At 45.5% G+C, this 41881-nt stretch carries 28 protein-coding genes and 1 pseudogene; 21 read left to right on the top strand and 8 right to left on the bottom strand.

Features of this window, described 5'->3' with window-relative positions:
• The 16 genes from AB5150_RS11840 to AB5150_RS11765 all read left to right on the top strand — a co-directional run.
• Positions 1-899 (top strand): carbohydrate ABC transporter permease (locus tag AB5150_RS11840; protein WP_368291913.1); only part of this gene is annotated, 899 nt, incomplete at its 5' end.
• Positions 900-914: 15 nt separating this feature from the next.
• On the top strand, positions 915-1757 hold the full coding sequence (locus AB5150_RS11835; RefSeq protein WP_161171437.1) for a carbohydrate ABC transporter permease: 843 nt from the start codon (positions 915-917) through the stop codon (positions 1755-1757).
• 248 nt (positions 1758-2005) lie between these two features.
• On the top strand, positions 2006-2710 hold the full coding sequence (locus AB5150_RS11830; protein ID WP_015534458.1) for a hypothetical protein: 705 nt from the start codon (positions 2006-2008) through the stop codon (positions 2708-2710).
• A 73-nt stretch (positions 2711-2783) separates the two neighbouring features.
• Positions 2784-4976 carry an alpha-galactosidase gene (locus AB5150_RS11825; RefSeq protein ID WP_161171436.1) on the top strand — a complete coding sequence of 731 codons (2193 nt, stop codon included), beginning with the start codon at positions 2784-2786 and terminating at the stop codon, positions 4974-4976.
• Positions 4977-5129: 153 nt separating this feature from the next.
• Positions 5130-10430, top strand: a complete 5301-nt coding sequence (locus AB5150_RS11820) for a hypothetical protein (protein ID WP_368291912.1) — start codon at positions 5130-5132, stop codon at positions 10428-10430.
• A 165-nt stretch (positions 10431-10595) separates the two neighbouring features.
• On the top strand, positions 10596-11672 hold the full coding sequence (locus AB5150_RS11815; protein ID WP_368291911.1) for a hypothetical protein: 1077 nt from the start codon (positions 10596-10598) through the stop codon (positions 11670-11672).
• Positions 11673-11828: 156 nt separating this feature from the next.
• A complete protein-coding gene (locus AB5150_RS11810) occupies positions 11829-12335 on the top strand; it encodes a hypothetical protein (RefSeq protein ID WP_055272037.1) in 507 nt (168 codons plus the stop codon).
• A 382-nt stretch (positions 12336-12717) separates the two neighbouring features.
• The gene (gene ileS / locus AB5150_RS11805; RefSeq protein ID WP_004852635.1) at positions 12718-15888 is read left to right on the top strand and encodes an isoleucine--tRNA ligase; all 3171 of its coding nucleotides are present in this window, start codon (positions 12718-12720) and stop codon (positions 15886-15888) included.
• A 300-nt stretch (positions 15889-16188) separates the two neighbouring features.
• On the top strand, positions 16189-17394 hold the full coding sequence (locus AB5150_RS11800) for a metallophosphoesterase (protein ID WP_368291910.1): 1206 nt from the start codon (positions 16189-16191) through the stop codon (positions 17392-17394).
• A gap of 196 nt (positions 17395-17590) precedes the next feature.
• The gene (locus AB5150_RS11795) at positions 17591-19309 is read left to right on the top strand and encodes a sodium:alanine symporter family protein (RefSeq protein WP_118649537.1); all 1719 of its coding nucleotides are present in this window, start codon (positions 17591-17593) and stop codon (positions 19307-19309) included.
• 204 nt (positions 19310-19513) lie between these two features.
• Complete coding sequence (dnaK, locus tag AB5150_RS11790; RefSeq protein ID WP_368291909.1) at positions 19514-21274, top strand: molecular chaperone DnaK; 1761 nt, start codon at positions 19514-19516, stop codon at positions 21272-21274.
• A gap of 25 nt (positions 21275-21299) precedes the next feature.
• Positions 21300-21695, top strand: a complete 396-nt coding sequence (locus AB5150_RS11785) for a hypothetical protein (protein WP_055222351.1) — start codon at positions 21300-21302, stop codon at positions 21693-21695.
• A gap of 54 nt (positions 21696-21749) precedes the next feature.
• Entirely contained in the window at positions 21750-22649 is a 900-nt protein-coding gene (locus tag AB5150_RS11780; protein ID WP_118017018.1) for a DUF5685 family protein, read from the top strand.
• A gap of 3 nt (positions 22650-22652) precedes the next feature.
• A complete protein-coding gene (locus AB5150_RS11775; protein ID WP_015534468.1) occupies positions 22653-23462 on the top strand; it encodes a DnaJ domain-containing protein in 810 nt (269 codons plus the stop codon).
• A 301-nt stretch (positions 23463-23763) separates the two neighbouring features.
• Positions 23764-26205, top strand: coding sequence for a glycogen/starch/alpha-glucan phosphorylase (locus AB5150_RS11770; RefSeq protein WP_055146369.1), 2442 nt, complete (start codon positions 23764-23766; stop codon positions 26203-26205).
• Between the two features lie 154 nt (positions 26206-26359).
• Entirely contained in the window at positions 26360-27436 is a 1077-nt protein-coding gene (locus AB5150_RS11765) for a glycoside hydrolase family 5 protein (RefSeq protein ID WP_368291908.1), read from the top strand.
• Between the two features lie 107 nt (positions 27437-27543).
• Here AB5150_RS11765 and AB5150_RS11760 read toward each other — a convergent pair whose 3' ends face one another.
• Positions 27544-27759 (bottom strand): cold-shock protein, encoded by a 216-nt coding sequence (locus tag AB5150_RS11760; RefSeq protein WP_015534471.1) that lies wholly within the window; start codon positions 27757-27759, stop codon positions 27544-27546.
• 261 nt (positions 27760-28020) lie between these two features.
• Here AB5150_RS11760 and AB5150_RS11755 point away from each other — a divergent pair, with 261 nt between their 5' ends.
• Together AB5150_RS11755 and AB5150_RS11750 are read left to right on the top strand one after the other, a co-directional pair.
• A complete protein-coding gene (locus AB5150_RS11755; protein WP_368291906.1) occupies positions 28021-28971 on the top strand; it encodes a SpoIID/LytB domain-containing protein in 951 nt (316 codons plus the stop codon).
• 83 nt (positions 28972-29054) lie between these two features.
• Positions 29055-29816, top strand: a complete 762-nt coding sequence (locus AB5150_RS11750) for a M23 family metallopeptidase (RefSeq protein WP_022217347.1) — start codon at positions 29055-29057, stop codon at positions 29814-29816.
• A 198-nt stretch (positions 29817-30014) separates the two neighbouring features.
• Here AB5150_RS11750 and AB5150_RS11745 read toward each other — a convergent pair whose 3' ends face one another.
• Positions 30015-32498 carry a glycosyl transferase gene (locus tag AB5150_RS11745; RefSeq protein WP_055145855.1) on the bottom strand — a complete coding sequence of 828 codons (2484 nt, stop codon included), beginning with the start codon at positions 32496-32498 and terminating at the stop codon, positions 30015-30017.
• Between the two features lie 270 nt (positions 32499-32768).
• Here AB5150_RS11745 and AB5150_RS11740 point away from each other — a divergent pair, with 270 nt between their 5' ends.
• Positions 32769-33401 carry a hypothetical protein gene (locus tag AB5150_RS11740; RefSeq protein WP_118757887.1) on the top strand — a complete coding sequence of 211 codons (633 nt, stop codon included), beginning with the start codon at positions 32769-32771 and terminating at the stop codon, positions 33399-33401.
• 93 nt (positions 33402-33494) lie between these two features.
• On the opposite strand, the gene AB5150_RS11735 is transcribed toward AB5150_RS11740, so the two are convergent.
• The 6 genes from AB5150_RS11735 to AB5150_RS11710 form a co-directional block, all read right to left on the bottom strand.
• Complete coding sequence (locus AB5150_RS11735; RefSeq protein WP_368291905.1) at positions 33495-34574, bottom strand: LacI family DNA-binding transcriptional regulator; 1080 nt, start codon at positions 34572-34574, stop codon at positions 33495-33497.
• Positions 34575-34710: 136 nt separating this feature from the next.
• The gene (locus AB5150_RS11730) at positions 34711-35223 is read right to left on the bottom strand and encodes an ATP-binding cassette domain-containing protein (RefSeq protein WP_055280398.1); all 513 of its coding nucleotides are present in this window, start codon (positions 35221-35223) and stop codon (positions 34711-34713) included.
• 1 nt (position 35224) lies between these two features.
• Complete coding sequence (locus AB5150_RS11725) at positions 35225-36088, bottom strand: sulfate ABC transporter permease (RefSeq protein ID WP_368291903.1); 864 nt, start codon at positions 36086-36088, stop codon at positions 35225-35227.
• Positions 36089-36150: 62 nt separating this feature from the next.
• Positions 36151-36861: a substrate-binding domain-containing protein gene (locus tag AB5150_RS11720; protein ID WP_368291902.1), complete on the bottom strand. Its 711-nt coding sequence runs from the start codon at positions 36859-36861 to the stop codon at positions 36151-36153.
• A gap of 277 nt (positions 36862-37138) precedes the next feature.
• Positions 37139-39340: an InlB B-repeat-containing protein gene (locus tag AB5150_RS11715; RefSeq protein WP_368291900.1), complete on the bottom strand. Its 2202-nt coding sequence runs from the start codon at positions 39338-39340 to the stop codon at positions 37139-37141.
• 134 nt (positions 39341-39474) lie between these two features.
• Entirely contained in the window at positions 39475-40479 is a 1005-nt protein-coding gene (locus tag AB5150_RS11710) for an aldose 1-epimerase (RefSeq protein WP_055222344.1), read from the bottom strand.
• 218 nt (positions 40480-40697) lie between these two features.
• Here AB5150_RS11710 and AB5150_RS11705 point away from each other — a divergent pair, with 218 nt between their 5' ends.
• A complete protein-coding gene (locus tag AB5150_RS11705; protein ID WP_368291899.1) occupies positions 40698-41675 on the top strand; it encodes a hypothetical protein in 978 nt (325 codons plus the stop codon).
• A gap of 15 nt (positions 41676-41690) precedes the next feature.
• Positions 41691-41881: pseudogene (locus AB5150_RS11700) on the top strand (hypothetical protein); the annotation flags it as partial.

The following is a 41881-nucleotide window of genomic DNA, read 5'->3' as shown; positions in this document are numbered from 1 at the left end:
AAGATAAAGAGTTCAAGAAAAAGAAGTCAACAACATGGGAAAGAAACCAGCGCAAATGGGGCTGGGCATTCATCCTCCCAACAATGATAGGAATCATCGTACTTAACTTATGGCCTATAGTACAGACAATATATCAGTCATTCTGTAAGGTTGGATCATTCGGAGATTCATCATTTGCAGGATTTGCAAATTACAAGAAGATGTTTGCTGACCCTGAGGTATGGCAGTCACTTCTCAATACATTCAAGTATGCGATCATTGAGGTTCCATTCTCAATCGCCATCGCACTTATACTTGCGGTATTCCTGAATCGTAAGATGCACGGAAGAACAATATACAGAGCAATATTCTTCCTGCCAATGGTAGTTGCACCTGCAGCTGTAGCCATGGTATGGAGATGGTTATACAATTCACAGTTCGGTCTGTTAAACCACATCCTCGGTACAAAGATCGAGTGGATATCCAATCCAAAGATCGCATGGATCTCAGTTGCAATCATCGGTGTATGGTCGATCATTGGTTACAACATGGTTCTGTTCCTTGCAGGACTTCAGGAGATACCTAAGGATTACTACGAGGCAGCGGATATTGACGGAGCATCAGGAGTAAGAGCATTCTTCAAGATCACTCTTCCACTTCTCTCCCCTACAGTATTCTTCGTACTCGTAACAAGAGTAATCGGAGCACTTCAGGTATTCGACCTTGTATACATGGTAATGGATATTTCCAATCCGGCTCTCAAGAAGACAGAGTCCATCGTATATCTGTTCTACCAGTACTCATTCCAGAATGGTAACAAGGGTTATGGATCAGCAATAGTAGTTCTTCTTCTCGCAGTCATCATGGTACTTACAGTATTCCAGATGATCGGTCAGAAGAAGTGGGTTCATTATAACTAGGAAGGGGGAATCGATATGACAAGAGGCGTACAGTTTAAGAGAAGAATGCAGAGATTATTGATTCACCTCATTCTGATCATATTCTCAATCATTATGATAGTGCCATTTGTATGGATGACACTCACAGCATTTAAGACAGTAACAGAGGCAACTTCGGTAAGTCCATTCGTAATATTCCCATCACAGTGGCGTACAGACGCGTTCACTACTGTTTGGAATAATATGAACTTCCTTGTTCTCTACAAGAACACATTACTGCTCATATTCTTTAGAGTTGTGTGTGCATGTCTCACAGCAACACTCGCAGGATATGCATTTGCAAGACTTAAGTTCAAGGGCAGAGACTTTATGTTCTCCCTGATACTTTTCCAGATGATGATTCCTTCACAGATATTCATCATCCCACAGTTCCTGATGATCAGTAAGATGGGACTGACAAATACAATGTTCGCCCTGGTATTCCCAGGTATCGTAACAGCGTTTGGTACTTTCCTGCTCAAGCAGGCTTACATGGGACTTCCTGGAGATCTCGAGGAGGCAGCGAGACTTGACGGATGTAACATTCCAAAGACATTCGTGTTCGTTATGGCTCCACTTGCAAGATCATCTATGGTTGCCCTCGGAATATTCACAGCAGTGTTCGCATTCAAGGATCTGATGTGGCCACTGGTTGTAAACAGCAGTGCAAACAAGATGCCGCTCTCAGCAGCTCTTGCAACAATGCAGGGACAGTATCAGTCCAACTATCCACAGCTGATGGCTGCATCTCTTATATCATGTATACCAATGATCGTTATATACCTGATATTCCAGAAGCAGTTCGTAGAAGGTATTGCAACATCAGGTGGAAAGCTCTAAAGAAAGTTAAAGAAGATATTATATATGACCACAGGGTGACGTCGGTTACTGACGCCACCCTTGTGAAATATATCGTAAATACGAAGTATTTACGATGCTGCAGACGCCGCGCGAAGCGCCTCTCATGCGTCTGTTTCAAAATATATCGTAAATACGAAGTATTTACGATGCCGTGGACGCCGCGCGGAGCGCCTCTCATGCGTCCACTCCAAAATATATCGTAAATACGAAACAAAAGGAGGACGTCTATGAAAAAGCCGATAATCACGGAAGAAGAAAAACAGAAGATCAAAGAGATGGACTCCATACGCAAAAAAATAGGATATATCTGGGATTATTACAAGCTTTGGATAATCGGTGCGGTCGTTCTCGTGGGACTTGTAGTGTATTTCACTGTTGTGTTTGCAACGAGGGAGGACAAGCCGATACTGGATGTTGTCCTTGTGAACAACTACGATGATGTTTCAGAGGACTGCAGGCTGACACAGGGGTTTGTGTCGTATGTAGGGGAAGAAAATCTCCCGGGAAGGGTTACATTTGACAACAATGCATTTTTTAATCTGGCAAATAACTCAGATTATAAGAACAGTTACTATATGAAGGTGCTGGCATACCTTGAGGCGGACACTGCTCAGGCAGTCTTGTGCCAGTATGACAATCTCATAGGTCTGGCGAAGAGCGGCAGACTTGCAGACCTGTCGGATGAGAAGGTCGGCGATATATATGATAAGTATAAGGATAGGATAATTTATTACGAGGATGAAGAGGGGAAGAAGATACCTGTCGGAATAGATGTATCTGAAGGATACAAGGCGGCAGGACTTACTGAGTACACAGATGGCAAGGCATATATTGGATTGTCAGCATATGCGGCGGATTATGGATATGTGGAGAAATTTGTGGACTACATGGTGGAACTTGGAATACAATCCGGCGGAGCCGGTTGTAGATAAATTATGAGGAAAGATCAGTCAAATGAAATTTGGCTGTAGAGAAACTGGAGATCACGAAAAGGAGGACTTGGGCATGGCAATATTGATAAATGAAGAGAAAAAGCTTTTCACATTGAATACCAAAAATACTACATATCAGATGAAGGTGATCGACTATGGGTATCTGGCTCATCTGTATTATGGCAAGAAAATGGACGGGGATATGTCATATGTCATAACTCATTACGATAGAGGATTCTCAGGCAATCCTTATGAAGCACAGGAGCACAGAGAATTCTCTCTGGACAACATTCCACTGGAATATAGCTGCTACGGCAACGGAGATTTCAGGACTCCGGCATTCAACATAAAGGACATAGAGGGAATACATGGATGTGATCTCAGATATGTTTCATATGAGGTGATGGACAGTAAGTATAGTCTCAAGGGACTTCCTGCTGCTTACACAAATGACGGCGAGAAGGGTGAGACCCTTAAGATCGTTCTTCAGGATCCTCAGGTGGGAGTGGAGGTTGATCTTCTGTATGGAATTATAGAGGATAAGGATCTGATCACAAGATCAGCTATAGTCAGAAATATAAGCGATGCGGATATATTTGTGGCAAAGGCATCAAGTATGAGCCTGGATTTTGTGACAGGTGATTATGATCTCATCCACTTCCACGGAAGACATGCTATGGAGCGCATGTATGAGAGAGAAGCTATAAATCATGGTGTGAAGAAGATCGGAAGCACAAGGGGTACATCAAGCCATCAGCACAGCCCATTTGTGGTTATAGCAGGCAAGGATGCGAATGAGGATGCAGGTGACTGCTATGGAATCTCATTTCTCTACAGCGGAAGCTTCAACTGTGAGGTTGAGAAGGATCAGACAGATCAGGTGAGACTCAATATGGGTGTTCAGGATGAGATGTTTGAGTATGTGCTCTATCCTGAGAGCGAGTTTGTGGCACCTGAGGTAGTTATGGTTTATTCACCTGATGGATTTGCTGACATGTCACATAAGATGCATGACGTTGTGAGATACAATATCTGCCGCGGTGAGTACAAGACAAAGAGGAGACCTATTCTCATCAACAGTTGGGAGGCAGTATACTTCGATTTCAATGGTGATGATATAGTTAATATAGCAAAGCAGGCTTCAGAGCTCGGCGTTGAGATGCTGGTTCTGGATGATGGCTGGTTCGGTGTGAGAAATGACGACAAGTCAGGTCTCGGCGACTGGTTTGTAAATGAGGATAAGATGGGCGGCCCTATGGCTGATGTTGTCAAGAGGGTTAAGGATCTCGGCATGAAGTTCGGTATCTGGATCGAGCCTGAGATGGTATCCGAGAAGAGCGAGCTGTTCAAGGAGCATCCGGATTATGCATTTGTGATCCCTGGAAGAAAGCCTGTCATGGGAAGAAGCCAGCTCAATCTGGATTTCTCAAGAAAAGAGGTCGTAAACTGCATATTTGACCAGATGACAGCAGTGCTGGACAAGATAGATGTTGATTATATAAAGATGGATATGAACAGAAGCATCTTAAATGTATACTCCATGACTGAGGGAATCCAGAACAATGGAACTATCCTCTACAAGTATGTACTCGGTGTATATGACTTTATGGAGAGGCTTCAGGCGAGATATCCAAAGATGTTCATCGAGGGCTGCAGCGGTGGCGGCGGAAGATTTGATGCCGGAATGATGTATTACACACCACAGATCTGGTGCAGTGATGATACAGATGCCATCTGCAGACTTGACATACAGTATGGAACTTCATTTGGCTATCCTATATCGGTGGTTGGTTCACACGTATCAGCGGTTCCAAATCATCAGACAGGCAGGACAACTCCATTCAATACAAGAGCCGTTGTTGCCATGGCAGGAAGCTTTGGCTACGAGCTTGATCTGAACAAGGTCAGCGATGAGGAGAAGGAAGAGGTAAAGGCTCAGGTAGAAAACTACAAGAAGTACTGGGATCTTCTTCATAATGGACTTTACTACAGACTGACGGATGCGGACAAGAGCAAAGGTGTAGCTGCATGGTCATTTGTCGCAAGGGACAAGTCAGAGACCCTTGTCAATATCGTGACGGTGGAGAGCTTCTGCAATGCCCCTGTACCTTTTGTCAGAGTAAAGGGACTTGATGTGGATGCCACATATGTTGACGAGGAGACCGGCGCAGAGTACAGCGGACAGGGACTTGACCAGATAGGACTTCCTGTACCACTCAAGTTCGGCGAGTACAATGCTTACCAGATCCATCTGGTTAGAAAGTAAAATTGCATAAGTGATATTGTGTTATTTATACATAATTATTAATTATATTGTATTAAATTACAGCTTCATGATAATATGAGGCTGTAATTTTTTGTGCTTATATATTCGGCATAAATGTGCTGAATATGTATGGGAGAAAAAGGGAGGTTACATATGAAATTGAAGGGGATAATGGCTGCGGCTGTAACTGTAGCCATGGTGTCGTCGTGCATTCATATACCGATGACGACTGCACAGGCACAGACTTTACTGTCAAATATGACAGCGTATGCCGTACAGATGAATGAAGCTGAGATATCAGCAGCTACAGAGGATATTTCAGAGCTTGAGGGTGACTATGGGGTTGTGAACATAGTTAATGGCAAGGAGAGTAAAATATCATTTGTCACGGATGAGACAGGATATTATGAGATAATATTGCAGGGAAGCCAGTCACGGCTGATGCTTCAGGAGACCTTGTATAACAGTAAGAGTAAGCGCCTTGCTACAGGTAAAAAGGATGGCAGTGGATGCTGCAGGCTGGTATACAAGTGCACTGCGGGGGAGAAATACATTCTTGGGTCTAAGTATGCCCGTTCTTATACAGTTTCCGAAAGTGCAAATATAAGCGTGAGAAAGCTTCCGGATGTGGCGGCAATAAAAATGGTGCCGGATAATACAACGATACTGGAGGGAACACCAGACTCCATAACATCGGCGTACGCAACGGTAACCTATTCCGGTGGAAAGGTGCGCAGTTCAGGTATCAGCGGCTCAGACTGTAAGATAGATGGAGTTACATACAGTCTGTGGGTGAAGGATTCCAAGGGAAGTTATTATTATGAGGGCGATGAAGGGGATATGGTATCGTATGCGGATGCGGAAAAACTTCCGGCCGGTACGTATACTGTTCAGCTTACAGATAAAATGGATAGTGAGCCGAACCAGTCGACCAAGATATACGATTCGTACACTGCAAAGGTGCAGACTCCTGCTGAATATTTTGTAGGAAAAAGGAATATCAGTGAGACGGATACCTACGCATATGATACCAGGGTGGACGGTTACGAGTATTACAGATTTATACCATCTGCAACTGCTGACTTTGTGTTTGAAGTAGATAAATCATCAACTGCATTTATAGATGTATATGATTCGGACATGGCGGTGGTTGAGACCGATAATGACAGGTATTCATTTGTCAAGGGAAAGACCTATTATGTCAGACTTTCAGGAACAACGGATGATGACAATGAAACATTGAATGAGGTCAGGCTCAAGGCAAAGAAGTATGCGGCACCTTCAGGGGTGACATTGAAGCTGGCAAAGAGCGAATGGGCAGCCGGAACGCCGATAAGCTTCATGAATGGTGCGAGCAGTACAATAAAGTATAATGATAAGTCCACGGAAAGCATAGATCTGACCGGTGGAAGTGGATACAGTAATGGAAACAGATATACAGTATATTATTCGTCATCTGATAATAACTGGAAAGAGTACGAATATGAAAAAGGTGTAACTCTTTCAGAGGGCGAGTACAAAGTAGCTGTGGGATATAATGCGGCTGAGAAAGATCAGGAGCTGCTCGGCACGGCAGTGCTTAAGGTAGTGTCCATAGACAAGCTGAGCGCAGGACAGCTCTCCGAAGGTGACAACAATGTGAGTGTCGGAACGGATGAGTATGACAAGGCCTATTACAGTTTTGTCATGCCATTTGACGGAAGTGTGGTAATAGAAAGCGACAGTCCTTATTGTGTATATGAGTCCGGTGATGAGGGCCCGGTAGAGGTTACAGGAAAACTTACTGGAGACAGCACTTATTACGTAGGCCTGTATAATGAGTTATCTACTTCCGAGACAAATGTGAGACTCAGTTTTATTCCAAAAGTGACAGACATGATTGCTGTTCCCGAGAACACAGATTTTATCAGAATGGGCAGCTATGATAAGGATATCAGCAGTTATGTAGATGGCACCAGAGTAAAGATCTCGTATGCTGACGGAAAAACAGAGGAGCTGGTGTTTGACGATTCGGACAGTGTGGAAACCTCCAGAGGAGACGAGGTACGTGCTGAGATAGTTACAGATATGGAAAATGAGTGCCCTGTCGGAGCGGCACAGATTAGGATATACACACTGTATAGTGAGGACTCTTATGCATATGACATAGAGATAAAGGATATAGAGGATGTTGCTGCCGGAAGTCTTGCGGAGGGATCTAACCAGGTAAGTCTGTCGGAGAATGGCAGTGCATATTATACGTTTATGCCTTCGACATCCGCTAGGTATACATTTGCCCCAGTGGGCGGTATGGAGATCTACAGCAAAATTGACGCTGATGATGAGACAATGTATGATCTGAAGAAACTTAGTGTATCGGATGGCGAGGCTGCACTTGAGAGCGGCAATACATACTATATCTGTCTCGATGGCGGAGTAGAGGACAAGTGGGGAGATACGCAGACCAGTTGGAGCATGAATGTGACAAGGGGAGAAACTTTGTCAAATTCAAAGATCAGTTCATGGAAGCTGAGAGATAACAGAACCTATGAATTCCTTCCAGATATGAAATTATCAGGTATCAAAAACCTTCTGGATAGAGAGACTCTCCAGTTTGTATATGATGATGGCAGTGTAAAAGAGGCCAGTGTCGGTGACAGCGAGGATAATGAGCTGATCACGAGTACATGGTACAGATATAACGAGAAAACTGGAAAGTATGTCGAGATCGCAGGCTTTGGCAGCAGGGTTGATACTGGCAGATACATGGTTGAACTTGCAATCGCTGGTGCGGATGGCATGGATACGGTTGAGATACCATTTGCAGTGAAGACTGCACAGAGCATGAGCCTTGGAACATGGAACAGCTCAAAGACGCTTGATATTTCAGGCGACAGATATGTGCATATATATAAGGTAAGTGCCCAGGCGGGTTCGTATGTGGTATCCGCAGATGAGAAGATCGATGGCATCAGGATTTTGGATGCAAATGGAATAGAGATAACGACTAACAACGTGGCTTATTCATCTGATGGATTTGGCAGTGCGGGATTTGACACAGCAGGCGGGGATCTGTATGTATGTGTGTATCCGGGAAAAAATGTAAATAAATGCGGCGTGACAATGAAGGAGATCGTCAAGGCTGTAAGCGTAAGCACAACCGTTTCTAAGACTGAATATCTGAGGGAATTTGATGAGCTTAAGGGTAGCATAAAAACCGTTGTCACATATTCTGATGGAAGCACCAGAACATTTGATGCGGATGACGATGATACAAGCTATACGATCACGAAAAACGGCAGGGTGAGCAGCTATTTAAGCATCGACACGATAACAGAACAGACCGGATCATATGAGATAATACCTTACATATGGGGAATGGCTGACGATTGTGAAGTTCAGGGAGCATCATTTGATGTCGTGGATCTGAATGTGGATGAGCTGGAGTACCTGATATCAGGTGAGCCTGCGGTGCTTTCAGGTGTTGAGAACACTGGGGATGTAAAGCTGTACAGATTTGATATTGCGTCAGATGGAGTGGTATCCCTTCAGAGACAGGGCTTTGAGCTTAAGGGTATATATACCATTGAGGATGATGGCAGCTTTTCAGATACATATAGCAGTGGAGATGCTTTCTCTCTGAAAAAGGGAAGCTATATTATAGCACTCTATGCGAGAGAGAAAGATGATCAGATAACATTTACATATCACGATTCGTATGTGACAGGTAATGGAAAAATAACACCGGGTCAGAAGACAACAGCGGATATAAGCTATGACGGAGAGGGCATCGAGTATGAATTTATCCCAACGGAGACCGGAGAGTACAGATTTACGGTGGACTGCGGAGATAATACAGTATACACCAGAATCTATGCTGATGGGGTTCTGGAAAAGACATACTCACGGAACGGCGGACAACTCATTATAGACAGGACATTTGAGGCGAACCGCAGTTATACATTCAGGATCAGCCTTGCGTCGCAGCAGACAGGAAGCGTGACGATCACTCCTGAGAAGGTGGAGGCAGAGGTAGAGAACGAGTACGATATCTCCGCTGTGAGCATATCAGGATGCAAGGTGAAGAAGACAGAGGACGGATACAGTGTAACCGGAGATATAGAGATAACATATGCAAATAATGAGAGCCAGAAGACACCATTTGTCAGCGGAAGATGGACTGATGCATATGGAAATATCATTCAGGGAATCATGTCTGTTGTGGAAAATGACACATACACAGATGTGACCCTGGATCTCAGATATAAGAATACGGGTTCATCAGAGTGGATATATGCTGAGTCAAAGACCCAGAAGTTTGGGGCTGGAGATGACGGGGGATGGATCATAACCAAGACTCCGACATGTACTGAGAACGGAGAGAAGACAAGGTACATTGAGGATGAGGATATATATGAGACCGAGGTGATCCCTGCTACAGGACACAGCTTCACAAAGTATGAGTCAGATGGAAATGCCACATGTTCGCAGAAGGGAACCAAGACGGCAAAGTGTGACAATAACTGCGGAGAAAAGGATACTATCATAGACGATGAGACCACAGTTCCTCACGATTATCAGACGGTGTGGACGGTTAAGAAAAAGGCATCACAGACCCGTGACGGATATAAGGTGCATTTGTGCAAAAACTGCAAGTCAGCCAGCAAGGAAACTCAGAGTATATACAGGATAAAGAGTATCAGGCTTGCATACAGCGCTGTTGAGTATGATGGTACAGCTAAGAAGCCTGCGGTAGAGGTAAAAGACTCAAAGGGCAGAAAGGTTGCCGCAGGAAATTACAGCGTTTCATATTCAAATAACAAGAATATCGGCAAGGCCAAAGTTGTCATCAAATTCAAGGGTGACTATGAAGGGGAGAAGACACTCACATTTGACATCAAGATGGGTGTGAGAAAAGTTGAGTCCATTGACAACACAGCAAATGGAATAAAGTTGAGCTGGAAGAAGTATAAAGCGGCATCGGGATATGTTGTTTACAGAGGAGTAAATGGAAAAGCATATACGATAGCAGGTGTTGTTCAGAATCCGGATACAACATCGTTCGTGGACGTCACAGCTAAAAATGTGGGTGTAAAGTATACATATAAGATAAGAACTTATAAGACATTTGGCGATGTGACATACAATTCGGCATTTGGCGGCGAGAAGACAGGAAGTTATGTACCTGCCGTGAAGCTGAAGAAATTCACAAGTGCATCGGCCGGAACAGCCAAGGTTACATATAATAAGGCAGCCAAGGCCACCGGATATCAGATACAGTATGCAGACAATGCATCGTTTAAATCTGCAAAGACGGCCAATGTAAACGGAGGTTCAGTTACAAGTAAGACCATCAAACGACTTACTAAGGGCAAGAGATATTATGTCAGAGTACGAAGCTTTAAGAAGATTGATGGTAAGGTTTACTATTCCGCATGGAGTGGAAAGAAATCGGTTGTAATAAAGAAGAGATAATATCAAAAGAAATAGAAGAATCCGCCATGGATACAACATGTATCCGTGGCGGATTGTTTTTTTATTCTGTGTGTTCATCATCATAACGCCTTTTATTACATAATAGCGAAAGAAAACAGGTAATAAAGTGTAAAATTTGAGGTAATGTGATGTTTTTAGTTGGACATGGCAGATATAAAATGCTACCATGATTCTATGGGAACATTATTGTTCCAGAGCAGCAAAAGGGATGAGCAGAATAAGGAGAGAAAGATGGACGAGAATAACGTAAATGGATTTAATGATATGGACGACGATGAGGACGAGGGAACTACTGTCCTCACGACTCCGGGAGTGAGCGCATTTTCTCCGGTGCAGAACAGTGCACAAGGGCAGCCGAACCCGGGTCAGCCACAGCAGAATCAGCAGCCGGGTGGATTTGGACAGCCGATGGGCGGACAGTATGGAGGATTTGGACAGCCACAGTATGGTCAGCCGCAGTACGGTCAGGGTCAGCAGTTTGGTGGAAATGTCCAGTCGACAGGTGGACAGTATGGAGGATTTGGACAGCCACAGTATGGTCAGCCGCAGTACGGTCAGGGTCAGCAGTTTGGTGGAAATGTCCAGTCGACAGGTGGACAGTATGGAGGATTTGGGCAGCCACAGTATGGTCAGCCACAGTACAGCCAGCAGCCGGGCATGACTCCGGGTGTCATGGAGCCGGGTAAAAAGGTGAACAAGAAGCTTATAGCAATAATAGGCGGAATCGCAGCGGCAGTCCTGATCGCGATAATAGTCGTTGTTCTGATCCTGGCGGGTGGTTCCGGTGAGAGAAGTGCCAAGAAGGTCGGAGACAAGCTGGTGACAGCCTATGAAAAAGGCGATGCCGATGCCATGGTTGATCTGATGGACAAGGAATATTACAAGCTGTATAACAGGATAAGAAGCTATACAGGCAGTGATGACTATGTCAAGGATACATTCAACGAGCAGGTCAGCGACATGGTAGATGAGGTAGGCAAGGTCAAGAGCATCAAGGTCGAGGACAGATCAGAGAAGGAATATGACGAGGATAAGCTTAAGGATGTAAATGATACATTTGACATGCTGGATGTCGACATGACGGTTGACAAGTGCTACGAGGTGGATCTTGATGTCAAGATAAAAGGATCTACTGACGAATCAGATGGCGAGATCATATACACAGTTATAAAGACTGGCGGTAAGTGGTATCTTGTAGACTATGATCTCTACGTATATTAGAAAATAAATCTCATGGATTGAGGATTGATTTCTCAGTTCATGAGATTTTTGTATATATTAGATAAATACGAACGTGTTTTGTAGTAAATATGCATAAAAACAAATTGTATTTGTATATGCATGGTGATAATATAAAAAAACGTAAGAAATTGTTATATGTATCTTAATAATGGAGCTGGTGGATATATCGTATACAGAAAGGCTGGAAAGGGAAAGTACAGCAAGCTGGCCAATATAAACAAAAACACAATACTGAGCTATACAGATAAGTCAGCTAAAAATGGAACGGTATACACATATAAGATTGTTGCGTGCAAGACGGCAGGCAAGACAAGTTACAATGCGGCTGACAGCAATCAGAAAACCATTATGAGAATCACTTCGTCAAAGGTTACCAAGACCACGAACAAGGCAGGAAAGAAGATGACTGTTAAGTGGTCGGTAAATTCCAAGGTAGGAGGATATCAGATACAGTATTCTGTAAAGAGCAATTTTGCCAAGGCAAAGACTGTAAAAGTGACCGGAGCTAAAAAGTCAAATGTCACAATAGCAAAATTGGCTAAGAAGAAATATTATGTGAGAGTCAGAAGCTTCAAGAAGGTAGGAAAAACAACTTACTATTCTGCATGGAGCACAACAAAGAATGTGGTTATAAAGAAGTAGAATAGTAAATTATTTGCGCATATTGCGATTGACAAACCACAAATACTTGCTATACTAATGAATGGATAGGTTCAGAAATGGCTTATACAGGCGGTTTTCTGGATCATATAAGTTAAAAACGATGACAGAGACAGTACGGAGTCTGCGAGATCAGCAGCGAGCCGGGGGCGGTGCGAGCCCGGTGACAGTAGAGACTTTCGGAATATCACTCTGGAGTTGCAGACCAAAAGAGATTTGCTCAAGTAGGCTCTGACGTATTTCCTGCGTTAAGGGGAGCGCATATGTTAGTATGTAAGTAATAGGTGGTATAACGAACTCAAAGCCCTTCGTCCTGATTACGACGAAGGGCTTTTTTATATTTATCACAGAAAGGAAAGACGACATGTACGACAAGGTTTCGACTAAACTGGAATTCGTGAACAGAGAGCAGAAGGTATTGGACTTCTGGAAAGAAAATCAGGTATTTGAGAAGAGTGTTGAAGAGACAAAGGATCTGCCAACATACACATTCTATGATGGCCCTCCAACAGCAAATGGTAAGCCACATATCGGACACGTTCTCACACGTGTAATCAAGGATATGATCCCTAGATATCAGACAATGAAGGGACATAACGTAGTCAGAAAGGCCGGATGGGATACACACGGTCTGCCTGTTGAGCTCGAGGTTGAGAAGCTCTTGGGAATCGACGGCAAGGAGCAGATAGAGGAGTATGGACTGGAGCCATTTATCCAGAAATGTAAGGAGTCCGTATGGAAATATAAAGGCATGTGGGAAGAGTTCTCAGGCAAGGTTGGTTTCTGGGCTGATATGGACAACCCATATGTAACATACCATGATGACTTCATCGAGTCAGAGTGGTGGGCGCTGAAGAAGATCTGGGATCAGGGACTTCTGTACAAGGGCTTCAAGATCGTGCCTTACTGCCCAAGATGTGGTACACCTCTTTCAAGCCATGAGGTTGCACAGGGATACAAGACAGTCAAGGAGCGTTCAGCAGTAGTAAGATTCAAGGTTATCGGAGAGGACGCATATTTCCTCGCATGGACAACAACACCTTGGACACTTCCTTCAAACGTAGCACTCTGTGTAAATCCAGATGAGACATACGTGAAGGTTAAGGCAGCAGACGGCTACACATATTATCTTGCACAGGCGCTTGCAGACAAGGTTCTCGGCGGTCTTGCAAAGGAAGCAGCAGACGATCAGGCAGCAGTTCCTGCATACGAGGTTCTTGAGACATATGTTGGTAAGGATCTTGAGTACAAGGAGTATGAGCCACTCTATGAGTGCGTAAAGCCTGTATGTGAGAAGCAGCACAAGAAGGGCCACTTCATTACATGTGACACTTATGTAACTATGACAGATGGTACAGGTATTGTTCATATCGCACCAGCATTTGGTGAGGACGATGCAAATGTCGGAAGAAACTACGATCTTCCATTTGTACAGTTTGTAGATGGCAAGGGTGACCTCACTGAGGAGACTCCATTTGCCGGAATGTTCGTAAAGGATGCAGACCCTGAGGTACTCAAGGATCTGGACGCAAGGGGACTTCTCTTCGATGCGCCTAAGTTCGAGCATGAGTATCCACACTGCTGGAGATGTGACACACCACTTATCTACTACGCAAGAGATACATGGTTCATCAAGATGACAGCAGTCAGAGACAAGCTGGTTAAGAATAATGACACTGTAAACTGGATCCCGGAGAGCATCGGTAAGGGACGTTTTGGCGACTGGCTGAAGAATGTTCAGGACTGGGGACTTTCAAGAAATCGTTACTGGGGTACTCCGCTGAACATCTGGGAGTGTGAGTGCGGCTGCAGACATGCCATCGGATCAAAGGAAGAGCTCCGCTCAATGAGTGACAACTGCCCTGAGGACATCGAGCTTCACCGTCCGTTCATCGACGCTGTAACTATCAAGTGTCCTGAGTGTGGCAAGCAGATGCACAGAGTCACAGAGGTTATCGACTGCTGGTTCGATTCAGGATCAATGCCATTTGCACAGTGGCACTATCCATTTGAGAATCAGGATATATTTGAGAAGCACTTCCCTGCTGATTTCATCAGTGAGGCTGTTGACCAGACAAGAGGATGGTTCTACTCACTTATGGCGATCTCAACGCTGCTGTTCGACAAGGCTCCGTTTAAGAACGTAATCGTTCTCGGACATGTCCAGGATAAGGACGGACAGAAGATGAGTAAGTCCAAGGGAAATGCTGTAGATCCTATGGATGCTCTGAACAAGTACGGTGCAGATGCCATCAGATGGTATTTCTACAGCAATTCAGCACCATGGCTTCCTAACAGATTCCATGAGGATGCAGTTGTTGAGTGTCAGAGAAAGTTCATGGGTACACTGTGGAACACATATGCGTTCTATGTACTCTATGCAAATATAGACAACTTCAATCCACTTGAGCATGAGCTTGAGTATGATAAATTGTCACTTATGGATAAGTGGCTTCTGTCCAAGCTGAACTCAACAGTCAAGGCAGTTGACGCAAATCTTGGCGCATACAAGATCCCTGAGACAACAAGAGTTCTCGAGGAGTTCGTGGATGACATGAGTAACTGGTATGTCCGCCGTGGTCGTGAGAGATACTGGGCAAAGGGCATGGAGCAGGACAAGGTAAATGCTTACATGACACTTTACACAGCGCTCGTTACGATCGCACAGACAGTAGCTCCTATGCTCCCATTCATGGCAGAGGATATTTACCAGAATCTGGTTAGAAATATAGACAAGGATGCACCTCTCTCAGTTCATCTGTGCTCATTCCCTGAGGTGGATGAGAAGATGATAGATCCAGAGCTCGAGGTAGCTATGGACGAGATCCTGAAGATCGTAGTTCTGGGACGTGCAGCAAGAAATACAGCAAATATCAAGAACAGACAGCCAATCGGCAAGATGTATGTCAAGGCTGACAAGAAGCTTTTCGGTGAGGAGAAGGCAATCATCGAGGATGAGCTGAACGTGAAGAATGTTGAGTTCGATGATGATGTAAGCGCTTACACAACATACAGCTTCAAGCCACAGCTCCGTACAGTCGGACCTAAGTACGGCAAGCACCTTGGCAAGATCAAGGAGCATCTGTCAGCACTGGATGGCAACGCGGCCATGGCAGAGCTCAAGGCAGAGGGCGCTCTGAAGTTTGAGGCAGACGGAGAGGAGATCGTACTCACTGAGGCTGATCTTCTGATCGACATGGCTCAGATGGACGGTTTCGTATCCGAGGCAGACGGCGGTGTGACAGTAGTCATCGACACAAACCTGTCAGAGGAGCTTCTTGAGGAAGGATTTGTCCGTGAGATAGTATCCAAGGTTCAGACTATGAGAAAAGAGGCTGGATTCGAGGTTATGGACAAGATCACTGTATACGCAGACGGAAGCCAGAAGGCAAATGACATCATCGCAGCAAATGCGGATGCCATCATCGGCGACGTTATGGCAACCGAGATCATCACCGGCTCAGTTGATGGATACACCAAGGAGTGGAACATCAATGGCGAGAAGGTAACTCTTGGCGTGAAGAAGAACGACTAAGGGATATAATATTAGGGTTTAAAACAGGCATTTTGGAAAAAATTATCCCTGATCAAGAGAATACGGCCCGAAAGGTACAAATCTTAAAGATTTTGTATCTTTCGGGCTATTTTTATGTGATTTAGGATAATTTTGTACTTTCTTTAAATATATTTGGATATTAGGGGATGATGGTGGAATTACGATTTATTAAGTTTGTGTATGTGTGGTGTTGGGAGTATATTATTGTATGAATAAATCGTACAAATGGTTGCCGTCAATATGTATATTGGCCAGTCAGAAAAACAAAGGAGAAAAAAGATGATAGCAATTTTCATTGCGCCTTTTTACATAGCGTTAAATATATATTTGTTCTGGAGAATAAAGGGCTGGGTACAGGCATATTTCCCGAAACTCAAAGGCAAGAAGGGCTGGATAGTCCCGATAGTGCTATACGCATTTCTGGCGTCTGCGCTGGTGATCGCATTCTTCCTGCCACAGGGAAGGTTCAGACGTGGCATGAAGCTGGTGGGAAATTACTGGCTGGGTGTTCTGCTTTATATGATATTCTTCATAGTGATAGCCGAGCTTGGAAGATTCCTTCTGCTTCATGTATTCAGAGTGAGCAAAGATAAGATATGCGTGCCGAGGGTTCGCAGGATAGTGGGCTGTGTGTGCGCAACACTCATCATGTGTATATCCTTCTGGGGAGTGGTAAATGCGAGACTTGTGCGGGTGACGCCTTATGATGTGACCATCAATAAGGAAGCACAGGATGAGAATGGTCAGAAGATGGATTCCATGAAGATAGTGCTGGTTGCAGATCTTCATCTTGGATACAACATAGGTGTCAGGCAGGTTCAAAGAATAGTGAATTCCATAAATAAGCAGGACGCAGATCTGGTGCTGATAGCGGGTGATATATTTGACAACGAATGGGAAGCCGTTGACCAGCCGGAGGAGCTTGAGAAAATACTCCGGGGGATCAAATCAAAGTATGGAGTGTATGCCTGCTATGGCAACCACGATATACAGGAGCAGGTGCTTGCCGGATTTACATTTGGCGGACAGAAGGAGAAGACCAGCAGCCCGGAGATGGACGAGTTTATGGAGAAGGCGGGAATCACACTTCTTCGCGACGAGGGAGTGCTGATAAACGATTCCATATACATCTATGGCCGCCGCGATGCCCATAGACCGGGAAATGGAGTTACAGAAAGAGCATCCGCGGACGAGATCACGGAAAATATGGACAAATCAAAACCTATCATAGTCCTTGATCATGAGCCAAAGGAGCTGGAGGAGCTGTCGTCGGCAGGTGTGGATATGGATCTGTGTGGACACACCCATGACGGACAAATGTTCCCAGGCAACATCCTTGTGGCGATGATGTGGGAAAATTCCTGCGGTTACCTGAATGTTGACGGCATGCACAACATAGTGACATCCGGAGTCGGTGTGTTTGGCCCTGATATGCGGGTTGGAACCAAGGCGGAGATATGTCCGATAACGGTGAATTTTAAATGACCACCACACCGCATAATATTTCGCCAACCGCTCGCATAACTTAATTAATAAAGGAAAATAACCATAACACCACAATACTCTGGACTTTACGGCAAAAATAAAGTAAATTTACGGGTATATAAACTGATTCGGGACAAAAAATGAGGGGAGTGCCGGGTCGGATGGTATGGATAACCTGGAAAGAGGAGGCGGTTGTATGGAAAAGTTAAATGAGATCGTGTCGGCGGTGGACGGATTTGTCTGGGGACCGGTCATGCTGGTGCTTCTGGTTGGAACGGGAATATTTCTGACGATCAGAACAGGGTTTCTTCCCTGGAGGAATCTCGGCTATGCGCTGAAGAGTACACTTAGCAAGGAGGCAAGGACAAAGAGCAGAGGAACCGGAGACGTGTCACCATTTTCGGCACTGACCACCGCGCTTGCTGCAACCATAGGAACGGGAAATATCGTTGGTGTTGCAACGGCCATGGTATCGGGAGGTCCGGGGGCACTGGTGTGGATGTGGATATCCGCAGCATTTGGTCTGACATCCAAGTTCTCAGAGTGTATGCTTGCTATCAAGTATCGTGAGGTGAATGCCAAGGGCGAGATGAGCGGCGGTCCTATGTACACTATGAAGAAGGCATTCAAGCATAAGAAGTTTGGTGCAGTGCTGGGCTGGCTGTTCGCACTCTTTGCAGTCATCGCCTCATTTGGAATAGGAAATATGACACAGGCCAATTCCATATCTGAATCTCTTAGCAGCACATTCAGCGTGCCTACATATGTGACAGGAATTATACTTACGGTTTTTGCCCTTCTTATAATAGTTGGAGGAATCAAGACTATATCTAAGGTGTCATCAGTTGTTGTTCCTTTGATGGCGATATTCTATGTTGTAGCCGGACTTATTGTAATAATCGTCAATATCCAGAATCTTCCGGCAGGAGTTGCCATGATATTCAAGATGGCATTCTCAGTCAAGGCAGTCGGTGGCGGTCTGTGTGGTACGATCACAGCAGCTATGATGAATGCCATGAGATTCGGTGTTGCCAGAGGAGTATTCTCAAATGAGGCTGGAATGGGCTCTGCGGCCATCACGGCGGCAGCTGCCACAACAGACAATCCTGTCCGTCAGGGTTACATCAATATGACAGGTACATTCTGGGATACCATAGTAGTCTGTACCATCACAGGTCTCTGTATTGCATCATCGGGTGTGCTTGGTATTACTGAGAACAGTACAAAGGGCAGCTATCAGGTGAGCGGAACGGCGGTTACTGTGGAGGCTGTTGATTCTGATAACAAGACTACCACGACGGATTATACATATGAATTCACAGATGACCAGCTCATTCTGACAGATACATCCAATTCGTCAAATACCCTGACGCTTTCAGTTCTTCCATCCGACGAACTCAACAAGGATGAGAATACAAAGCTTGCAAGTGAGCTTGCGGTGGAGGAGAGTCAGGCAGCCATAGGAAGTCTTACCGGTACATGGACTGATGCAGCCGGAAACCATTATACATTTGCTGAGGATGGAACATTTGCCTGCTCAACTGTTATAAAAGGTGCAGCTCTCACGATACTGTCATTTGGCTCTGCACTTGGCAAGGTGGGAGGCTGGCTCGTAACTATAGGAATTGTGCTCTTCGCATTCTCCACGATCCTTGGATGGGAGTATCACGGAGAGAAGGCGTTCGAGTACCTGTTCAAGTCGCACAAGTACAATATGATATACAGGATAGTGTTCTCGCTCGTTGTATACGTAGGCGCGACGATATCACTGGATCTTGTATGGAACTTCTCAGATATAGCGAATGCGCTCATGGCGATTCCGAACCTTATCTGCCTGCTGGCATTAAGCGGAGAGATTGCAAAGGATATAAAGGAATTCCAGGCGGTTATCAAGGCAGAGAAAGCATCAAAGTAGAATATTAAGTCCGGGGACGGAGGGGTCAGAAACCTCCGTCCTCTTTTTTTATACTCTCTTAACCTAACTTTATACTTACTTTATTTTTTGTCCAAATTATGTTCATAAGTGATGGTTATTATATACAATATATGGGGACGGAGGTGCCTGACCCCTCCGTCCCCATGAGTAGATTAGAATACCATTACAGAGAGGTTGACATATATGAGCAGAGTAGTAGGAATAGACCTAGGAACAACAAACAGCTGTGTGGCAGTGCTTGAGGGCGATCAGCCAACTGTCATACCGAATTCGGAGGGCGGCAGGACCACACCTTCCATAGTAGCCATCACAAAGAATGGAGAGAGACTGGTGGGTGAGGCTGCCAGGAGACAGATGACTGTGAATGTGGACAGAACTATCACATCCATCAAGAGAGCGATGGGAACAACATACAGAAAGAGGATAGACGGCAAGGACTATTCGCCGCAGGAGATATCCGCCATCATACTTGCAAAGCTGAAGAGCGATGCTGAGAGTTATCTGGGCGGACCGGTATCTGATGCAGTCATAACAGTCCCGGCTTACTTTGACGACAGCCAGAGACAGGCCACAAAGGACGCCGGAAGAATAGCGGGACTGAATGTGCTTCGAATCATAAATGAGCCTACATCGGCGGCTCTCGCCTATGGTCTTGACAATGGACAGGCGCAGAAGATACTTGTATACGATCTGGGCGGAGGAACATTTGACGTGTCTGTTATAGAGATAGGGGACAGCGTAATAGAGGTTCTTGCCACCGCGGGAGACAATCATCTGGGCGGAGATGATTTTGATGAGAGATTGCTGGATCACGTCATCAAGACCTTTAAAAAGGAGACAAAGGTCAATCTGGCGAAGGATATCACGGCATCCCAGAGAGTGAGGGAAGCCTGTGAGAATGCCAAGAAGGAGCTCTCATTTGCGCAGACTGCACACATCAATCTGCCATTTATATCGACAGTGAAGAATCAGCCGGTGCATCTAGACATGACGATAACAAGGGAACAGTTCAACGAGCTAACCTATGATCTGGTGGAGAGAACGGCGGGACCTGTAAACCAGGCATTATCCGATGCGGGCATAACGAGAAATCAGATAGACAAAGTGCTGCTGGTGGGTGGCTCCACCCGTATACCGGCGGTTGTGGATAAGGTTCGTGCCATAACCGGCAGGGAGCCATCCAAGAATATGAACCCGGACGAGTGCGTTGCCATGGGTGCGGCGGTCCAGGGAAGCAAGCTCAGCGGCGAGCTCACCGTGTCGAACAAGGTGAATGACATTCTCCTCATGGATGTGACACCTCTTTCGCTGTCCATTGAGACCCTTGGAGGCGTGGCAAATGTCATCATTCCGAGAAATTCAGCCATTCCGACCAGGGCATCAAAGATATTTACCACGGCGGGCAATTTCCAAAGGGATGTCGAGATCAAGGTATACCAGGGCGAGAGGCATTTCACAAGGGACAACAAGCTGCTAGGCAACTTCAGACTCAGTGGTATCAAGAGAGCCATGGCGGGCGTTCCTCAGATCGAGGTCACATTTGACATGGATGCAAATGGTATCCTCAAGGTTTCAGCTAAGGATCTTGGCAGGGGTGTGGAACAGCAGATAGTGATCACATCCAGCACCAACCTTTCGGAGGAGGAGATCCGCAGAGCAAGGGAGGATGCGAAGAAGTACGAGGATGACGTGGCTGGAGCCAAGGAGTTCAAAGACATTATGAACGAGGCCGAGTCGTATGTATATAAGGTAGAGAATCTTCTTGAGACCAGGGGCGCACAGCTCGACAAGAAGGAGATGAAACGGATCAAGAGCGACTGCGAGTATCTGAAGAAGCTTGTGACACGAACTGACATGAATCATGTAGATGACGTGGAGATGGGCAGGATGAAGGAAGCCTACAGACAGCTCCAGGAATCTGCAGAGAAGCTGGAGACAATGTAAGAATTTGCGAGGAGAATGGTGAATTATGAAAGACAAATTTATAAGATTTATGAGATCCAGGTATGGCAATGATCAGTTGTCATCATTCCTTACCTGGGGCGGATTGATTTTTATGGTGTTGGATGCATTTATCAAGACAGGGATATTTTATTTCCTTGGACTTTTCATGTTCGCTTATGGATATGTCAGGATCATGTCCAAGAACTATGACAAGCGCGCGGCTCAGAACAGATGGTTTATGGAGCACACCGCAGGCGTGAGAAATATATTCAAGCGTGCGAAGAAACAGAAGGAAGCCGGCAAGGAATACAAGATATTTGTCTGCAGCAAATGCCAGCAGATGATCAGAGTTCCAAGGGGAAAGGGCAAGATAGAGATCAGATGCCCTAAGTGCGGCAACAGATTTGTGAAGAAGTCTTAGTAACAGCGCAGACGGATAAAGTCTTATGTTGGAATATAGTGTGGAGATTGAGAGATGTTTGGATATATAGTGGTGAACCAGCCTGAGCTTAAGATGAAAGAATATGATGAATACCGTAAGTATTATTGCGGCCTGTGCAAATCGCTGAAGGACAGATATGGTGCCAGAGGACAGATAAGTCTCAGCTATGATATGACATTTCTGGTCCTTCTTCTGACGGGACTGTACGAACCGGAGAAGCACTCGGGCAGCAGAAGATGTATCGCACACCCGACATCGAAGCATACTTATGTACAGAACGAGTACACAGATTATGTTGCTGATATGAACGTGATCCTTACCTATTATAAATGTATAGATGACTGGGATGATGAGCATATGCTTACCCGAAAGCTGTATGCGGATGTACTGCTCGCAGGACAAAATGGCAGGAGGCTCAAGGAAGATTATCAACAGAAGATCCAGGTTATTGCGGAGAACCTCAAGGCGATAAGTGAGCTTGAGGAGGTGGGATCCGATGACATGGATGCATTGTCAGGGCATTTCGGCAATATAATGGCAGAGATATGTGCCCCGAAACATGATGAGTGGGAATCATATCTCCGCACCATAGGCTATTATCTGGGCAAATTTGTCTACATAATGGACGCGTATGACGATATAGAGAAGGATATAGGTGCTGGAAATTACAATCCATTCGTGTGCAGGCTTGCGCATGAGCTGGGTGTTGAGGTACAATCAGTGGGGGCAGATAAAACCATAGAACAGGACAAATGGCAGGAGCTTGCAGAGTGGACGAAGGATGTTCTGATGATGATGGTGGCACCACTTGCAAAAGAGTATGAGATGCTTCCTATTATTGAAAATGTAGGTATACTCAGGAACATAATATACTCAGGAATATGGGAAGCATATTATTCGACTACAAATAGAAGATGCGGCGATGAGGAATAAATTATGAAAGATCCTTACGAGGTGCTGGGACTCAAAAGAGGTGCCAGCGAAGAAGAAGTAAAAAAAGCATATAGAAGGCTGAGCCGGAAGTATCATCCGGATGCGAATATCAACAATCCTCATAAGGATGAGGCTGAGGAAAAGTTCAAGGAGATACAGCAGGCTTACAAGTCCATAGTGAGCGGCGAGGCTGACCGTGCAAGTTACGGTGGTGCTGGTGGGTATGGAACTGGAAGCTCGCAGGGCTACGGCGGCGGTTATGGATCTGGCGGTTCATATGGTCCGTATGGTGGAAGTTCTTACGGCGGTTCGTCAGGAGGCTACGGACAGTATGATGATCCATTTGGCGGTTTCGGAGGATTTGGCCCATTTGGTTTCGGTGGCTATCAGAGACAGAATGACTACGATCCGAATGATAAAGATTCCAGATATTTTCAGGCCGCGAAGAACTATATGAACAGCGGAAGCTATGAGGAGGCGAAGAACGTCCTCAATCAGATAGAGAATCACGATGCCAAGTGGCACTATTACAGTGGCGTGTGCAACGCCGGACTTGGCAATCAGATAAGAGCCATGGAGATGCTGAAGCGTGCAATGGAGCTTGAGCCGGGCAATCAGGAATACCGTCAGGCATATGAGTCCATCAAGAGCGGCCGTCAGTGGTACATGGACAGAGGTGCCGGGTATGGAATGGATATGCCGACCGGCGGAAAGTTTTGCAACAACCTTTGTACCATATGTGCTCTCATGTCGTGCTGCATGGGCGGTATGCCTTGCGTGTGCTGCATGCCGAGTGGATACGGACGAAGTTAGATATAAAACCCCTGGGAGTTGCCTCTCCCAGGGGTTTTATATCGTATACGTGGTGCATTTACAATATTCTGGTAATCATTGAAAACGCAAGAACCCCCAATTAATCTCGATATTATCAGACATTTATCGCCTTTTATGTAAAAAAACTGCAAATTCTATTTGACTATAGTCTAATTTTATAGTGTTATTTAACAAATTTTTTCTCATGTATTGTTAAAAAAAAAGGTTGATGATAGAATGAAACAGTGAAAATGGAAAAAATTATATCTATTTATCCAAGGAGGGAATGAATCAGATGAAGATGTTAGCAGATTTCGATAAGGAAGGCTTCAAGAAGGAAGTCATTACTAACGTAAAGACCCTTTTCCGCAAGCCTATCGAGGAGGCTACTCCACAGCAGGTATTCCAGGCAGTCAGCTACGCAGTAAAGGACGACATCATTGACAGATGGATTGCTACACACAAGGAGTATGAGAAGAAGAACGTCAAGACAGTTTATTATCTGTCTATGGAGTTCCTTATGGGTAGAGCACTCGGTAACAATCTTATCAACTTGACTTACTACGATGCAGTTAAGGAAGCACTTGACGAGTTAGGATTTGACCTGAACTTTATAGAGGATCAGGAGCCTGATGCCGCTCTGGGTAATGGCGGTCTCGGACGTCTTGCAGCTTGTTTCCTTGATTCATTGGCAACACTTGGTTATCCTGCATACGGTTGTGGTATCAGATACAAGTATGGTATGTTCAAGCAGGGCATCAAGGATGGATATCAGGTTGAGATGCCGGATGACTGGCTCAAGGATGGCAACCCATTCGAGGTTAAGCGTTCAGAGTACGCTGTTGAAGTTAAGTTCGGTGGATATGTCAGAGTTGAGAACAAGAATGGCAGAAACTACTTTATACAGGATGGATATCAGTCAGTTCGTGCCGTACCTTATGACCTTCCAGTCATCGGTTATGGCAACAACGTTGTAAATACACTTAGAATCTGGGATGCTGAGGCAATCCAGGAGTTCTGCCTTGACTCATTTGACAAGGGTGAGTATGAGAAGGCAGTAGAGCAGCAGAACCTTGCAAAGACTATCGTTGAGGTTCTCTATCCAAATGACAATCACTACGCAGGTAAGGAGCTCAGACTGAGACAGCAGTATTTCTTCATCTCAGCTTCAGTTCAGAGAGCAATCCTCAAGTTCAAGGAGCTCAACAAGGACATCCACAAGCTGCCAGAGAAGGTAACATTCCAGATGAATGATACACATCCAACAGTAGCAGTTGCCGAGCTCATGAGAATCCTCATGGATGAGGAAGGCCTTGAGTGGGATGACGCATGGGATATCACAACAAGAACATGTGCATACACCAACCATACGATCATGGCAGAGGCACTTGAGAAGTGGCCTATCGAGCTGTTCTCAAGACTGCTTCCACGTATCTACCAGATCGTTGAGGAGATCAACAGAAGATTCGTTCTCAAGATCCAGGAGATGTATCCAGGCAACCAGGATAAGGTTAAGAATATGGCAGTTCTGTACGATGGCCAGGTTAAGATGGCTCATCTTGCAATTGCAGGTTCTTACTCAGTAAACGGTGTTGCAGCTCTTCATACCAAGATCCTTGAGGAGAGAGAACTTAAGGACTTCTATGAGATGAGACCAGAGCAGTTCAACAACAAGACAAATGGTATCACTCAGAGACGTTTCCTGCTTCATGCCAACCCACTTCTTGCAAACTGGATCACAGACAAGATCGGTGACGAGTGGATAACCAATCTTTCACACCTTAAGAAGCTTAAGGTATATGTGAACGATGAGAAGTGCCAGCATGAGTTTATGAACATCAAGTACCAGAACAAGATCCGTCTTGCAAAGTACATCAAGGAGCACAACAATGTGGATGTAGATCCTCGTTCAATCTTCGATGTACAGGTTAAGAGACTTCATGAGTACAAGAGACAGCTTCTGAACATCCTTCATGTTATGCATCTGTATAACAGACTGAAGACAGAGCCAGAATTCGATATGTACCCAAGAACATTCATCTTTGGAGCAAAGGCATCAGCAGGATATAAGAGAGCTAAGCTTATCATCAAGCTCATCAACTCAGTTGCAGATGTTGTCAACAACGATGCTTCAATCGAAGGCAAGATAAAGGTTGTATTTATAGAGAACTACAGAGTATCCAATGCCGAGATTATCTTTGCAGCAGCAGATGTATCAGAGCAGATCTCAACAGCTTCAAGAGAGGCTTCAGGTACAGGTAACATGAAGTTCATGCTGAACGGTGCACCTACACTTGGAACCATGGATGGAGCAAATGTAGAGATCGTTGAGGAAGTTGGCATCGAGAACGCATTTATCTTCGGACTTTCAGCAGAAGAGGTTATGAAGTATGAGCGCGAGGGCGGCTACAACCCAATGGATATCTACAATAACAACCAGGCTGTAAGAAGAGTTCTCACACAGCTTATCGATGGTACTTATGCATCGGATGATCCGGACAGATTCAGAGATCTCTATGATTCTCTCACAAAGGAAGATGTATACTTCATCCTCAAGGACTTCGATTCATATGCAGAGGCTCAGCAGAAGGTTGATAAGGCATACCAGGATGAGAAGGGCTGGGCAAAGATGGCTATGCTCAACACAGCATGTGCTGGAAAGTTCTCATCAGACAGAACTATCGAGGAGTATGCAAAGGAGATCTGGAAGCTTAAGAAGGTTAAGGTTTCCCTTGATAAGTAATTATCAGATAGAATGAAATAACAAAATAAAGGACGGACATCATATGGTAAGGATCGTATGGTGTCCGTTTTTATTTTGCATCTGTTAATACATCCGCGCCTATGTTATGATAGATATATATGTTACGTTGTGATGAAAAGGGGGTTATAAACATATGAAAGGTAGAAAATTGAGACACAGACTCACGGCTCTGCTGCTCGCATTTGCAATGATATTTACAGCGGTTGCAGTACAGCCGAACTGTGATGCATTTGCAGCTACGAAGGTAAAGACGCCGGTGGCGACACATGGAAGACTGTCTGTGAAGGGGGCAGATCTGGTGGATGCCAAAGGCAAGAAATTCCAGCTCAGGGGAATCAGCACACACGGTATCAACTGGGATGTGGGATATCCTTATGTGAACAAGGCGGCGTTCAAGACTCTGAGAGACGACTGGGGAGTTAATGCGGTAAGACTTGCCATGTATACATCTGAATACAACGGCTATTGTGCGGGCGGCAGCAAAGCGGCACTTCGAAATCAGATATACAAGGGCGTGAAATATGCGACCGACCTCGGCATGTATGTGATCATCGACTGGCACATACTCAACGACGGGAATCCTATGACACAGGTTGCAGAGGCAAGAAGATTCTTTGCAACTATGGCGAAGAAGTATAAGAAACAGAAAAATATCATTTATGAGATATGCAATGAGCCAAATGGCTGCGACTGGAAGATCGTCAAGCGATATGCGTCCCAGGTCATAAAGGTCATAAGAAAGTATGACAAGAAGGCGATCATCGTAGTGGGAACGCCGACATGGTCCCAGCTCGGTTCGGATGGCACACACAATGAGGTTGCGGATAACCCTATCAAGGGCTACAAGAATATAATGTACTCACTCCATTTCTATGCAAATGAGTGGAGCCACAACCGGTATCTTCCTGCGAAGCTTGCATACGCAAGGAAGAAGGGGATAGCGGTCATAGTCACAGAGTTCGGAATGTCCGCGGCAAGCGGCGATGGAGGCATAAGCAAAGCCTACACCGGCAAATGGCTGACCAGACTCAACAAGGCGAATGTCAGCTATTTCTGCTGGAGTCTCAGCAACAAGAATGAATCGGCATCCCTCCTGGCGTCGTGGACGAGCAAGACGAGCCGGTGGAAGACGAGTGAACTGTCTGAGGCAGGCCGTTATATCAGAGCGAAATACAGAGCCCGCAAGAAGGCTCTCGGAAGCAGGGCGTAACGGGAAGCCGTGAGGAAACCGTGATATTAACAAGCAATAAAAAACAGGCGCTATATAGATCAAAGATCTGTATAGCGCCTGTTCTTGTGTTAATGGTTATATGTGAATTAAGCTACAACTGTTACGTTAGTTGCTCTCTCCTTAGAAGCGTCCTTAGGATCAGCCTCTACGTCAAATGTAACCTTCTGTCCCTCGTTAAGAGTCTTATATCCATCAGAGTTGATTGCTGAAAAATGAACAAATACGTCCTTTCCTGTCTCATCATCTGAGATGAATCCATAACCCTTTTCTCCGTTGAACCACTTAACTGTACCGTTCTTCATCACGAGTACCTCCTAAAAATGAAAATTTGTACTCAATGAAAACACTACAATATACCTTATAGAGAATACTCCAAAGAAAAGCTTACCTTATATAGCAATCGAACCGTTAATCTTGAATACGCTATTATCATATTATGTCATGTTGCATTTGTCAATAAACGATACGACTAAAATTTGCGTTAAGATTTCTCAGTAAAAAGGGTATATGAGCAGTGTAAAAACGATATATATATAAGAGGTATAAAAATGCGGGAGGGTGAAATGAGGAATGCAAAGACGATCATTATAGGGATTGCGTGTGCTATGGCACTTGCTTACATAATATCAGGAATATACGACAAGGCGGTTGGGGGAGATGACACTGACGGATCGGCAAAAAGCGGGCGCAATGTGTGTATTTATGATAATGGGGAGTATTCCCTCGTGGATGTGGAAGAGTATACAGCATCGACGCTGGCGGGAATGATGAGTGACAAATGGAGCGATGAAATGCTCAAGGCGGTCGCAGTTGTGGTTAGGACCGGAATCTATTACCAGATGGATGAAAATGACAGGAATTCCGCCACACAGGGGCAGACAAAGAATCTTATAAATGAGTCCCAGCTCCGGGAGATAAGATATACGGAATCGCAGCTCAAGAAGAAATGGGGAGGCGAGTGCTCCGGGATAATGAGAAGGGCGAAGAAGGCGGTGTATGCGACCGGTGGACAGGTTATGAAATACGGTGGAGAGGTAATACTTCCGGCGTATCATATGATAAGTACAGGGCATACTGTGAGTGCACAGGAAATATATGGGCATGACATACCGTATCTCAGGCAGGTGGCAAGTGATGTGGATCAGATGGCGGAGGACTTTTCGACCACTGAGATATACAGCGGGGACAGGCTTCAGAAGATATTCAGAAAATGGATAGACGCTGACAATATGACGGATGAGGTCAAGGTTATGACAGCCACAGAATCTGGATTTGCACAGACCATAAATGTATTTGGGAGCGAGCTGGAGGCTGATGTTTTCAAAGAACAACTGGGACTTGCCTCGACGAATATACACATAGATAAGGTTAAGGATGGATACAGGATCATAACGGTGGGCGTTGGAGATTCTCTGGGAATGTCACTGTATGGGGCGTCTGTATTGGCGGAAAATGGAGAGAAGTATGATCAGATCCTCAGGTATTATTATACTGGAATAGAGATTGCAAAATAAAGGTTGATAAAAAATATTTACACATTCAAATCATCTGTATATAAGTGCCAATAAGTGGACATGATACAGATGAGGTGATGAATATGAAGAAATTTTTGGGCGGCATAAAGAAGAATATATTTTATATCTCGCTCATCACAGGCATGGCAGTGCTTGTGACAGTGCTCGGACTTTATAACGCACAGACCAATTCAAAGGAGAAGACCATAACAATAGGACAGAATACGCCGAATGACAGTACGACGGAAGCCGATGCGAAGGAAGCTTTGAACGATAAGAAAAATGATAAGAACAGCGGAGTGTCGGATGAAGGTACATCAGAGCAGAAAGATATTGAGACGGATAATACCATAGAGGATTCCACTGCATCCACAGTGGAGAGTGAGAGTGCTGAGACTGGAGCTTCAGGAGTTTCAAATGACAGCCTGCATTACGATCCAAAGGATAGCATATCATGGCCTATAAATGGCAATGTGATAATTCCTTACAGCATGGATACGACAGTGTATTTTGAGACACTCAAGGAATACAAGTGCAGCCCTGCAATGGTAATTGAGGCGCAGACGGGCGATGAGGTCAAGGCTGTATATGAGAGTAAGGTAGCGGAGGTCTCAAGCAACCCAGAGCTGGGCAATTACGTCAAGCTTGAGCTTGGAGACGGCTACACCGTGACACTTGGACAGCTTCAGGATGTGAAGGTTGCACTTGGCGAGCATCTGGATGCCGGCCAGGTAGTGGGAACCGTTGGCGAGCCAAGCAGATTCTACAGCGAGGAAGGAAGCAATCTCTATTTTGCAGTCGAGAAGGACGGCAATCCTGTGGATCCGATGCTGCTTATACAGTAGAGGTAGGGTTGGACAGGTTGCTAATTTGTATCTTTTACGAGGACAACACAGCGTTTGGCGACAATCCCGTGGCGGGATGAAGAAGATAGGCCATATAAACAAAAGAGCCCCACAATATCTAAAATAGATATTGTGGGGTTTTTGCACTATATACTTACGTATATTTTCTTAAATGTGCTTTATAATCCACGGTCTATATTAGCCCATTACAACCTCTACTGAGTGAGTCTTGCCATCGCCAAATGCTGGGATAACGTTGCCCTCGATAGCGTTGCCATCAACGAGTACGCTCTTAACGCCCTTGTTGATGTGATCTGGGTTAGAAACCTTGATGTCGTATGTAGCACCACGGAACTGACGTGTAGCTGTCATTCCATCCCATGCAGCAGGAATTGATGGATCGATCTTCAGACCATCGAAGTCTGCTGAGATACCAAGGATGTACTGTGATATAGCTACCATGTTCCAAGCAGCAGTACCAGTCAGCCATGAGTTCTTACCCTGACCGAAGTGGTTGCCCGGCTTGCCGATATCAGATCCGGCATCCTTACCACCGATCATCTGGCCGTATACATATGGCTCAGTCTTGTGTATATCTGATGTCTCCTCAGTGAAAGCTGGAGCTATCTCTGAGTAGTACTTAAATGCCTGATCACCGGCACCTGCGTAAGCAGCAGCACAGATGATCCATGCATTGTTATGTGTGAAGATTCCGGCATTCTCCTTGTATCCACCTGGGTATGTAGAAATCTCACCATACTGGATGTAATACTTTGTAAATGCTGGGTTGTTGAGTACAAGTCCGTGCTGTGTATTAAGTCTCTCATCGATTGCAGCAAGAGTCTTCTTGTCGCAGCCCTGATCCTTACCGATGTCTGACATGATAGCGAATCCCTGTGGCTCGATGAAGATCTGACCTTCCTCGCACTCCTTGGATCCCATCTTCTCACCGTTTGCATCGTAAGCTCTGAGGAACCAGTCGCCGTCCCATGCTGACTCCATGATGTTGGCCTTCATCTTGTCAATCTCAGCCTGAGCAGCATCAGCCTCAGCGTCCATTCCAAGGTGCTTAAGGATAGCAACGTAGTTAGGACCTGCATATGTGAAGAGTGTAGCAACCATAACTGACTCAGCAACCTTTGAGTATCCACCCTCAGCAGCGAACTTAGGGTTGGTGTATGTCTGGAAGCTCTCACCTGGTGTATCTGAGAAGCATGAAAGGTTGATACAATCGTTCCAGTCAGCTCTCATTGCAAGTGGAAGTCCGTGTGGTCCAAGGTTGTTCACGATCTTGTAGAATGAAACCTTGAGGTGGTCAAGCATAGGCTTTGCAATTGACATATCGTTGTCATATGGAACCATCTCGTCAAGGATGCCCCAGTCGCCAGTCTCCTTGATATAAGCTGAAACTGAAAGGATCAGCCATAATGGATCATCTGAGAAGTCTCCACCGATATCTGCGTTACCCTTCTTGGTAAGTGGCTGGTACTGATGGTAGCATCCACCGTCTGGGAACTGTGTTGAAGCTATATCGATGATTCTCTCTCTTGCACGATCAGGGATCTGATGAACAAATCCAAGCACATCCTGGTTGGAATCACGGAATCCCATACCACGGCCGATACCTGACTCGAAGTATGAAGCTGAACGTGAAAGGTTGAATGTAACCATACACTGATACTGATTCCAGATGTTGACCATACGGTTAACCTTGTCATCAGGTGTGTTAACGTTGAGAATGCTCAACAGTCTGTTCCAGTGCTCCTTGAGCTCCTCAAGACCTGCAGCAACCTTCTCAGGAGTGTTGTACTTCTCGATCATCTCGAGAGCCTTTACCTTATTGATAGTCTTGCCGTCTGCCTCGAACTTCTGGTCAACAGGCATCTCAACATATCCAAGTATAAATACAAGAGTCTTTGTTTCGCCTGGAGCAAGAGTGATCTTCTTGTAGTGTGAAGCGATAGGCGACCATCCATCAGCAAATGAATCATTTGACTTGCCAGCCTCAACAGCCTGTGGGTTGTGGAAGCCGTTGTAAAGTCCGATGAATGAATCTCTGTCTGTATCGTAACCATCGATCTCGTCATTCACTGTGTAGAATGCGAAGTGGTCACGTCTGTCTCTGTACTCTGTCTTGTGGTAGATAGTTGATCCGACAACCTCTACACGACCTGTACTGAAGTTTCTCTGGAAGTTGGTGCAGTCATCCTGTGCATCCCAGAGACACCACTCCTCAAATGAGAAGAATGAGAATGTCTTCTCCTCTGAGCCTTCATTTGTAAGAACGACCTGCTGAACCTCTCCAGCGTAGTTCTGAGGAACAAAGAAAGTAACCTCAGCCTTAAGGTCATTCTTCTTACCTGTGATGATTGTATATCCCATACCATGACGGCACTGATACTCGTCAAGCTCTGTCTTTACCGGTGACCATCCCGGATTCCATATTGTACCATTGTCGTTGATATAGAAATAACGTCCGCCCATATCTATAGGCACGTTGTTATAACGATATCTTGTGATTCTACGAAGACGAGCGTCCTTGTAGAAGCTGTAACCTCCTGCAGTGTTGGAGATCAGTGAAAAGAAATCCTGTGTTCCAAGGTAGTTGATCCAAGGATAAGGAGTTCTAGGAGATGTGATGACATACTCCTTGTTGGCATCATCAAAATAACCAAATTTCATGTAGCATATACCTTCCTTCCAATGTTTTGTGAAGGCTTCCAGATGGCTATGCCAGCCCCCCTGAAGCCGCTTTTGTATCGACTTGTGCTAAATTCTCCCTTAAAGTCAGCCATACACTCTGATTATATAATAAAAGACTTTAAAACACAACAAAGTTATAGTGAAAATTGCACAATTACTAAATGTATTAATTCCTGTATTTGAGTAATTAATTGATGCTTATGCTGTGTTATACTGTGTAATATCAAAACAGTATAGGAGTTATTTACTATGGGAAAAAATGAAACTAAGAATTATGTAGGCGGAAGCGGAATGGATGATATGGAGCTGGACGATCGTGATATACAGCTTATGGAGGAGAGCAGAAAAGAAGGCAAAAAGAAGCTGTTTATAGCACTTGGTGCGATCGTGTTAGCAGTGATAGTAGTGGTGATATACATAGTCGCCAGAAAAAATATGACCGGAAAATCAGAGAGCGAGGATTTGATAAAGACCTACATGGAGGGCCTTGAGGAAGCGGATCTTGACAAGGTGGAGAGTGTTATGGATCCTGATACCATAGACAGCGATTCGTCAAAGAATCTGGTCACTGTGTTCCAGACTTATAAGGAAAATAATATAGAATATACAGTCAGCTATACCATGGGTGATGGGCATGTGGCAGAGTCCAGCGATCTGGCGGCAGTCAGCAGCACTGTATATGGAAAGACCCAGAAGGAAGCAGGTATATCAAAGGGTTATGTCATTCCGGTTACCGGAAAGATAATGATGACATTCCAGGGTCAGACTTCACCGTATGATCTGGACATGGATATCATTTGTTATGAGAAGGATGGAGAGTGGTATCTCGGCGGAACAGTTATGACTACGGGAGATACGACTACAGATGATACGACAGAGTAGTCACGAGAAGGACAACTGCTGGATACAGATATTGAATACAGAAACTGAATATATGGACATGGATACATGAACAGACGACAAATGGTGCGGATATTAAATGTAATATTCGCACCATTTGCTGTCTTCTGCCAGTGTGCAGCTATCTCTCTTGATGAGCTTGCACTGGAGCTCAATTCTTGCGACTCCATTGTGACCGCCCTTGAGTCTGTCCATTAGAAGCTGCAGGGCGAAATGCCCCATGTCCGTCTTGGAGATCTCCACTGTGGTCAGCATCGGAGTTGTGTACTGGGCTTCCTCGATACCGTCGCTGGATATGATGGAAGGAGTGTAATATCTGTTCTTGCATTTGGCAAGATATTTCAGCATCCCTATGGCCGTTATGTCATTGGCACAGTATATTCCGGTTGGGCTCTTGTCGGACTTCATGAAGTGTTCCATGGCCTCAAATCCTTCAACCTCGCTGAGCTTTGTGTTGATGACGTAGTCCGTGTCGATATCAAGTCCATGATCGTGAAGAGTTTCAAGATATCCTTTGTAGCGGACCTCGTTATTGCAGTTTCCCACATATCCGATATTCTCATGTCCAAGAGATATGAGGTATTCAACCGCTGTTCTGGCAATCTGGCTACCGTTGCAGATGACCTCATCCACCTCGCCGTTTGCAGAATCCCTGTTGACATACACTGTGCTGCGATAGCACTGGCTGAGCTTCTTCAGGGCTGCGCGGTTGCATTTTCCGATGACAATAAGTCCGTCGTTGTGGCCATCCGCTTCCTCGCACATCCTGCGGATTACAGAATCCACGTTCTCATACCTGCATCTCCTGTCGTCGGAGAAGATGGACCGATACCATACCTTGGACAGGATGCATCCGTTCTTGTGGATCTCACTCTCTATGACATGCAGCAGTTCTGTAAAGAATGGGTCCGACGTGGCAGAGTCCATTCTGGTCATGAGCACATTTATATAGTAGGTTTTCTCCACAGTCGTGCCTTTTCCATTCTTGAGCTGGCGGGCAGACTGGTTTGGCGTGTAGTTGAGCTTCATAGCTGCGTTCCAGATCTTATCCCTGAGTTCAGGCGTCTGGCATTTGTATTCAGGGTTGTTGAGAACCCTTGATACGGTTGAGATGGACACTCCGACGCTCTGGGCGATGTCTTTTATTGACGCCATGTCGAATCCTCCTTTCTAACATTATTGTAGTCTGGCAATGTTGTAGATAACATATAAAACATATATAAATACTATGATTAATGGGATGATAGCGCAGCTTTGACTTCGTGTCAATACAAATATAGGAGCATGTAATTTATATGACCACGCTCTCGATATGGCTCAGCGCTTCATTCACCTCTATACGGACGTTGTCTGACAGATCAGCTTCCGGGCTGTCTGAGACAGGAGAGTCATCCACCAGATACAGCTTGTGCACGAATACATTCACGGTCTCGCCCTCTCTTATAAGTTCCTGTCCGAGCTGTCTGTGGGCTGTTATATGGGTTCCGTTGATGCATATGGTGAGCTCCAATGAGCTGCCTCTGAACAGCGCGTAATTCTGGAATACGAAGCCAATCTCCCTCTTGCTGGCGGGAATGTCATTTACTTTTTTGCCATCTATGTATATGTCCCCTGAGTCCGCGGTCTCGAGTCCTGCAAGTATGCGGAGGATAGTGGTCTTGCCGCTTCCACTTGGACCCAGAAGTCCGATGAGCTTTCCTTTCTCAATGGAGAAACTGACATCATCGGATGCCCTGTAATCTCCAAATGTTTTATTGATGTTTCTGAGCTCTACGTATGAATGTGTATCTGCAGGTGTATTCATATCATATACCTCCCTCTTTATTTCCTCTGTGTTCAAGTATGTTTCTAAGTATCAGTATGATGATTGCCATGATGACCAGTATGGACGACATGGCAAAGGCTCCTGTGAAGTCAAATGCCTGGTACAGCAGCTCGATATAGAGTGGCATGGTGTTGGTGAGTCCTCTGAGATGTCCCGAGAGAACTGACACAGCTCCAAATTCACCCATGGCCCTTGCGGAGCACAGTACAATTCCGTACAGCAGAGCCCAGCGTATGTGGGGGAGTGTGATCTGTGAGAATATCTGGAATCCATTTGCTCCCATGAGGGCTGCAGCTTCCTCCTCATCGTTGCCCGCCGCTGTGAGAACCGGTATGATCTCCCTTGATATGAAAGGAAATGTTACAAATATAGTAGCCAGGACGATCCCCGGAACCGCGAATATGATCTGTATCCCGAGCTTTTCAAGGTATGGATACAGGAAGCTCTGCCTGCCAAATGTAAGTACGAATATAAGGCCCGCGATGATCGGGGATATGGTAAGCGGCAGATCGATGAGCGTTGATATGATCTTTTTGCCCCGGAAGGTGAATTTGGTTATGAGCCACGCGGCATAAAGTCCGAAAATTGTGTTGACCACCACCGTGATGACTACGACCTTCAAGGTGAGAAGTATTGACTTCACTGCGTAGCTGGACAGAACTCTCGGTCTGGTGATGGTCTGCCAGAATTCGGATAGTGACAGTCTGGCTGAGAATACCACCAGAGAGCACAGGGGGATCACCACTATAATTCCGAGGATTGCCATTACTATTCCAAATGACAAACCGAATCCCGGTATGATGCTTTTACTTTTCTTTTTTGCGTGTGTGTGCTGATGTGTCATGTCTCAGTCATTCCTTTCCTGTATGTATTATCTGTATTTCCCCGCAAGACTGCCGTATCAAATTAATTCTTTTCCTCGTATATGGAGTCAAAGAGCCCTCCGTCCGCGAAATGCTTTTTGCTGGCCTCTGTCCATCCTCCGAAGTGTGATATGTCTGTGAGGTCAACATTTGTTATGATCCATTTGCCGTCCTGTGGCAGCTCCGATATGGTGTTGCTCTGTCCCTGATATTCGAACTGCTTCAGGATATCCTGATCTGATGGTCTGTAGTACCACTCTGCCTCAAGCTTCTGTGCCTCGTCGGAATATAGGTAGTTCAGATATTCGGTTGCGACATCCCTTGTGCCTCTCTTGTCAACCACCTCGTCGACTACTGAGACTGTAGGCTGGCACAGTATATATACGGAAGGAACCACGATCTCGTACTCACCAGGATGCTCATCCAGTGAGAGGAACGTCTCGTTCTCCCATGCGAGAAGCACATCGGCCTGAAGTCCATTTGCCACCTCAAGCGCCTGCTTTCCTGAACCACCGTGTGACTGAACAACTGATACGTCCTGTCCCTTTTCCTCTTTCCAGTGCTTTGCAAATAAATCGTTGTACGCTGCGTATAGCTCTCTGGTTGGGTCGTAGGATACGTTCGTTATCTCAATAGCGCCCGCTGAGTTAGATGAGCTGCCGGTTGAGTTAGATGCTGCGCTCACACCGCATCCTGACAGAACTCCAATTCCAAGTGCTGTGACTGCGAGTAATGTTGCCAATTGTTTCTTCATAATCTTCTTCCTCTCTTTCTTTAATTTCCCGTTTTCATATCGGGTATGTATGCAATATATGCTTGTAAATGCTGGAAATCAAAAGAAAAGAGTGAAAACGTTGTCACATGCACAATCTATGCATAAAAATGAAACTATATATGGCTGGATTGAGTGTGGGATGTGGGTAAAAACAGATGAAAACGTTATTTTAAGTGAAAACGTTGTCACATGGAAAAACATAGAAAAACAGCACGTCAGGTTGTCCTGGCGTGCTGCCTTATTGAACTTTTCGGTATTATTTCTTCTTCATACCTGAAATTATGATTATCACAAACGAGATTAGAATGGTCGCAAGCACTGTTATAAGGATTATGAGCTGAAGGTTATGTACCTTACTCTTACTCTTATCAGTGGAAGCGTAGCTGCCCACGGTGAGTGTGCTCTTTTCTGTTGTGACCTCAGTGGTCGTCTCGGTTGTGGTACGCTCTATCGTGGATATCTCAGTTGTGGTCGCCTCGGTAGTCACAGGGGTAAATGTATTTCTATACTCTGTGGTGACCTCGGTCGTACTTGCCGTTGTCGCCTCGGTTGTGGCTCTGGTAGTTGTCTGTGTGGTTGTGGAAGTCTTCTTCTTGGACACTGTAAATGTTGTCACAGCATCTCCGGTCTTGGATCTGATGGTTATGGTGTGGCTTCCGACCGAGAGGGATTCAAGATAGCTCGTCTTGAGCTCGATTATGATGCTTCCCTCTTTCTTGTTGTAATATGAAGGGTCAAGTTCCTTGTCATCTATGAGAACACAGACAAAGTCAGCGTACTCAGCGTTCGATCTGAACTTGATAGTGTTCTTGCTGGCCTTGCTCCATTTGCTTCCCTTGCCGCCGATGATCTCGGGTGCTGCCTTGTCGATGACTGTGTCAGCCTTGCTTATCTCCTTTGTACAGCCCTTGTTGCTGAAATATTTCTTGCAGGCTGAGCAATACCAGTATTCTATATTGCCCTTGCTGGAGGTGGTTGCTGCTACATAATCAGTTTTCTTAAGGTCTGTGTGGTTCGTTGTGCTGAGTTTGCCGTAGCTCTTGCCGCACACAGAGCACACTGCCTTCTTCTGGCAGGTTGCGGTTCCGCCGGAGCAGTCCTGGATGACCTTATATCCACAGCCCTTGTTCTTGCACTTGCGGGAGTGGGTTTTGCCGTTGCCATCACTTGTCCAGTTGCCGAGGTCGTGGCTGCTCTTGCCCTCCACGACGATCTCACCGCAGTAGCGGCATTTCTGAGGTGTCGTGCAGTCACCGTCGTCGGTTTCTGCGGTGTGTTTCTTGTTTATTGTTACAGTCAATTTGGTTTCATTTCCCGCCTTGTCGGATACGATGATGGTCTGCTCACCATCTGTGGCTTCCAGAGCAAGTGAGTGATCGTCGTCAAGGGGTTTCTCCTCGCCGTTCACTGTGACCTTTGCCAGATGGGATTCCTTCACGGTCATCACGGCTGACAGGCAGTAAGTCTCTCCGTCGGCGATTCCTGTGACCTTTGGCGCGTGTGTGTCGATGATGAAACCATCTGTGGATAAGTATGTTGTTTTGCCGTCCTCTGATGAAAGCTTTGCGTATACAACATATTTGCCCTCGTCCTTTATGGAAAATGCTTTCTTATACTTGGTAAATGTTGCTGCACCCAGATCGTCCGATGACAGAGCTGAGTCGCTTATCAGGTAGCCGACTGTGATGGAAGGGTCGGAGTTGTTGTCACAGGTGATGGTAATCTTCTGGGTCTTGTTGTAATACTGCTCAAATGATGATACATCCTGGAGACCGTTCCAGCTCTTATCGCCCATGCTGATGGTGCCTGTAGGAGCAGAGTCTGATTTCCACGTCGCATAAAATACCAGGTTTCTTTTAGCCGATGAGTCATCAGTATCGGAATACTCATATCCGTTATCTGCCGCCTTCTCAAAGGAAGAGGTGTATATGATGTTCACGGTCTTGCCTGATCCGTCGGACTTCGTGTTCCAGCCCTTGAACTCATAGCCCTCACGGGTCGGTGCGTAGTCGTTCAGTGCCACGCCATATCCTGATCCTGCTACATCAAAGTCATATGTTCCGCTGTCCGCATCTCCGAGCTTGCCTCCATTTGCATTCAGTGTGAAGGTGAGCCCTGAACCGGAGAAGCTGTCCTTGGTGTACATCGCTGTCAGCTTTATACGGTTTGTAGACTGGAAGTATGATGTGTCAATGCTGGTGACCTTTGTCTTGTCGTTGTACCATCCGGTGAATGTAAAGCCGTCTTTCTCTGGCTTGTACTTTGACAGGTCAACAGTCGTAAATTCTGCTGATGGGCTACTTATCACAGTGGAAGTCTCTCCCGATAACTGTCCTCCTGCTGCATCCAACTCCAGATAGTATGTGTCTGGAGTGTCGGTATCTTCTGCAAATGCTGTGAAGCATGTCATACAGAACATTGCCGCGAAAACCAGTAAAAATCTAAGTATTTTTTTCATAGAATCCCTCCTTGCATATGGTATTATAATAATTTTATTATACCGGGGGGAGAAAAACAACGAGACAGGGGAAAAATTAATAATATGAAAGAACGGCCTCCGCCGGGAGACCGTTCCATAGAAAATGTCATGTTTTATGCCATTGTGAATATTCTTTCTTTTACTGTCTTGGACTCGCCTGGAGCAAGCTCTGTGTAGCCTGTGATCTCCGGTGCTCCTGAGAGATTTGGAGCGTCAATATTCCAGCTCATTGGCTCAGGACAGAAGTAACCCTTGTCGCCGTGATCGTTCCACATGATCCAGAACTTCATTGTGTCGTCAACCTCATAGCAGACCTTCTTGCCTGTGGCAACATCAGTTGCGTATACTCCGTAGAAAGGCTTGCCGTCCAGCTCGTTCATCTCCGCTGTGTAAAGATCGTTGTCGATGTCCTTCAGAACAGGTACCATGGTTCCGTTCTTGTACTGGAGATCGTAATCTGTTATAGGAAGGTTCTTCTCTGTAGGGATAGCGTGCTCATCAAGCTCCCATTTGTCTCCAACAGGTACACAGAGACGTACATCCTCGCCCTTTCCTGTGCTTGTGAAAGGCCCCTTGAATGCAACGTGGTTACATACGCCGTATGGCATCTGCTTGTCGGAGAGGTTGGTGAGTGTGAACTCGTAGTGCATACCGTCCGGAGCAAGAGTGAATGTGAAGTCTGCTCTAAAGCTCACAGGGTATGTAGTGAAAAACTCATCCTTCTCATCATATACATATGAAGTCTTGCCGATGGCCTTGTCTCCATCCACTGACACGCTCTCTATGCTGTGGTTTCTGAGATGAAGGAAACCGTGGAGATGGTTGCCGAGAGGATCATTGCATGGGAAATGATACATGGCATCGGAGGTTCTTAAGTTGCCGTGTGACAGTCTGTTAGGGAGATACAGGGTAGGCATTCCGTAGATCTCTGCTGCTGCTTTGAGCTGTGCAGGAGTCAGGGAAGGATCGTTCCTGAATATATCAATATCCAGAGCTGTGTTCTCCATCTTCATAATGTTGCTCCCGTTAAATGGTGCGATCAGTGCACGGTAATCGCCTGATATAAGTTCAATACAAGTCTCGCCCTTGTAGTCTATTGTACGTGCTGTAGTGTTCATCGTGTTCTCCTCTTCTATAAATATGTTGTGTTTAAGTTGTATGCTGAAATCCACAAAAACATTGAACTTTCCTATGTGAAATAGTAACACGGAAAAAATTGTATGGCAACAATGAGGTTCACAAAACGCGGCGTTCTTGATTATTTTATCATTAATTGCTATACTATCATAGGATATTTTGCGAAAGACATGAAAGTTAGTTAATTCGGAGGTCGAAGGTGACTAAGAATAATAACACTGATTATAGAAAAAAGATATACAGACAGCGGCATCACCGCAGAATGAAACTCGTCGAGAGCGGAATAGGAGTGGTCGTCGCAGTCATAATGATATTTGCGCTTGGACAGGGCAACCTGAAAAAGAATGTGAACGGCCAGGAGGAGTTCCAGCCTGAGAGCGGAACATCGGCAGATATAAGTGAGAGCAGCACTCAGGATATGTCATACAGTGACACGGAGGGGGCTGCACAGCAGTATCTGGCAACTGCGGAGGATGCGGCCATTCCGGATCAGCGAAATGGTCAATATGTACAATTTGTCAATTACACCAACCCTGATGTGAGCGGCAAGGGAGCGGACAAATATGACAGCAATATATACATGCCGGCGAATGCCACGGATGACCAGTATTTCTCGACATCTCTGCTCATAGGTGATTCCAGAGCCGAGGCGCTGGGACTGTACAGCGGTGTAGACAACTGGGATATGTGTGTGGCGAAGAATCTGGACATAGAGAAGGTCGCTAATACCAAGATGTTCACCTGCGATTCAGGAGAACAGTGTACGGTTGTCGAGATGCTTGGCATGAAGAGCTATGAGAATATATACATTTCATTTGGGCTTGAGGAGCTTTCGTGGTATAACGAGCGGTACATGTCGGCCTACAAGACTTTACTGGATCAGATCTCCCAGTTACAGCCTGCGGCAAATGTATATGTGATGTCAGTACTTCCTGTATCGGCGGAGCTTTCATCAAAAGACCAGGTGTATAACAACCCGGGTGTGGACAAGCTCAATTCTCTCATGCAGGAGATGTGTGGCAGCTACGACCAGGTGATCTATCTCGATGTGGCTCACAGCGTGTCTGTGGATGGTGTTCTGCCGGAGGATGCGGGAATAGATGGCAAACATTGTAATAAGAAATATTGTCTCAAGATGATGGACTACATCAGAAAGAACGTGTATGTCAGAAGATAGTGGAGACGGAGGCATATGATAAAAAGAATAATATATTTGTTTGCATGCTGTCTGGTGATCTGTTCGCTTGCGGGATGCGCAGGAAATGGAGACGACGAGGCAGATATGCCGGATGTACACTCTCTGGCTGATATGCTCATGCAGAACGTGAAGTTTGAGGATTCCGTGGAGGAGGTCTCCTCTGAGACGGCGCTCAGATATTATGG

It is taken from the genome of Coprococcus sp. RTP21281st1_F1_RTP21281_210402, from assembly GCF_040915325.1.
In the GTDB taxonomy this organism is placed as follows: domain Bacteria; phylum Bacillota; class Clostridia; order Lachnospirales; family Lachnospiraceae; genus Coprococcus; species Coprococcus aceti.
This window is presented reverse-complemented; position numbering and strand designations above follow the sequence as displayed.

Coding starts and splice junctions, on each gene's coding strand:
- AB5150_RS11835 (WP_161171437.1), top strand. CDS start 915: ATGACAAGAGGCGTACAGTTTAAGAGAAGAATGCAGAGATTATTGATT.
- AB5150_RS11830 (WP_015534458.1), top strand. CDS start 2,006: ATGAAAAAGCCGATAATCACGGAAGAAGAAAAACAGAAGATCAAAGAG.
- AB5150_RS11825 (WP_161171436.1), top strand. CDS start 2,784: ATGGCAATATTGATAAATGAAGAGAAAAAGCTTTTCACATTGAATACC.
- AB5150_RS11820 (WP_368291912.1), top strand. CDS start 5,130: ATGAAATTGAAGGGGATAATGGCTGCGGCTGTAACTGTAGCCATGGTG.
- AB5150_RS11815 (WP_368291911.1), top strand. CDS start 10,596: ATGGCAGATATAAAATGCTACCATGATTCTATGGGAACATTATTGTTC.
- AB5150_RS11810 (WP_055272037.1), top strand. CDS start 11,829: ATGTATCTTAATAATGGAGCTGGTGGATATATCGTATACAGAAAGGCT.
- ileS (WP_004852635.1), top strand. CDS start 12,718: ATGTACGACAAGGTTTCGACTAAACTGGAATTCGTGAACAGAGAGCAG.
- AB5150_RS11800 (WP_368291910.1), top strand. CDS start 16,189: ATGATAGCAATTTTCATTGCGCCTTTTTACATAGCGTTAAATATATAT.
- AB5150_RS11795 (WP_118649537.1), top strand. CDS start 17,591: ATGGAAAAGTTAAATGAGATCGTGTCGGCGGTGGACGGATTTGTCTGG.
- dnaK (WP_368291909.1), top strand. CDS start 19,514: ATGAGCAGAGTAGTAGGAATAGACCTAGGAACAACAAACAGCTGTGTG.
- AB5150_RS11785 (WP_055222351.1), top strand. CDS start 21,300: ATGAAAGACAAATTTATAAGATTTATGAGATCCAGGTATGGCAATGAT.
- AB5150_RS11780 (WP_118017018.1), top strand. CDS start 21,750: ATGTTTGGATATATAGTGGTGAACCAGCCTGAGCTTAAGATGAAAGAA.
- AB5150_RS11775 (WP_015534468.1), top strand. CDS start 22,653: ATGAAAGATCCTTACGAGGTGCTGGGACTCAAAAGAGGTGCCAGCGAA.
- AB5150_RS11770 (WP_055146369.1), top strand. CDS start 23,764: ATGTTAGCAGATTTCGATAAGGAAGGCTTCAAGAAGGAAGTCATTACT.
- AB5150_RS11765 (WP_368291908.1), top strand. CDS start 26,360: ATGAAAGGTAGAAAATTGAGACACAGACTCACGGCTCTGCTGCTCGCA.
- AB5150_RS11760 (WP_015534471.1), bottom strand. CDS start 27,759: ATGAAGAACGGTACAGTTAAGTGGTTCAACGGAGAAAAGGGTTATGGA.
- AB5150_RS11755 (WP_368291906.1), top strand. CDS start 28,021: ATGAGGAATGCAAAGACGATCATTATAGGGATTGCGTGTGCTATGGCA.
- AB5150_RS11750 (WP_022217347.1), top strand. CDS start 29,055: ATGAAGAAATTTTTGGGCGGCATAAAGAAGAATATATTTTATATCTCG.
- AB5150_RS11745 (WP_055145855.1), bottom strand. CDS start 32,498: ATGAAATTTGGTTATTTTGATGATGCCAACAAGGAGTATGTCATCACA.
- AB5150_RS11740 (WP_118757887.1), top strand. CDS start 32,769: ATGGGAAAAAATGAAACTAAGAATTATGTAGGCGGAAGCGGAATGGAT.
- AB5150_RS11735 (WP_368291905.1), bottom strand. CDS start 34,574: ATGGCGTCAATAAAAGACATCGCCCAGAGCGTCGGAGTGTCCATCTCA.
- AB5150_RS11730 (WP_055280398.1), bottom strand. CDS start 35,223: ATGAATACACCTGCAGATACACATTCATACGTAGAGCTCAGAAACATC.
- AB5150_RS11725 (WP_368291903.1), bottom strand. CDS start 36,088: ATGACACATCAGCACACACACGCAAAAAAGAAAAGTAAAAGCATCATA.
- AB5150_RS11720 (WP_368291902.1), bottom strand. CDS start 36,861: ATGAAGAAACAATTGGCAACATTACTCGCAGTCACAGCACTTGGAATT.
- AB5150_RS11715 (WP_368291900.1), bottom strand. CDS start 39,340: ATGAAAAAAATACTTAGATTTTTACTGGTTTTCGCGGCAATGTTCTGT.
- AB5150_RS11710 (WP_055222344.1), bottom strand. CDS start 40,479: ATGAACACTACAGCACGTACAATAGACTACAAGGGCGAGACTTGTATT.